A 57,671-nucleotide genomic window follows, 5' to 3' on the forward strand; every position below is an offset into this window, starting at 1 on the left:
AGACTGGCTTCTGATCCTGAAAAAGTAATTACCGAAAACTTTACCTACGACCACCAGAACAGGCTTCTGAAACATTACCATAAGGTAGACCAGCTTCCTCAGGAACTCCTTGCTGACAATACCTATAATGAGATCGGACAGCTGGTGAATAAGAAGACGGGAAATACTTCAGGAACTCCCCTGCAGTCTGTAGACTATCAGTACAATATCAGAGGATGGCTCACGAAAGTGAATAATCCTGCGGATCTGGGCGATAAGCTTTTTGGCTATGCGCTGAAATATGAAAACCCTGACCATGCTGTGGATGCGCCCGCCAAATACAACGGCAATATTTCTGAATTTGACTGGAGAACTTCCACCGGAAATTTCCTCAGAAGATACGCGTATAAGTATGACGCATTGAACAGACTGAAAGAGGCTTCTTACCGCGAACCCACTGCAACCCTACCGGTAAATGACGGATACAGCGAGTTGCTGACCTACGATCTGAATGGCAATATCCAGACACTGAAAAGGTTTCAGGCGCTGAACAATATCCCGATCCTGATTGATGATCTGAAATATAAACTGTATGAGGGCAACAGGCTGAAGCTGGTCATCGATAACAGCGGTAACAGTTCCGGTTATTCAGGATGGGGAAATATGATGAGCTATGACCTGAACGGGAATATGACCAATCATATCGATAAGGGGATTAAGAAGATCGGGTATAATTATCTGAATCTTCCGCAAACGGTGCTGTTTGGCGGTAAAGATAAATTGCAGTTCCTGTACCGCGCAGATGGAACCAAGCTGAAAAAATCATTTACCTACTTTGTTCCGCAAACGGGAATGACCCTGACTCAACACACGGACTATCTGGATGGGTTTCAGTATGAACAGGAGCACACAGGAATGCCTCCCCTGCTTCAGTTTTTCCCAACAGCAGAAGGATATTACGATTTTCAGAAAAAAAGGTATATTTATCATTACCAGGATCATGTAGGTAACATCAGGCTGGCGTATTACCGCGGAAGTAATAATGAGGCTATCGTAGATCGGGAAACGAATTACTACCCTTTTGGGATGGAGTATATTGGCTTTAACGGAAGCCAGCTCCAGAGTTACAAGTACGGTTTCCAGGGACAGGAAAGGCAGGCTGAAACGGGATGGAGTTCTTTTAAATGGCGAAACAGCATCCCGGAGCTGGGAAGGTTTTTCAATATAGATCCTTTAGCAGAAAGTTATAATACATGGTCTCCATATGCCTTTAGTGGAAATAGAGTTGTTGATGCAAGAGAACTGGAAGGTTTAGAGCCTGTACTACTACCTGCATATGGAGTTGGAGCTATGACACCTCCTCCTATGTATTCTGGAAAAGCGGGAGCAGGATCTTCTATTTATGAAACAGCGAAAAGCAATGCCATTAATAATTATAATGGTATAATAAACCTTTTGGGGAATAATATTAAAATTCTCACAACTCTTTCTGGCACGGGAATTACAATTGCAAACCGGGTTCTTAAAAGCGAAGCAGAGGGTAAGGTGGAAAGTGAGGCTGTAGAAAATAAGGATGCTAATGGAGTAGAGATAACCATTTCTGATGAAAATAAAATTCCTAGAGACTCATTAGATCCACCAACAAAACCTGGGAATGCCCCAACCTTCAAAAAAGATGGTAAGCCAGTTGAAATTCATCATGAAGGCCAAAAAGCCGAAGGTCCTTTTAAAGAAATGCATCCAGTAGACCATAGAGGAAAAGGAAATTACAGTAAAAATCATCCTAAAGGCCAAAAACCTCTTACAAAAAAAGAGCGTGTGGAATTTAATAATGCCCGACAAAAATATTGGAAAAAAGAATATCCTAACGGAAAAAAAGAATAATATGGAAATAATAGAAAAATGTAACCAAACACTTGAAGAACTATATAAATTTTCTCCTGAAATTTTATACTTAGGGGAAAATATTATAGATTCTCGTTTAGAAAGTTTAGAGGAAGAAATAGGATATAAACTTCCAGAGGACTTTAAATACATTATGAAAAAACATAATGGAATTACACTTGCAGGTACACAAATTTATGGTTTATCAGCTGAGTTAAAAGAGGGTTCTCTGGATAAAATCTATGTATTCGAACATTCTGAGGTAGAAAATCCAATGCCTAAAAACTTTCTTCCTTTTTCTCCTGATGGGCGCGGAAATCATTATTGTTTGGATTTATCAAAACTAGAGGCCAATGTATGTCCTGTTATGTTTTGGCAGTGGGATTTTGAATATGATAATTTAGAAGATGTAGAAGTCTCCAATGATAATTTTGCTGAATGGGTAAATGAAGTTATGATAGAATGGACTCTACAAATGTATAATTTCGATGGTACAGAGAAATAGGGATATTCCACATGTGTCAAAACTTTCTAAATCTATTTAATAATAAATGGAAGGAACGAACTGGAAGATTGAGAACATTTTAAAAATGTCAGAAAACGAAAGATATGATTATTTCGTTAGAAAAGTTGCCGATTTTGAACAAATTTGGGGCCTGAGTGATAATGGTTGGGCTTTGCTTGGTGATGATATTGGGAACCAAATTCTCCCATTGTGGCCGGAAAAAGAATTTGCTGAACTCTGTGCTGTTGACCAATGGAAAGAGCATAAAGCAGAACCCATAGAATTAGATAATTTTATAGAAAAATGGGTTCCAGGTATGACAAATGACAAAACATTGATCAATGTTTTTCTTACACCCAACGCAAAAGGAACTATAATTTCTCCTGCTGATTTATATGCAGATTTAAAAGACGAATTAGAACAAAATGAATAATTCGAAACTAAATGGATTCTAAAGATGGTAAATGACCGAAAAAGAAATGGACGACAATAATTATATCAAACAGAAAGAGGAAATTTGTGAAAAATATTCGCAAAAAAAAAAAAAAGATTTAGTAGAGCTAAATTCACTAATCGCTTTGGGTAAAAATTTTAATTCAAAAATCCAAATAAATGGATTAAGACATCCAAAAACTGAAAGTCTATGTGGTTGGTATATATGGTCTGGTGACGATTTTGATCAGGAAAATTTTGATTTTTTTGAACCTTCACATGTTTATCATTTACTACACAATGCGTCATTTGTTATCAAATACTTGGGTCTTCCTATAGGAAATAGATTTTTGATTGATAATAATGGGTATGAAGACATATGGTTTGATCAAGATTTGCTGCTATCAGATAAACATTAGAATCATTCAACCAATATTTCAACAGGTTACTAATAAAACTAGAGTATTGATAATCAATACTCTAATTTTTAAATAAACTATGAAGATCATGTAGGCAACATCAGGCTGGCGTATTACCGCGGAAGCAATAATGAGGCTATTATAGATCGGGAAACGAATTACTACCCTTTTGGGATGGAGTATATTGGCTTTAATGGAAGCCAGCTCCAGAGTTACAAATACGGTTTCCAGGGACAGGAAAGGCAGGCTGAAACGGGATGGAGTTCTTTTAAATGGCGAAACAGCATCCCGGAGCTGGGAAGGTTTTTCAATATAGATCCTTTAGCAGAAAGTTATAATACATGGTCTCCATATGCCTTTAGTGGAAATAGAGTTGTTGATGCAAGAGAACTGGAAGGTTTAGAGCCTGTACTACTACCTGCATATGGAGTTGGAGCTATGACACCTCCTCCTATGTATTCTGGAAAAGCGGGAGCAGGATCTTCTATTTATGAAACAGCGAAAAGCAATGCCATTAATAATTACAATGGTATTCTTAGGATTCTAGGGAATAATGCTAAAATTATTACTGCTCTTGGAGGTACAGGAATAGGTTTAGCAAACCGTATTCTGAATAGTGAGGGGGAAAGTAAAGCAGAGGGAGGCAAAGCTAAAAGTGGAGAAACTGAAAAACAGACAGGTTCTTATACCAATCATCATAAAAGTGGTAAAAAATATCATGGTAAAGGAGATAAAGAAAGAGCGGCCAAATCTGGAAAAGACAAAGCAAAAGAACATGACGATCCTTTAGAAAGTACCGATTGGACACCTGCTGAAAATGATAGAGAAGCATTTAAACAGGAATCTGAAAGATTAGATCAGGATGAAGATAAAGAAAAAAGAAAACGAGGTCATGAAAATGAAAACAATTACAATAAACGTGATTCGCCCGGCAAAAAATATAGGCAACAAGATGAGCAAAAAAAACTAAATAACAATAATTAATATGATAATAGACGGATTTAATTTTTCAAAGGATGGAAAAACTATAGCAATAAGAGGAGGAAATAAATTGAAAGATGAAATAGAATATATAAAAGCAAATAAAATAACATCTGTTTCTATAAACTCAGAATCAAACCTTCAAGGTCTAATGTTTTTTAGTGAATTAACATTTATTGACGAAATATATTTGAGTAAGTTTGATTTGGATTATTCTGGATTATATGAACTCGTAAATCTGAAACAAGTAACAGTAATTATTTTTACTCCAAAGCCAAAGCCTATAATTGATTATTCCCGGTTTAAGAAATTAGAATACCTTTCATTAGATTGGTATAATGAAGTATTAGATTTAACTTCTAATTTGAAATTGAAAACTCTATATATTTGGAAATTTAAACCAAAAAGCAAATCTTTTTCCTTTATAAGTTTGCCCAATTCTCTGAAAAAAATACATATTACAGAATCTAATATTCAAAATTTTGATGGGTTGAAACTCCCAAACTTAAAAAGCTTTGAAGGGCATTATTGTAGTAAATTGACTTCTTTAGATGGGCTTAAAAAAAGTTCTGATAATTTGCAAACTTTCATTCTGGGTTCATGTGGTAATCTTACCAATTATGATGATCTAAAGTATTGCAAAAATTTGGAAAAAGTTATTTTGACTAGATGTGGTGATATGGATTCTTTATCATGGCTAAAGCCACTAAAAAAAGTTAAGCACTTTACTTTCTTATATACAAAGGTACTTGATGGAGATGTTAGTATATGTTCAGAAATAAAATATGTTGCTTTTACAAATAGTAGACATTATAACCACAAGATGGAAGAATTTAACAACAAATATTAAGAAGCAAATAATAGTGTTAATGATAAATTAGGGTATTGGTTTTTCAATGCCCTAAATTATAAAATCAAATGCCAATTGCTATCTTCTTAGGCTAGGGAATGAATGCTGGAACGGTACTTACAGCCAATTGTCAAGTTACAAATACGGTTTTCAGGGACAGTGAAGACTTTCCCTTTTGGTAAACTTCCCTGTTCAAAACAGGGAAGTTTACCCCGTCATCATGAACCTTATATAAATGATTCATAGCAAGTCGGAATATGCTGCATTCCGTTTTGTCGGTTAGACCATATTTTCGCTGAATAAGTTTGCCGAGTTCATGGGTGAAAGGGTACTGTTTATGGTAGAAAATTTCTCTGTCATCAGTTCTTAGTTGGTTATATAATATATGCGTTTCGTTAACATTTTTGGGCTTTACACCTATTCCATCGTTTTTTGAGATTCAGTTGTATTTATTATTAATGGTTTTGGGCTTTGCGATAGTAGGGAAATCGAACACTTTCGTTCACTTTTTAACTGAAAAAGTGTTGAATTTTACACTTTATCTTCACCATTCTTTGACTGCAAAGACTGTCATTCATAATTTATCACATTTTCCAATCCAAGTTCTTTTATGTCTATTTCAACTGACAAAGGCGATGGTATCAATTTCAAAATTCCCTCATTCATATTCGTCCCGGAAATTACGCCTAAATCATTTTCAATGGCAATTTCAATGAATTTATAGAAATCAGAAAAATATTTATCTGCGTCTTTCCCTGCAGAATTTAGATTTTCTTTATCAAGCCATAAAAGTTGTAAATCTTCATTTGTTACCCAATTTATAAATCCATTACAATTGGAGTGAGAAGAATACAATATACTACCCAATTCATTATTGGTAAGGTCAGAAATAATTTCTTCGGCAACAGATCCCGGTTTCGCACTCACACATCCTGTAAATATACTTCGTCCCAAAATCAAATGAGGATTAAAAGATGCGCATTCAGAGAAAATGATTAAAGTCAAAATGAGGTTAATATCTTCGATGATCTGTCCATTTTTTCTATAAAAGTCATCTTCATCTTTATACTTTTTTTTAATGAAATGATTGTACTCTTCGTTTACACTTTTGTTTCTTGTTTGAATACTGAGTAAAGTTTCGTGTATCTTAAATTCATCATCTAAAAATTGGCTAAATTTAATAATATCAGTAATTCGCCCTTCATTTTGATCATTATCACAGACTATATATTTACCAAATTCTGAATTAAAATAATTTCTCAGCAAATGCCCTTCGCTTTGAAGGTCAGGAACAATTGTCGAATAGAACTTTTTGTCGTCAAAATGATGTAAGGTATTCCAGGAACCCATTGATGAAGTTTATTAAGTTTGTTTTTGCCATTGCTGCCAACGTTTTATAGTGATGCTAAGGGCAGTACTTTTATGATAACAATTGATTTGAAAAATTAAATTTCCATTTCTTTCGAACACGAACTCCCTCATTTCGAAACGTCGATACACGTGCCTCTTTATGAATTTTGCTACAGTAATGTTTCGTGAGATTCAGTTGTATTTATTACTAATGGCTTGAGACTTTAATTTATGAGGACCATCGAAGCACTAATCTTTAATTCTTTTGAAAATAATTTTTTTGTTATTTTTTATAAGAATTAATGTATCTCCCTTTACTTTTTTTATAATTTTGAAAGGCAGATGTACTTCCCTCCAGTATACAGGAAAATGATCATTTTGTAAACTCCCTGGAATAAGAAACTTCCTTTCTTCTAAATCTTTAGTATAGTAAACAAAATCGTATTGATCTTCAATGTAATCTTCTTTGTTTATCGTAAAACGATGTCCAATATTAAAACTTCCATTTCCGGCAATTGATGTATTAAATTCATAATCATCAAAATGTTTGACGGTTTCTGTTGTTTTATCGCAGTCCCATAGTATTAGACAACCTATTATTAATGTAAACTTTAAATAATAATGCTTCATCATGTATTGATTTTTTTAAATATTCTGCAACATTATTTTCTTATCTGCAGGTATGATTTTTCAATGATTAACTTGCAGCTCTCCATCTTATTTAATCTATTCCGTTTCCATTTCAGCAATGTATTTTTCTTTAAAATCAGAATAACTATGATAATAATCCATATTTGATAAATCTATTCCAAGCAATTCTTTAGGATTCGTTTTTTTATTAGGAATTAAAATAAATTGATCATCACTTTCGTCGATTTTCAAACTTTCAATTGATTCAATTATTACCTCGCCATCAATAACTGCAAAATAAACTTCATCTATTGGCATACCCCACTCACTTTCATGTAATCCAAGAAAAGTTGATAATTTAAGTTCATTAACTAGCTGTACAAAATCAAATTCAATGTAGTCTTGGAGATTAGTTAAGTAAGATCTTAAAACGTTTAAAACAAAATAACTAAACTCATTATTTTTTAACGCAATGATTAATAAACCGTTTTTTATTAAGTGAGGAATTTCTTTCGGAACTTTCGTGTCAACACTTTTAGTTACAATAAGTGATATATTTTGACCCATATGAATAATTTAATTGATATTTCTGTTACACTAAGCCATCATTATATAATTTTATAGTAGCTTTTCAAGATTGGTTGCATTAGCATATTGCCAAACGGTTGCTTTGCAATGTATTTAATATTTCATCCATTTTTTTAAATCTGTTTTTCTTTCTTTTACACGAATTCCAATCCTTTTAATAACGATACTTCATGATCTATAGACCTTTTAAAATATTCTGAAAAACTGTTTTCTTATCTAATGCACAGCTGCAGGTTGATGTTGTTTTTCTCAAATCACCACCATCATTTTCCCGATTAGAGATTTCAAGGGAACCGAAAGATCAGTCTTTAGTTTTGCACAAAAGTTCTGCTGAAAACTGAACTTAATTTAGCACTAAACTGCCTGTTTTAACCAAGTGATATTGTATACTGTTTATTTATAATTTTCCCTTTCAATCTTTTCAGATAGTAAAAGAATCTCCTTACTGATGATATCAGCATTTTCTTTTTTCGTAATGATCGTACCGTGACTTGCATCCATTACAATTTGTTTTCCATTAGAAGAGAGTTCTTTAAGCTCTTTTTGCATATTAAACCACAATTGAACTTCTTTTTCAGGGTCAATTCCCTCTTTTCTGTATCTCTTTTTTTGGGATTCTTTATACTGTTCTGTAGCAGTAAATACCAGGACAGGTAATGAATCTAAATCCTTTGCTTTACCAGCTCGCTTCAGCACTTCATTATTTAATTCATTCTCTCTTAAAAACATACGATAAACGTCTCCAGAATTCGAAGTTAATGAACGTGAACGGCTATGTACTTCTATGGGTAAACCATCACCTTGATAAACCGCCTTACCCAATGTATTATTATAAATACCCAAAATACCTAAATCTGCAAGTATAGATCCTATTTTTAAAATTTTTGTTTGCTCTTTAGGAACCAATTCTTTTTGAGCCAATCGCTTCCATTGTTCAGGATGACTCGAGTCTATGAAGACCATTCCTTCCACTTCGTTTGGATAAAGATCCCTGAATATTCTATTATAAGGTCCGCCCATAGAGTGACCTACCAGTAGGTAAGGTGGTTTTTCGCCAATCTTTTCTAATAATTCATGAAGTTGATGTGCATAAAATTCAGGGGATATATGATCTTTATTACTGGATTCGCTAAACCATTTTCCATCTCTATCGTAGCGTATGACTCTCGTATTATTTTTCAAACCTTCTGCCAGCCAATGTAACATATCTGTATTACTGTGCGCTCCAGCTTCAATAATAATGGTAGGTAAAGATTTCTTCTCACCTTCTGCTCTAACATGAAGACTGGTGCCATTAACATCAACCAATTTACCCGGTGGAACTGGTTTTGGACTGAATATCCGGTAGCACAACCCCGAGAAAAATAATAGTATTAGAATTCCTGCTAAAAGTTTACCAACAAACTTAAAAATTTTTAAAGTTAATTTCATCGTAATTTTTCAAATGTCATCCAACGTTTTTGAGGCTTGCCAACGGCCGAAATTTCGGAGCCGAAACGTGCAACTAAAATACAAATATCTTACGAAGCACAAAACGTAAATTAAACGCTCTCTGCCCACTATTGCCCGGCCCATGATCGTAACAAACAATTATTTTTCGTTAAGAATTTGCTGTAATATGAGTGCTGTTGCTTTTGCATCATCTAATGCCCTGTGAAATTTAAAATCTTCTTTTACATTCATTTTTTCCAAAACTCTTTCTAATGAAATTCCAGATGTAGAGATATTTTTTTTAGCCAGCCAATAAACACCCAGTGCTCTGATGTCAAAACCTCCACCAACAAAATATGTATTATAATCCAATCCAAATTCCGTAAATTCTTTCCTCAAAAGCGGTAAGTCATAGTACAGTCCCCAACCTGCTAAAGTTGATTTGTTTTTTTCTCCGTACCAATCTAAAAATGGGAGAATAGCTTCATCAAAATACTTTTCATTTTCAACCATTTCATTGGTAATGTTTGTAATCTCCGTGATTTCAGGTAGAATTGGAAAATGTTTTGGCTTTATTAAAATGGAGAATTCGCTTTTTATTTCAAAAGTTTTCCGGTCTAATTTTACAGCTCCTATTTCTATTATATTGGTTTCATTGATTTCATTTTTACCGAAAGTTTTGCAGCTTCCTTCTAAATCATAAATTACTAAATCACTGGAAAATTTCATCTGATCGTTTTTAGTTGTTTTAAGTTTGCCTGCCAAAATTAGATTCTTATAACGCAATCTATTGGCGCATTCATTTCTTATTGATCAAACCAATGAAATACGATCGTTTTTTGAGATTTATTTTGGTGAAAAATTTGTTAAAGAAAACATGCTTATCAAATGTAATTTTAGTTTCAACAGCTTTAAAAACCAGATTATCAAATGCTCCTATTTTTAGGGAAGACTACATATAATTAATTTAATCTACTTTGAGATATAATATATTCATATAAAAACAGGCTTGACCAATACGGTCAAGCCTGCTTTTATTTTAAACTTATAAATACTTTAAACAGCATCAATTAGCCGTCTAAAATTACATCAATTCTTTATTTTTTTATAAACTGAACAGCTTTTGAACGCTCAAGTTTCAGCCAATAACTTCCCTTGCTTAGATCCTGAACCTGAATACCTTTTCCAGCTGTATAAAAACCTGCCTTAACTTTTTGCCCGGCAGCATTATAAATTATAAATTGATCATTCTTCATCCCCTTCATATAAAGAATATCTGTAACAGGATTTGGAAATAATTTCATTTCAGGAGCAAGAACGGCAGATTCAGTGCTTAAAAAATTCATATTGTAATCCACTTTCATATTAAAGAGTTCTCCATATTTCTGAACAGAAATAATAAACCCTTTATCACCATTGACAAAAACATCTGAAACAGAACTGATATTGGCAGGGGCTTTAAACAAACCACCCGTCCCAAAGGATGTATCACGAACTCCGTTCGTGTTATATTTTAATATCGTTGCAGCATATTCAACCGGTGAATCACTTTTGTAATAAGAAGAAAAAATATACACATGATGGTCTATTTCTATGATTTTATGTGGAACGTGCACACTCCACTGTCCAAATGAATATTCCACTGTTCCTGCATTCCCAAATGATGTATCTATAGCCCCCGAACGTAAATATCTGGAACCTTTTACATACTTAAATGCCGAACTCACATCCATATATTTCGCGATCAGAATTTTACCGTCTTCCTGTATATTGTAGTCATAGATCGTAAGATCTTTCGGGGCATAAACATAGCCGTTATCTCCAAAACTGGCATCGGGAGTTCCATTTAAAAAATGACAGGTCCAGACATCTGTCTGCGTATAGTTCCCGCTGTTATCATAATAAAACGAAGTGGCGAAATGGTATATTTTACCATTCTTAATTCTGGTTTGTTTCAGGGTCTGAAATTTATAATCCCGGTCTATCAACATTGAACTGAAACCATTATTTCCAAAGCTGGTATCGATAGTACCATTGGACAAAATTTTACAGAGCTTGGTATACGTTTTGGCAGGATTACCCTCTGTTGAACTGTAGACTATAAAAATTTGATTAGCCTCATCCTTCATTAAATTCCCATAGGCTAATGTAGTGGGTGTAAAAAGAAAATCAGCAAGCTTAAAACCATTAACTCCGAATGAAGTATCAATGCTTCCATTGCCTGTAATCTTAACAAGGTAAGCCTTCATATTGGCGGCACAGGAAAGAATGATAGAATGATCATCCAGCGTCACAGCGCTCACCACAGTAATTTCTCCTGGATTGTTTGGATAGGCAGGAATACTTAAAATTCCATTGTTTCCAAAAGTCGCGTCAGGTGTCCCATTAAAATTATATTTGCTAATAAAATAAGTTTTGGGGGAATAAGAGCCGGTATTGTAGTAGCCAATATTGACTGTTTTCTGATCAGTAGTATATAAGGTTTTCATGTTGTATTCACTGTTTTGAATGGGTAGAATATCAACAAATAGTCTTCCATTAGTGCCATAATTGGTGTCGACTACTTGACCGGAAACAGAAACAAAACTTAAAAAGAAAAAGAATAGAAGTTTTCTCATAATCAGGTTATTATTTTGGAGCAAAAATAGTTTTTTTTAAGTAAAGTTGAATAATCTGTTCATTAGGGTACAAAGAAAGGTCTCGATACTCAATAAAGGCAGCGAGATTTGTAATCAGTGATTTTGTATTAATAGAAATTTATCCTCAATTAGGAAAGAAGATGGGTGGCAGAATTTCAAACAAGGCAAGGTGATGAAAAAATTCTTTTATATTATGCTTCAACCTCTTCTACAGCCAATACCGCTCCCCTTCTCCACATCCACCTCCTCAACCTCCTTACCGGAAGATACACAAAAATAACAGAAAGAATTCCTGCCAATACTCCAACCAGCACTGCCATTGCCGTAGCATCCAGCTTATAATATTTTGAAAAACCATACTGGGCAAAAAGCAAGACCGACAATACCAGTAATCCGGTAGTGAGTCCGTGCAAAATACTCAGTTTGGTCATCAATTTCTTTTTATTGAGCTGTTCATCTACAGTAAACTCAATCGCGCCCTGTTCGGAAGCAATAATTACCCTGTTGATGATATCAATGGTAAGGACTACCGGTAGAAAGATCGCCATAGGAAGGGTCAGCCGGGCCAGATTTTGAGTTCCTGAAAAAAAGTGGGTATATCCCAATTCCTGAAAACTCGCATAAGCAATAATGAAATTGAAGAATACATTCGGAAGGACATAGTAAATCGTCCGCTTGATTAAAAAGCGTTTCAGTGTTGTTTTTTTGAGTTTTTTAGGAGCTGGCGGCTTCAGTTTAAATTTCATAGCGACGAGGTCAGGAGTTCAATGGCTTTATCTTTAATTTTAACGGCTTCTTCTTTAGGCAGAAAATGTTCGTTGGACATAAACGTAAAATCCATTTGCCGGTTATACGTTGTTGCGACCAAAGTATTCGAATTCAGCCATGGAAAGGCAACAGTCGGGCTGATAATAGTTTCCACTTTAAAATTTTTATAGTCGCTTGGGATATTGATTCTTCCCATATTGGAAAGCGTTACATCATGACCGCCTTTGCTTGATTTCAGCATAGAAACCATACGTTCAACGACCGGATGCATCTGCTCACCCATCCACAGAAGCTCTCTGGCTTCCATTTTTTTTATTTTTTCTACCAGATCTTTTTTGATCTGCCTGGCATTATCCAATATATCTGTGTTTCCTTTCTTTAATGAGAGTTCAACGGTTGGTGCGAAAGCAAATACATGATCCTGCCTGATCTCCGGAATAAAATGGCGAACGTCTACAGGGCTGATCACTTTCCCTTTGGCAAGATTCCCCTGAATATCCTGAAAAGCCTGCATAAATGAAGAACAAAGCAAAGCATGTACAGAAACACCGTGAACTTTGGACCTTTCAGTGATGTGCGCCGTTGCAGCCGGGTTTAGTTTCCAATGGACAACGTAATTTTTCCCAAGGTTCCTTGTCTTACTTTTACGCTGCATGAGAAAAAAGAGCCTGCCCATCATCAGATAAAAACGGGCCTTGCGTTTCTGCCTTTTCGTATTGAAATCTACAGGCAGAAAATCACTGACTGAATTGAAGACATAATAAGGATCCATCTCAAAAGAAGGATCATCCAAAAGACCCAGAAGTTCCTTCATCATGGTGACAAGAGAAGTTCCGTCGCAGATACAGTGAGGCAGTACCCAAAGAATTTCAGATACATCATTTCCTTTAATCCAAACCAATTGAGCCAGTGGCTTTTTTTCATCATTAAACAGTCGGAACCATTCAGTTTCGGATTCCTGCAGCCAGTCCTCGTCTGTTTTTCGCTCAACAATACGGAGCGGAATGGGACCTATTTCTTTTTCTTCTATAAAAAACGGATACTTTTCGCTGCTGTTATCAATCCTCGTTCTCAGCAAAGGATGTTTTTGCTGAATTTTTTCTAAAGCAGCCTTAAAGTTTTCCTCAGGGATATTCCCTTTGATTTTTGCTGTAAATACACAATTGACAGGGGTTTCCGGATCAACATACATGATCCGTTCCACCATCATTAAATTTCGCCTGATCATAATACTGCTATATGGTCTAATTGTAATTTCACCGTCTGAATCACCTCATCACGAATGGCTAAGGCTTCAGCATACGGTAAATATCCTTCGCTTCCTACAAAAGAGAAATCCATTTCTCCTCTGAATGTTGATGTCACCATCGTCGTGGTATTCCCCAAAGGTCCAATCACAGAAGGACTGAAAATGGTATCCAGTGTAAATTCTTTGTATTGATGAGGAATCTGAATGCGTCCCAGATTGGAAAACATACAGTCGTTGGAAGATTTGCCATGCTTCAACAGCTTCGTGAAGTTTTTCAGGGCATCATGGGCAGATTCCATCACCATCATCGTAATGTAGGGATTGAGTTTGGAGGTCTTCCGTTCAACAGATTCCTGCATCAGCCTTAAATTCTCCGAAAAGCTCATTTTATGGTTCGCAGAAACCACGATCATCAGACCGAAAGCAAAAATATGATCTTCTTTGATCTGTTTTGCAAAACGTCTGATATCCACCGGACAGGAAACCTTATTGAAAGCTGATTCCCCTCTTATTTTTTTAAAGGCCTGAAGAACCGCAGCACTCAAAAAGGTGTTCACAGTAACTTCCATAGATTTACAGTAGGAAATCAATTCCTGGCTCAGCGCTTTGTCGAATTTCCAGTGAATCAGATAGTCGTTTTTTCGTTCAACCGCTTTTTTGCCGACCGGAATACACTTGATGGCTGTTGCTGCCAGTCTGCCGATCAGTTTGGCTTTAAGCTTTTGTTTTCTGTTGGTTAAAATCTCAGAGGGAACCACATCCTGAATTCCAAGGATGGGATGTTCTACCCCGATTTCTGCAGAAGGATTATCGAGTATTTTTAAAAATTCATATAAAAAAGCCATCGCAGAACCGCCATCACACAAACAGTGGTGGAATGCAAAAAGCATATCTGAAACCTCTTCCCCTTTGATCCATACAAAACGGATCAGCGGCCGTTCCCCATACTGAAATAAAGTCTGCCATTCTCTCTCCGACTCTTTCTGCCAATGGTCTTCCCCATTTCTGGAAACGGTCCGTATCGGAATTGGCAGATTCCTTTCCGGAACTTCAAACCACGGAATATTTTGTTCATCATGATGGATGACTGCTCTCAGCCAGGGATGTTTGCCCTGAAGCTGGTTCAGGGCATATTGAATATCTTCTTCTTTAAAAGTACCACGCAGACGGAACGGAATCACCGCATTAAACGGTTCTGTCCCGTCTCCCAAAAGCATACGCTCACCAAATAACAGTTTTCTTTTCATACGCAGATATCTATCTTTTTTAAGGGTCATATGGAATCACATCGTCATTATCAGTGCTGGCATGTACCGATAATGACGATTTTACGGGCTTATACAGAAACTAATCCTGAATCTTCTTTTAGAACAAACTCTTCCAGCAGTTCTACCGCGCGGTCATTCCCGCCTGCACTGAGTAAGCTGGTCTGAACTTCTTTGGCTGCATTCCTGTAAGCAGGGTTCTCCAACAATTCAAAAACGGTCTCACGAAGGGCTTCCACCCGTAAACGCTTGTACCGGATACTGATTCCACAACCTGCCTTTTCGATTAATTTGGCGATATGGAAATGATCATAAGCGATAGGCGTAATCAACATCGGCAATCCGTTCGTGAATGTATCGTTAACGGTATTAAAACCTCCGTGGCAGATCACCATATCCATATGCGGCATCAGCGCTGACTGGGGTACGAATCCGCTCACAATAAAATTAGAAGGCCATTCATCAAATATTTCGGGTGGCGTTGCTGCGATAACCGTCACAGGCTGATCTGCAAAAGCAGCAATTACTTTTTCAAAAAAGGCTTTACGGATATCTACCAGCAGGGTACCTAAGGATACAAATATTTTTGGTGTCGTGGACGCTTCCAGTTTTTCCCAGTCAAAAGGAGCCGGATTGGGACGTCCTTTTACAGGACCTACAAATCTCATATGAGACGGTACGGTTTCAAAATCAGCAAACGTCTGAGAAGTAAACACAAGATTCAGCTGATGAGAATGGATGAAAATACCGTCATCCTCAATGCCCACTTCTTTCTGAAGATCTTTGATCAGGTTCTGCTGCCATTCGAATATTTTGGGTGCGTTATTCGCAGTATCTCCCATTACATCCGGAGGTACAGGTGTTGTCGTAACACACGGAATCTGGTGTTTGTGGGCAAAAAGAGCTCCTCCGAAAGTAATACAGTCATTCACCAGAACATCCGGTTTCCAGCTTTCCATCAAACGTTCTAATCCCGGCATCATCATTTTGGCAAACGGAACATACGTTTCTTCCAGTGCCAGTTTCATGACTTCGGGTCCTGAGCAGGCAGGCCCGTCATCCTGTCTTTTTAGAATACGTCTGATATCCTCCTGAAACGGAATAAGATCTTCTTCAGGATAAAAATAAGATCCTCCTTCGGGAATATGTTTGCTGTCCAATGGAGTAATTCCAAACCATTTCACCTCGTGTCCACGAGCGATCAGACTGGCTCCTACGCTTAAGGTAGGGCTGATATGTCCAAAAAACGGAGGGATTACAAATAAAAATTTAGACCTGGATTTTACAGTTTCTGAAACAGGAACCAGGGCTTTTTCCAGTAAATCAGCCGCAGTGGCTGTTCCTCCGGCTTCAGCATAAGATGCGCCAACGGTTTCGGCAGCTTCTTTATACGCTGGATTATTTAAAATATTTTGTACGGCTTCTTTCAAGTGATGAGATTTAAATCGGTTAAAATTAAGACGCTCTCCTGCTCCGGTACGTACCACACGCCCTGCAACATGAGACTGATCGTAGGCAATCGGGATCACCACCAGCGGAAGACCGTTGGAAAGTGCTTCAGATACCGTATTGTGGCCGCCATGACAAACCACTCCGTCGAGATGAGGAAGAAGATCGAGCTGCGGAACCTGCTGATACACCATAAAATTCTCCGGCCAGCTTTCAAAAAGCTCCGGATCTGAAACCAGTACCACCGTTAAATCTTCATCCTTAAACGCATCCACTACCTTTTGGAAAAAAGCTTTTTTGTGATCATGATCGAAAGTGGTTCCTATGCTTACCAGGATCTTTTTGTTGGTACTGCTTTTCAGTCTGTCCCAATCAAATTCACACGAGATGCGGCGCTCTGAAAGAACCGGACCGGTGAACTGATAATTGGAAGGCAGATCCATTTCACCAAAGAAATATTTGGACGTTAAAACAAGCGTCAGCAGATCAGAAGAAGCCAGTGAACGGTTTTCAGTTACCCCCAGTTCTTTCTGTAATTCGATGATCTTATTCACTTCCCATTCGTGTACTTTCGGCAGTTCATCCATCATTTTGATGGCAGCCGGAGCGGTTACGGAAGTGCTGTATGGAAGGTTTAACTGTTGAGCGGCAATAGCAGCGGCAAACAGCTGATGATCCCCGATGATCATATCAGGCCGGTACTGTTTTAACAAAGTAACAATACCATTGTAGCAATGTCTGTTTAAAGGAATCAATACGTCATCGTACAGAAACTTAATGCTGTCGATGCCGTAGACTACTTTTTTAGAAATAATATCAAGATAGCTCTCGCTTTCTTTTTTTTCTTCGTCGGTCTGGTCGTACTGTATGAGTAAGAGCTCTCCTCCGACAGGAAGTTTTGTACTTAAATTTTTATCAAGACTGATCCAGGCCACTTCATGTCCTCTCTGCAGTAATTCTGCACCGATGCTTAATGTGGGATTGACATGGCCCGTCAATGGCGGAACAACAAATACAAATTTAGCCATGATGTTGTGTTAATGGGTTAGATAATGATTGAGATAAAAAATGAACAATCGTTTCGGCAATCTGAACAGGTTCCTGTATCGGGACATTGTGATCACCGGGAATCAGTTCCAGTTCAGCTCCTCCGATCTTCGTTTCCAGCCATTCGCCTGTAGGTTTACAGTTGGATTCAGATCCGTAAAGCAGCAGTGTAGGGATCTCCATACCTGAAAAACTGACGTCACTCAGAAAATGTTTTTCCCGGATCATATCTGCCTTAATGCTGGTCTTTTCAAACAGGAACTCATACATGCGGTGATTTTTCTCCATCTGCCTTTTGCCCATCTGTACTTTGGTGGTATCCGTAAAATTGGCGACATAATGTTCGAGAAATTCTTTGCTGTATTCATCAATGATATTGCGTGCCTTTTCATCCTGAGGATCCGGTGCTTCGATCACCACCAGCTGACTGACCCGGTTGGGAGCCTTCAGTGCAGTTTTTAAAGCTATAAGACCTCCGAAGCTGTATCCCGCCAGATGTACTTTTTTAAGATCTAAAACATCCAGCAGAGCCAGCAGATCGGAAGACATGCTTTCCAGGTCATAACCATCGGTAAAACGCTCGCTCATGCCGTGGCTTTTCAGGTCATACATGAAGACATGAAAATACTTCGCCAGGATCGGTGCAATATTAAAATAATAAATGGACAGGTTGCTGAACATCCCGTGGATGAGTACCACCGTCTGTTCAGCCCCTTTATTGAGTTCCTGAATGTGAACCTGTTTATGGTTAACCGTGATTATTGGCATTCGTAGATATAATTGATGATCATACGGAGGTCAAGGTTGATCAGTTCGTCTAAGTCCATAGAAGACAGCCATCCTGTGAAGTCGATCTGATCCCCGAAATGTGCCTTGATTTTCTCAGAAAAAGAAACAATTTCGATGCTGTCCATTTCCAGGTCTTTAGTGAATGAGCTGTCGGGAGTGATGTCCATTTCCTCTACAAATTCAGCACCTATCACCTCAGTGATAAAACCTTTTAAAAGAGTAAACAGTTGCTCGTGATTCAATTTTAATGTGTTGTTTATAGTGTCCATCCGATAATATAATTTTTATGTTTAATAGTTTTGATTTCAGTTTGGTTGATCCACAAATGATCTCCCTCAATATGGGTGACTTCAAAGGCTTTTGGATTTCCTTTCAGTCCGGTGCCGAGAAACTTTCCGTACGCTTCTTTGGCTGTCCAGAACCTCGTGCTCCATTCTTCCTGATCTCTGCCTTTTAGTAAGGTTAATTCGTGATCCGTAAAGACCAGATCATAAAATCCGGAGCTGCGTTCTTCCATGGTTTCCATGTCAATGCCGACAGGACTTCCGAGACGGGCAATACCTACCGCATCTTTTCCTTTGTGCGCCAGTGAGATGTGAATATCTTTCGTAATATCGCTGATCAGATAAGGTTTTCCGGCTTCATCCTTCGCTATTTCAAAGGTGATGGGAAAACACGGATGATTTTTCTGTTCGCGGAGAAGATTCCGGACGGCATCTTTAACGGCTACACGGCTTACCATCCATTCTTTCCGCTTATTGGGAAACAACTGCTGGTGGTATTTTTTTTCAGTCTGGTTAAAATATCTTTTGAGAATAAAATCCCACGAAGCCACTCTTGTATAGGCCTGATGAAAGAAAAATACCTCAGGGGCAATTTCCTCCGAAAGACGGTTATGCAAAGGCGACATGGAAACGTTCCATAAAGGTTCATCAATTTCCAGACGGCGGTTTTGCCAGCCCGTAATCGCGCACCATACTTTTCCGTTTCTTTTAAGGATAATATCTGCGATGGCGAATTCTTCATTGAGTTCAGTAAGGATGCAGGTACATTCAAAAAGTCCATCCTGATCCTCCATATCTCCAAAGAATTCTATATCTCTTATTTTCACCGGGAAAGCAATTCGGTCTTTCGTTAAGGTAAGCTGAAGCCATAATCCAAATAACTGTCCGGCATTATCCAGTAAAGATCCTTTTCCTCCGTTTCCTTTTATTGTTCCTACAATTCCTTTTGTTCCCACTTTTGAAACCTCTGTAATCCCCTGATAAAGTTCTCCATGGAACATATGTTTATCGTAGATCTCTTCAGGTGTTCTTTCGATCGGCAGAAGGTCACCAACAGACAGATCAAAAGAAGGTACCGGAGGAACGGATGAGGTCAGCAGAATTTCTGCATTGGCAAAATTTTCAATATCTAAATAAGCGTGATTTGGTGAACGCCATTCTCCTTTGACTGTTTTCTCAAAAGGCTGAGCGACATTCATCCACTGAAACACACTTACATTCATTATTTTATGAACGCGTGTACCCTGTATTTCGGCCTGTGCTATTTCTGCGAGCTGCTCAAAAATCATGGTCATCGGAATTACCGGTTCCATATCGGCTACTTCATGCCATCCTTTCGGCTGCCTTAATAAGCTGTGATCGATGAGGTAAGGATGAGTGTCTAAATTAACATGAAGCAATTTTGAGAAATTCTTACTGATGGGTGCTTTAGGCATCTGTGCTCCTGGAACTGTAATTTCAGGGCGGTTCTGAAACAGGGTCAGTACTTCTTCCTGCATCCGGATCATATCGGTAATATTCTCCCGGAAAGCCTGTACAAGAGGATGTCCCGTCTTCGCCACAGTTGCCGAAACGGTATTTTGTTTTGATACTTCGAAAGACTGAGCCAGGTTTTGAATTTCTTTAAAATCACGAATGATCGGTGAACCTAACTGTAATTTGATTCCTTTTCCGGATGATTTTTTTGATGGATTCTGAATCTCCAGAAAATCGAGCGAGGTCGTTTTACCTTCTACAAACAATGCCGCTACAACACGCTGCAGCTGAGCCAGTGCAGATCGTGTCGCAACACTTGAAGCGATGGTACTGAATGCTTTCCCTTTTAAGGTATCATCAATAAAACCAATCAATCCTCCGGTACCTATCTGAATAAAGAATCTTGCGCCTTCTTCATACAGTTTATCCGTCAGTTCACGAAAACGAACCGGCTGAACAAGATGCTCAGCACTCAGTTTTCTGATGGCATCCTGATCGGCAGGATACGGTTCCAAAGTCGTTGCCGACCATAAAGGAATCTTCGTCTGCTGAAACTCTGCTTTTTCCATTCCCGCTAAGATCACATCCAGTTTATCAGCGATAAAAGGAGAGTGAAAACCAGACTGGAACGGCAGGATCTGATGAAAAATCTGTTTTGATTTCAGCAGAGGAACCAATTCATCCAGGGCTGCATTACTCCCGCACAGGATGACCTGATTCGGGCAGTTGTCATTGGATATATATAAATTGGAAATGGTGTCGATCAAAGGTTTAACAGTATCAATTCCCGCTCCGATCGCAATGAATCTGGAATCTTTTAATTCAAAGGTTTCCGGATTAAGAACATCGATCAAAGCTTTTACGGAATTCACTTCTGCCAATTCGGAAGAGTAGCCCGCAAGCCATTCTCCAAGGCTGTGTCCGGCATTCATATCCGGAACAATTCCCAGCTTTTTCAGGGCGTTATCAAGGATGCTGCATTTGTTGAAAATTCCTAATGCATCGCTTAATAAACCTTCCCCTTCTGTTTCGATAGGTTCGGTTAATCCAAAATAACGGCTCACACTGTCCACTTCCCCTTTTGCCAGGCCGTCTAAGCCCGGAAATACGAAGGCAATTTTTCCACCGTCTTTCAGTAAAGGAGTGTTGGTATACCAGATATCCTGTTTATTGCGCCACGGATTATCCTTAGCTGCAATTTTAATTGCTTTTTCTATTCTTTCAGGAGTAGGATCGAATAAGGCAATCCGGTAATTTCCCTCACCTGCTGTCGTTTCATTATTTCGTAAAGCGTAAAGCAGTTCTTCATGGGTGGGTCTTGCCAATACCAAAACACCGTCTTTTTTCGGCATATCATAGCCTTCCAAAACGACGTGTGCATTGATTCCTCCAAATCCAAAGGCATTGACTGCCGCCACTTTTGGCAAGCCTGTCTTTGACCAGCTTTTCGGTTCCTGAACCGGAGCGAAACGGGTCTGTTCCATATCAGCAACTGGATTTTCGCAATATAATGTAGGCGGTAAAGTATCATGATGAAGCGCCAGACAGGTTTTGATCAAGCCTGCGATTCCGGCAGCCGGCATAGCATGTCCGATATTGGATTTTACGGATCCTATTCCTGCCGCCCGGGTTGTTTCTTCTTTCGTAAAAAACTGGGCTAAGGTCTGAAGTTCTGTTTTGTCTCCAAGCGGTGTTCCTGTTCCGTGTGCTTCAAGATAACCGATCTGTTTTTCATCGAGATCAGCATTGATCCATGCCTGCTGTAAGGCTTTAAGCTGGCCTTTAACAGAAGGACTCATCACGCTGGTTCCGTTACCATCGCTGCTTACTCCAACGCCTTTGATGACCGCGTAAATTTTATCCTGATCACGGACTGCATCTTCCAGTCGTTTTAACACCACAAAACCACAGCCTTCACCGATCAGCAATCCATCGGCATCCACACTGAAGGGTTTGATCTGCTGCTGATGTGACAGAGCTCCCAACTGAGCAAAAATACTCCAGAAAGCAGCGTTTTGCCCGGTATGCACACCGCCCGCAATCACCATATCACAGCGCCCACGGTTCAACTCCTGAACTGCATGATCTACTGCAATAAGAGCACTGGCACAGGCGGCATCTACTGTAAAGGCAGCACCTCCTAAGTTGAATCTGTTGGCGACCAGTGAAGCCACCAGATTGGGAATCAACCCCATGGCTGTATCCGCCGCAAAACGTCCTTTACGTTCCTGAAAGGCATGCTTCACTTTTTCGATATCTGCTAAAGATACCTGAGGAAGCAATTCCTGAAGGATTGAAGAGATCTGTTCTCCGGTGCGCACAATTTCAATGGCCCGTGTTGCTCCCGGACCGGTATAGTTTCCTTTACCGATGATGATTCCGGTCTTTTCAAGAGAGGTTCCCTTTTGAAATACACCGGCATCTTCCAGCGCTTTCTGTACCAGATCAAGGGTTAATAAATGATCAGGTTCCGTACCTTCTACAGCAAGTGGTAGAATGCCAAAAGCCGTTGGATCGAACTCATAATCTGAAATAAATCCACCGCGTTTACAGTAAAATCTGTCAACAGGATTGACAGCATCACTGAAGTGCACAGGATCAATCCTGTCAGCCGGAACTGACTGGGTAGAATCTACTTTATTGACAATATTCTGCCAAAAAGTGTTGGCGTCCTGTGCCCCGGGAAAGACACAGGACAGGCCAATAACAGCAACATCTGTTTTTTTCATAGTTATCGTATACAGAGGTTTACCAATTGTTTCCTGACATGATCAATACCTGACTTTCGGTTCCGTATTTGATCTCGTTAAGAAAAATTTCTTTTCCCTGATCCAGTGGAATTAAAGAAATACCGCGACGTTCATATTCTGTTTCCAGTGTCGACGAAACCATTCCGGCTCCTTTCCACGGGCCCCAGTTGATAGAAATTACTTTTCCTTTTAATTTTTTGTTTAAAGCTTTCGCGTAATCATCCAGTACGGAGTTGGCTGCCGCATAATCGGTCTGACCTTTATTTCCGTATACTGAAGCAATACTTGAGAAGAGCACCACAAACTGACAGTCTGCACGAAGCTGTTCTGCAAGGACACGAAGCGGTTTTACTTTGGTATCAAAAACACGTTCAAATGAGCTTGATGTTTTCTGTCTGAACAGTTTATCCTCTAAAAGACCTGCTCCATGAATGACTCCGTCTAAACGGTTGTATTTTTCATAAATATTTTTGACTAAACCTGATAATCCTTCCTCGTCGCAAAGGTCTAAGGATTGGTACACCACCTTACTTCCCATTTGCTCCATATCCCGGATGGTACGAAGGATCTGATTGTTTTTGAAGATTCTTACGGTTTCTTTTTCTATCTCAGCAGGAGAAGTGAATGTTCCGGTTTTGATCAGATAACTTCTTATTTCTTCCTTGGTTTTCATGGCTTCCACTTCTTTAAGATCTGCCAGGACATCTCTCGGATCTGCCGATCTGCCCACAAGAATATAGGTACACGGATATGCTCCGGACATATGTTTTACGAGTTCAGAAGTGATTCCCTGTCCTCCTCCAAGCACTAAGACAACAGATTCCTGATCTAATTGAATGTGCGCTTCTTCAAGGCTGGTGGATAACGGGGACGGTATGATATCCACTTTATGCCTTTGATCATGTTTGTAAATGACCTCTGAAGGTGTATCGGTGGTTAATATTTCTTTTAAAGCAATCTCAGTAATCTGATCGACTTCCTGTGGCGTACTCAGACTGATGAGCCTGCATGAAGTCTTTTCAAACTCTCTCGCCAGACTTTTGAAAAGTCCCGGATAGCCTTTATAGTGGCGCAGAAGACGGGTATCTGTCAGTTCCTGAATATGGGCCGGAATATCTGATATCAGATACACCCATTGAGCTTTGTCAAGATCCAGTTTTTTAATCTGGTCCACATGATCGATGATGCTGTGCTTTACCGTTGACGAAAAGAGATCCAGAATGATGAGTCCGTCAAAATCGGTCAGATCCTGATGCGTATCCACCAATTCTGCGATGGCACCATGCTTTTCAAGGGCATTTTTGATGGCCATGGTTTGCGGGCTGTTATCCTGTGTGATCGCAAAATGCTTTCCTCTTAAGATTTCAGTATTCTGTTCTGTAGAAACATTGGTTGGAGTAAGATCAAAACGAAGGCGTGATAACAGATTCTGTACCGGTTCGGCATCAGTGTTTCCGCTCATCTCGCTGATCCATGATGCCAGTCCCTTTAATGTTTTAATAGCGGCCAGTTTCTCCATAAGATCGTCGGCCTGATCCATACCTTCCCCAAAACCAATTCTGGTTTTAAGATCGGCGATAATTTCCATACGTTTGATGGAATCGATGCTCAGGTCAGCTTCCAGATCAAGATCGAGGCCCAGCATTTCTTTCGGATATCCTGTTTTTTCACTTACGATATCCAGAATGACATTCTGAAGTTCTTCAAGGGAGAATGCTGATTTTTCCTGTGGCTCTGCTGTTTTGGTTTCTGCAGGTATATTTTGCTCAGGAGAAGCTGTGGTTCCAGCGCATTCAGTAAGCCATGAAACCAAACCGCTTAAGGTTTTGATCGATGCCAATTTTTCCATGACCGTATCTTCATTGGCATTATCCGTCGTAAGCGATCCCAGCTCACTGCGAAGGGTTCCTATGATCTCAACCCTTTTGATCGAGTCAATACTCAGGTCAGCCTCAAGGTCCATTTCCATACCCAGCATTTCCTGAGGATATCCGGTTTTATCGCTTACAACCTGCAGCAATAAAGTTTTAATATCTTTTACCGGAGCCTGTTTTACAGCAGTAACCGCTGGTTTTTCTATATGGATTGGCTGTGCAGGAATGGTAACCAGACGCTCATTTGCTGGGACAGATACTGATGCTGCATAAACAGGGGCAGGACTAATCTGCGGATTCTGTCCCAGGAAGGAAAGCATCACATCACGCTGTGCCTGGATCAGCTGTTTCATGGTATTTAAATATTCCTGCAGCATACGTTCAGCAGCAGGCTGATGTTCGGCTATGGGTGCCTGTTGGTTTGGTGTAAAATTGTTCATGGCAATAGGAGTTAATATTGGTAATGCACCATTGGCAGGCAGATTACCTGTAGTTGGATGTGCCGCCTGTCCGTTCACACGCCAGATGGCTGGATTTTTTTTATACAGTTCGGGCTGGTCCATCTGGATCAGTCTGGCATTACGGCCATCGAAAAGTTTTTCAATGCTAAAGCTTCGGCCTGTTCCCAGATATTGTGCCAGCATAGAGAGAAGATGACTGATTTTGTTTCGGTTGCTGTCTTCTGCATACAGGATCAAATGATCTTTCTCCAAACACGATTTGGTCAATCCCGAAAGTACTTTTCCGGGTCCTACCTCAATGAATATTCTAGCTCCATCAGCATACATGGCCTGAATTTCTTCTACAAATCTCACAGGCTGCACCAGGTGATCCGTCAGTCTTTCTTTAATTTCTGAGACTGTTGCCGGATAAATTTCTGCAGTGGTATTTGACCAGACAGGAATCTGCATTTCACTGAAGGCAACCTCTTTCAGGACCTCATCATATAAGCCTTTGGATTTAGCCAGTAACGGACTGTGGAATGCGCAGGCTACTTCTAATTTTTTAGCAGAAATACGTTCCTGCTTAAGCGTTTCCATTAATTTGTTGATGGCTGGTGTAGTTCCTGCCACAACACATTGGGACGGAGCGTTATAATTGACCGGATAGCAGTCTTCTGTCTTTGCTAAAATCGGCTGCAGCTGTTCTCTTGTGGTGCTTACCGCAATCATGGTACCCGGATCACCTCCCTCCACCGAATCCAGAATGGCATGAGCTCTTTGAATGCTCAGCTCAACCAGTTTTTCTTCTTCGAAAACTCCGGCAAAACATAAGGCTGGTAATTCACCATAACTGTGACCTGCCACCATATCCGGAACAATGTCCAGTGATTTCAGGAATTTGGCAAGAGCAAGGTCAACAATTCCTAAAACAGGCTGAGCCAGGCGGGTATCTTTAATGGTTTCTTTCTGTAGTTTTAAAGCTGTTTCATCAAATGCAGCTGAAGGGAAAACGACTTTTTCCAGATCAGGATATCCATCAATCAGTTGACGCATCGCCGGAAAAGCCACGAACAGGTCGCGGGCCATATTGATTCTCTGACTGCCCTGTCCCGGAAACAGGAAGGCTACTTTACCATCGCGTTTATTGACTGTAAAGGTATCTTTGCTTTCAATTCCTGATAATGCCAGCTCGATGTTCATCATCAAATGTTCGGCGGTATCGGCAACAATGCTTAACTGGATTGGTTTTTCTGAACCAACCGCTAAACTGTAAGCCATATCTTTTAACGGAATGTCACCGTTGACTTCTAAGAGAGATTTGATCTGAGACAGTTGAATTTTAGCCTCTTCATACGTCTCGCCCCGGAACACAAATAATTCCGACGGCCAGGATTGCAATACCGCAGAATCGTCTTCTTTTGGATGATTGGCAATAACGGTATGGAAATTAGTTCCTCCAAATCCAAAAGCACTGATTCCTGCATAACGGTTTTTCTCGCCCCACAATCCACTTTCCGCATAAAAAGCGAAGGGACTGGTTTGGGCATTATAGTAAGCATTCGGGTGCTGTAAATGAAGGGTTGGTGGTTTCACCCCGTGATATACCGCAAGGGATGCCTTGATAAGTCCGGCCAATCCTGCTGCACATTTGGTATGCCCGATCTGGGTTTTGACAGAGCCTAAATGGGTTTGCCCGGGAACAGCTCCTGAACGGCTGAATAAATTCGTCAAGGCACTCAGTTCGGTCTTGTCTCCCACTACAGTTCCTGTACCGTGAGCCTCTACCAAACCAACTGAAGCAGGACTGATCCCTGCCTGGGAATACGCGCGCTCCAAAGCCCGCACCTGCCCTATTTTTCTCGGTGCTGTAAGACCCAGTGCTTTTCCGTCACTCGATCCTCCAACTCCTTTAATTACAGAATAAATACGATCGCCATCACGTACTGCGTCTTCATATCTTTTTAAGACAAGAATAGCAACTCCTTCACCCAGAGCGATACCATCAGCATCACCGTCAAATGTGGCACATCGTCCTTTTCTGGACAGCGCGTGAGTACTGGAGAACATCAGGAAATCATTGATCCCGTTATGCAAATCTGCTCCACCGGCAAGAACCATATCGGATTTTCCTAATATCAGTTCCTGACAGGCCAGATCAATAGCAGCTAAAGAGGAAGCACACGCTGCATCTACGGTGAAATTTCTTCCTCCAAGATCTAAACGGTTCGTAATCCTACCTGCGATTACATTCGCCAAAATACCCGGGAACGAATCTTCTGTAGTATGCGGAAACGCCTGTTTCACCTCTTCATGAAGTTCTCCGAAAACCTGTTTATAGTATCCTCTGAAACTATAGCTGTTGGCCAGGTCATTCCCTCCTTCAGCTCCTATAATAACAGATATATTTTCTCTGTTGACATGCTTTTCGCCATATCCTGCATCATCCATAGCACGCTTGGCAACCAATAAGGTCAATAGCTGTGTTGGTTCAATGGCGGCAAGAGATTGGGGAGGAATACCAAATGCCAGAGGATCGAAATCAATTTTCGGAATAAATCCGCCCCACTTGGAGTGGGAAACATCCGGTCCGTCTGAATCGGGATGGTAATAAAGATCTTTATTCCACCGTTCATCAGGTACTTCGGTCACGCTGTCTCTTCCTAAGATGATGTTGCGCCAGAATTCTTCCATATTTTTAGCTCCGGGGAAAATACATTCCATTCCTATAATAGCCACGTCTAATGGTTTTTCGGTGGACTTAGGTTCTTCCGGCAAAGCTGCCTCTTCAATATATTTATAATTGTCAATACTTACATTCTGATGCAGTGTGGCAAGTGAGATGACCCTGTTTTGCATGGTTGCCACCTGTCCGATCATGTACATGCCCAGATCAAGCTGTTCGCTTTTAGGGATGTTGACCAACTTATCTCCCTGACGGTCGATTCCTTTTGCGGCAATTCGAAGACGGCCTACATTTAATTTTTCAAGCTGTTCCCAAACTTCTTTTTTATCCATTCCGGCAGCGAGAAGTTTCGTTTTTTCAGTACTGAAATGTTTAGCAAAAGCTGTATTCAGACAACGGGTTTCGTGTCCCGGTGCAGTCTCCAGCAAAACGGTATCTTTGGCCTGCATCGCCTGTACCTGGAATTCCTTCTGGATCGCTCCGGTTTGTACCGCTTCCTCTGTATAGAGATAGGCAGTTCCTATTAACACACCTACTTTTACTCCTCTGGCTGCTAAAGGAGCCGCCATGATAGAAACGAAAGCGGTTGAAAATGCATTATGGATTCCTCCGGCAAAAAATACACTGATGTTCTCAGGATGCTCTTCTTTCAGAATACGCTCAATCTGCTTTTCCCAAAGCACCATACTTGACAGAGGACCTACATGTCCTCCGCATTCACGTCCTTCAAAGATGAAATTCGTAGCTCCTTCTTTTAAGAAGATATCAAGCAACGCAGGAGAAGGAACATGAAGGAATGTTGTAATTCCTGCCTTTTCAAATATTTTGGCCTGTGCAGGTCTTCCTCCGGCAATAAGAACTACGGAAGGTTTGGCTTCTAATATATAGGAGGTCTGTTCTTCTCTCAATTCCTGAGGTGCAAATCCCAAAATACCGACACCCCATGTTTTTTCTCCGGCCAGTTGTTTAGTTTCCATCACCAAAGATTTCGCAGCCTCTCCTTTTAATAAAGATAAAGCAACAAAAGGCAAAGCTCCCGCTTCTGCTACCGCATTGGCAAATAACGGAACATCACTCACTCTGGTCATAGGACCCTGTGCGATCGGATAGCGGAGGCCTAATTTTTTAGCCATTATATTATTTTCACTGATCACCTCCAATGCTTTAGCCTGCTTCAGATGCCCAAACATTGCTTCCCTGAATCCAAAGACCATTTTTTTCAGACTTTTGAAATCTTCATAAAGATCAGTAGCCAATGAAATATCCTGACCCATCGGGATATAATTCCTATCCAGGTCAAAACCATTGAAATACTTTTTCAGTTCTTCGGCATTTACATTTTCCGGTAATACAGGTGAATTTGGTCGTACCAATACACGATGGCCGGCAATAATTTTAGCTTCTGTTCCATTAAGTTTTGAACAGAGTTCTTTTATATTTTCAGGAACAGCCGTTTCCGGGAATAAGGCAAGCTGACTATCCAGTACAACGCCTGTTGCACCGAGGGCTTTTACAGCAGCAGCGGTGTGGAGTCCTATCCCACCCTGCACCCAAACCGGTATTGTTTTAATTTCTTTGATGACACGCTGGAACAGTACAAATGTGGATTCGTAGCCTACCAGTCCCCCTGCTTCATTTCCTTTTATAATGATTCCTTCTGCTCCCGACTGTTCAGCCATTCTGGCTTCATCCAGGCTGGTAACCTGATAAACAGAGGGCAGATCCGGTGCGGTACTTATTGAAGAACCCAACGGAAGGATTGCCATCCTGACTTTTTGCGGAATATGCAGGGAAGTACATTGGTCATTGGAAAGATAAATACCGTAAGAAGGAATATCTATATGATCAAGTTCATCCAGCGCTTCCTGAGCGGCAGTTAAGTCATGTCCTAAGCTTAGAACGGGGAACGCACCGGCCTGATGCAATGTTTGCATAAGCTTGACATCCGGCTTTTCAAAAGGCGTTAATCCAATAATGGTTAAGTTTTTCATGGCATTTATGATATTGAGATAATAGTTAGAAACTCCATAACTACGCCAGCCTTTCGGCTTCAAAAGCATATATCAGTTATGAGGGAATAAAAATAATGAATTTATATTACATTTTTAACCATAAATGAAAATTGATAATAATTTTTTAACAATAAATTATTATGAATTCAAATACTATTAAAATATATGGCATATATTTCTAATTTTCAGAAATAATACGGTACAGTCTATGCGATTCAATTATAAGTGTTTATACTTGAATAATGAAAGCAAATATAAAAATAAAAAACATAATATTTCAAAAATAAGAGAATTATTTTTTCAATATTACAAAAATATAACACACGAATAAAAGCGCATGAAATCTAAAAAAACTGACTTTCGTCATGTGATACAAAAGCTGATGTTATTCAGGAGAAAATATTTTTTTTTCAAAATTCCAGATGATTTTGGAAAAAAAAACACTTTAAATAAAAAGCAACATTTTGAAAATAAGAACATTAAAAGAATTGGTGGATTTTTGAACAGAAAGTACACAATCAATTGAACTCTGTCTTCAGGTATATTTTTTAATGCAGATCAAGAATAAAATATATTTTAAAAATTACGGAATCCCATACCCCTTCTGTTTTTCTATCTTCTATTTTTGATGTCAATTAAATCAATAATGAATGAAAAATAAATACCTTAATCAGGAAACCGTTGAAACCGCTAAACAGGCTAAGAAAATGTAGAGAGGAAAGATATGCTCATGATCAGTACAGTTGCCTAACAGTTTCTACAGTTCCTGTTTCATTATCAATAAAAAGGTAGACCCATCCTCCATCGTGGAACAGGTCTCCTTTTTTAATTTCAATCTGCCCCAGAAAATAGAGGGGTCGATCGTTTTTGATGGGCCACACGGGGTTCTGTATCCATCCTGGAGGCTTTGTCTGATATTTAAAAAGCTGGGAATACCTTTGCTTTATATATTTCTTTTGGTCAGATTTTGAAAGTGTTTTGTCTTTTGGAAGGATGTGCTTTTCAATAAAATCTGCTTCAGCATCTACATATTTTGGACGGGTATCCAGTACTGCATCATACTCATCAGCAATCCGGGTTGACACAGTGGCGTCAATTCCCATTTTGCTTAAAAATAATTTTGCGGTTCCCTGAGCATTGAGCCTTCCCTCTGCATTTGTATAATCCTGTTCGGCCAGATACAAAAAAACAGTGGTATCTTTTAGATAAGTGCCTTGCCAATTCATTGACGGATCGGAAAGTAATTTTTCCAAATCAGGATTAGCATAAAGCTGCTGCTGAAATTCCTGATCTGAAACTGTACCTTCAACAAAGTCTTTTAAAATTTGTATTGCATCTGCCATCTTTCATTTTTTTAAGTGATATGCGCAGGGGCAAATTTAGGTATTATAGTTATTTAAACTTTACCAATCATTATATTAAATTTTCAGTTGAACAAAGTTTGGTATGCACCATATCGTGTTTAATTTCTGTTTCCACTTTTAGCCTGTCTCACCGTCTGATTATCTTTCTGATTAAACCGATAGACGAGCGTCAGGCGATATCTTGCAGCATTGGGAATATTGGTCTGGCTGATCTCATAATCTGAGCCGATGGTTCTTCCTTTAAGTTTCCGCAATCCAAAGAGATTACCCACATCAAACATTAACGTTGCTCTGTCTTTTAGAAACGTCTTGCTGCAACCTATATCAATGCTGTGCAGAGCATCAGCGCGGGTTTGGGCTGTAGCATTGGCCCCTCTGAAGTTATAGAGCGTCTGGAAGGCGAGTTTATTCTTTAGCTTCACCTGGGTACTTACACGGGCTGTGAATGTATTTCCGGAATAATCAAAACTCTGATTCTGATAACTCCCTTGTTCCTCATAATGAAAGGCATTAAGCTCAGTATTGATCTGCAGCCATTTCATAGGATTATAGAGTACAGAAAGTTCAAAACCTTGACGGGTTTCTTTATTGATATTAACAGGCATCGTGATAAACAGGCCATCTGTATTCCGGAAAGTATAATCTTCCATAACTCCTGTGTTGTGCTGGTAATAAAAGGAAGGATTGAAGGTAATATTTTTCCAGTTTTTAAGAAAAGTGAATTCAAACACGTTGGCATATGATGGGTTAAGATTTGGATTTCCAACGTACCGGCTAGTCAAATCGGTCAACTCATTAAAAGGATAAATCATCCCCAGTCTTGGTCTGTTGATCCGTTTGCTGTAACTGCCCTGTAAAGTTGCCCGTTCATTAAAACGATAGCTGATGTTGAGGGTTGGGAAAAGACGATTGTAATTCTTTTCATTGGTATAACTTCCCGATCTGTCTTCAATTCCTATATGAGTCAGTTCTCCCCGTAATCCACCCTGGTAGCTTAAAGCTCCGGTTTTCCCGGAAAACTGTATGTAAGCACTCCCAATCAATTCTTTATACAGCAAATGATTATCAATCTGTTCAATAATTTCCCAGCCTTCTGAATTCTGCTGCTCTGCAATAAAGTCACTATTTACCCTGCGATCCTCCATTTTCAATCCAAATTCTAGAGTAGACGTACTGTCCAATGGCTGCGTCATATCTGTTTTAATCATAAAATCTTTACTCTTTCCCATCGAATTTGTCCTGATCATCGGTAAGGTAGCGGCATTGGGGAAAATTCTGCCGGTTGTAAGGTTCCAGTTTTTATCACTGTCCCAGAAATCATACTGCATATCTACCGTCAGCTTCTTACCTGCCTTGATGAAGGTCTTGGTATAATTTAATTCAAGCTGGTTATAGCTTCTTCTTTCCCACGATTCCCCATTTCGGCTGAGGCTGCTGTCGATCACACCATTTTTATTGGAATACAAATAGTTTAGCTCGGTTTTATCATGGTCATGGGTTGAGTTCCGCATAAAAGCAGCGGTAATGGTATTATGATCGTTGATCTTATAGTCTGCTCCAAAATACAGTAATTTGGCATCATCGTGCCTGTTCTCATCCTGTCTCTGATTCAGATAAACAGGCGTATCAGAAAGCCGGGAAGACTGCTTCATCGTATACAAACCGACATAATCCGAAAGTCGAATGCCGTAGGTAGCAAACAGGTTCAGTTTATCCGATTTATAACTTAGACTGGGACTGATACGGGTTTCATTGGGGATTCCTCCTACCAGACGCAGCTGTCCGCTGAAGCCTGCTTTTTTATTCTTTTTAAGAATGATATTAATAATCCCTGCGGAACCGGCTGCATCGAATCTGGAAGAGGGATTGGTGATCACTTCAACACGTTCCACCTGATCTGCGGGAACCTGTTCCAGAGCATTACCCTGAGTCAAACCGGTACGCCGTCCGTCGATCAATACCAGTACATTTGTGTTACCCCGCAGACTGATGGCACCTGCCGGACTGACACTTACTGAAGGAACAATATTAAGAAGATCCGTTACAGCCCCCGATTGTGAGAGAACGTCCTTCCCTACCTCGAAAACCTTTTTATCAAGTTTTAAACTGACTGATGAACGCTGCCCTGTTACCGATACTTCCTGCAACAGTTTTGTATCAGACTCTAAAATGACTGTTCCCATATTGATCACCTCATCCGACTTAAGTTCTACAGGTATGCTGATGGTTTGAAAACCAGCAAGACTGTAACTGATGGTATAATTTCCGGCCGGAATGCTTTCCAGTCTGAATATTCCTTTGCTGTCAGAAATACCTGCAGCAATGGCTTTATCCCCCCTTTCCTTTAATGTTACCGTTACATAAGATACAGGTACGGCCGGTTTTTCATGAATGATTCCGGTGATCTGACCTTTCTGTGCCAATGAATACTGAACAGAAAGGATCGTAAAAAAGATAATGGCTAGTTGTTTCATGATGTAAATTTAAATCGCAGAAACAGCCATTCACAGAAGAAACATCTGAACAACTCTAACGGCTTTCAAACGACCATCCGGTTTTTCAAATTACCGTGTATCTTTACATTATGCATAAATTAATATTTTTATTAACACTGCTTAACCTATTGGCCACGCCAATTATCCGAAATGAAGACCCGGTACCTGTTTATCAATTAGGTGACGATTTATCGTGGGCTTCTAAAGACTATAATGATAAGGACTGGTCAGACACCAAAGGCAATACTTCTGATAAGATATTCTGGTCACGAACACGCCTTGACCTTCGTCCTGTGGAAAACAAACTGATGCCTCTCGGACTTCAGATTGACTCCTTTGGTGCTTTCGAGGTATACTGGGACGGTATACTGATAGGCAGAAACGGAGAATTTCCGAAAAACGGGCATCCTGAAAAACCGGGAACCGAATGCAGTTATTACCGGATTCCGGATCATCTGATTTCACCAGGCCTTCACACCGTTGCTATGCGCAGTTCTCAAGCATTGCATCCTGAAGTTCAGCGGAGTATCGGATTTACTCTTAATAATTACAACACATTACTGACAAGACCATTGATCACAATGTCTTATATGAACCTGATGGCCGGAGCTTTTCTGATCGCGGCAGTCTATTATTTTTTTCTTTATCTGAACAGCAAACGCAGGCAGAAGGACATTCTTATATTCGGGACCATATGCCTTCTTTTTTTTAGTCTGCTTATTATGGAGTATCTAAAGTTTCATGTAGTTATTCCCTACTCAGAGTTTTTCATAAGACTGGAGATTATAGGGTGGCTCACTTTTGCAAATGCACTGCTGGTTCCCTGGTATTTTATCATTCAGTTCAATTTTAGAAAAGGAAAATGGTTAATGGGTGCACTGTTACTTGCACTGTTATTCCTTTATTGGTGGAATTACGGACACTATGACCTGACTGCCAGACTCTACAGTTTGGCTATGCTGATCGCGGCTTTCATTGTAGTACTGAACGGCATCATCCAAAAAGAAAAAGGAGGTTTTATTGCTCTGGCAGCACTTTTGGCGAGTGCATTAGTTAATAAATTTGTGGTTTATGATTTCGGTTTGTTCATCAGTTTTACCATTATTGTACTGTCTATGCTTTATCTTCATTCTATCCGAACAAGTGTCATCGAGGCGGAACATCAGAATGCTGTATTGCTTTCTTCAAGGCTTCAATTAGAACTCCTTAAGAAAAATATCCAGCCTCATTTTTTAAGGAATACCCTGACTTCAATGATGGACTGGGTAGAAGAATCACCCAAAGAAGGAGCCCGCTTTATACAGGCCCTGGCTGCAGAATTTGATATCATGAATGACATCTCTGAGCAAACCCTGATTCCTGTAACCAAAGAACTGGAACTCTGCCGTCAGCATTTGTCTGTGATGGGTTTTAGAAAAGAGATTAATTACATCTGGGAACAGAATGGAATCGATGAAACACAGCTGATCCCTCCTGCGGTTATTCATACCCTACTGGAAAATGGCATTACCCACAGTGAGCCATTGTCCGGAAATACGATCCATTTTATACTCCAATATTCTTTATTAAAAGAGGGGCATCAATATGCTTTTGAAACCATCGCTAAGAACCGGCAGATCATGACGGACCGTACAGGCGGAAACGGTTTTAAGTATATCAAAGCAAGACTGACTGAAAGTTATGGACAGAACTGGACTTTCGAATCGGGTTCTACGGAAAACGGCTGGATATCTACCATTCAAATTTTAAAATAATGAATATATTAATCATCGAGGACGAGGCCAGAATTGCCAAACGGATACAGCGTATGACCTCAGAGTTTTTTGCAGATAAAACCCACGAGATTGTTGTATGTGATTCTCTTCAACAAGGGCTTGATCAGATTGTGACGCAACTTCCCGACTTATTGTTACTGGACCTGAACCTGAATGGTGATAATGGTTTTGAAATATTGGAACAGATGGTGGCTGCTTCTTTTCACACGATTATTGTTTCTGCCAATATCGATAAGGCAATCACTGCTTTTGCCTATGGAGTTCTTGATTTTGTTCCCAAACCTTTTGATCAGGAGAGGCTTTTTAAGGCTTTGACCAGGTTTGTCAGTCCTGCCTTAAAACAGGATGAGGGCATTAAATACCTTGCTGTAAAAAGGGCTGGACAGGTTCGTCTGATTGCTATTTCTGAGGTGATCTACATCAAAGGGGCAGGAATTTACACGGAACTGCATCTGAGTAACGGGCAGAAAGAACTTCATGACAAATCGCTCGAACATTTACAACAACTTCTTCCAGACAGGTTTGAACGCATTCACAAATCCTATCTGGTTCATTTTCAACAGATCGAAAAGATTATCATCAATCCGGGTACGCGCTATGGAGTACTGATTAAAACAGGTGAAGTACTTCCGGTGGGCCGTTCAAAGTATAAAGATCTGAAAAACAAAATGGTGTAATACAGGGGGAAGCAAATGCTCTTTTAAAACAGGCTCAGATGATATTGCTTCACAAAATCCAGGATCATATGATAACCGGCTGCAGAATTTCCATGCTGATCTAATGCCGGGCTGAAAACCCCAATTCCCATTTTTCCGGGAACACTTACGGTAATTCCTCCTCCAACACCTGACTTGCTCGGAAGACCTACAGTCCGGGTATATTCTCCACTGAATTCGTACATTCCGGCAGTGAGCATCTGTGATTCTATTAACTGGGCTACTTCCGTATTTTTATATTGAGAATCTCCGTCAAAACGAACACATTCATTGGCAAAGAAATACCCTATTTTAGCTAAATCTTCAGCGGTTACTTCAATAGAACACTGTCTGAAATAATTATCCAGCTGATCTTCATTTCCTGTAATAAGACCGTTATTTTTCATCAGGTAGAACATTCCGCGGTTACGGTGTCCGGTAGATTTTTCGGATTCGTAAACGGATTTACTGTAATCAATTGTCTGATTTTTGGTTATATATCTTACCATATCCAGAATTTTCTGAAATGGTTTTTCACCGTCTCCTGAAATTAAAGAAGTAGTAAGAATGGCTCCGGCATTCATCATTGGATTCAGGGGCTTGCCTGTGGTTTCAAGATTGGAAAAATGATTGAAGGGTTTATCGGTTCCGAAATAGCCCATTTTTTCGAAGACATTCGCTTCTCCTTTTTCATTAACAGCAATCATTAAAGCAATGATCTTGGAAATACTCTGCATGGTAAATTTCTTTTGAACATCTCCTACATTCAATACTTTCCCATTCTTTTCCACTACCGAAAAAGCAATGGCTTTAGCATCCATTTTTCCCAGTTCCGGAATATAATCCGCTACTTTACCCTGGGTATAAAAGGCTCTGTTTTTTTCGAGAATAGTACTTAACGTTTTCTCAGAAACGGCAGAAATACCTGCTGTCTTCTGAGCATAAACCACTGTATTTAAGGAAAGAAAAACTGCAATACAAATTCCTTTTGCAGAAAGTAAGAAACTATTGTTGTTCATAAAGGTATTTTCGGCTAACATCTTATCATCAACCCCGAAAAACAAAGATAAAGTATTTCATCCTTCACTAGCAAATGTCCTGAAAAGATACAGGGTTTAAACAGGATTCAACAGAATTAAGTATTTCTACTCTAAACCGTAATTGGTCATTTATACTCTAAAAAAAATGCGTCCTTCTTTGTTACTTTGAACTACAGATTAAGCATGATCAATGAAGGTTAATTCCTCAACTGAGATGCTGAAAAACATCAGAAATAAAAACTAACCAACCAAAATACATTCAACATGGAAACAGCAAACGTAAGCGGAATCGCTAACTCGTCCGGCCAACTTCAATTGGGTAACGGCGCTCAGTTCTGGGTTTATCTTTCTCCTCAGAACAATACTTCCAAAATGATTTCAAAATGGCGTGTTACGTTCTCACAGGGAAACTGGAGTGATTCTATTTCAAGTGACGCTCCGACAAAACAGATTCAGACGCCAAATCTTTCTGGAATCTTTGATATTAAAGTAGAATTATTAAGCGGTTCTACCGGTACATGGCGCCAGATCCCTCCTCAGCAGGGAAGTCATAATGAAATCGGCTGTAATTCCAACTGTGCCTCAATGGTAGGTATTGTTGCGGATAGTACAAATCCTCCTCCAGGTGCTATTAATGCCCACTTCTGGACAACATGGGATGCTATGTGTAAATCACATTAAAAAAAGAAATAAGTCTTAATCAAAACAAGTCCATATCATTCAATTACCGGCCGTTTTTTTTCGAGTTACAAGTGCATGATTTAAAAGTTGTGTGTTTAAAACCTACGAAAAAACAGGGCCGGTAATTGTTTTCCCTGACTTTAAGTATTCAATTTCAGGATAGGACTTTTAGGTTGAATCGCCGTAAGAATTTAAAAGCATTGCTGTTTTATTTTTCTTATCTGTTTTAACCTTATAAAAACTAATACTAAAACCTATGAAAACAGAAAATTACGACGTCATCGTCATTGGCGGCGGCGCCATAGGCTTAGCTACTGCAAACCAACTGGGAAAGCGAAAGGCTAAGACTCTCGTGCTCGAACAATTTACTTTTGTGAACCAACTGGGAAGTTCTGCCGGTGTTTCCCGTCAGTTCAGAATTCCATATCCGGACAAATATATGGTAAAGATGGCCCTGGAAGCACAACCTTATTGGGATGAACTTGAAAAAGAAGCCAATATCTCACTGCTTGATAAAGTAGGAACCCTATGGTTCGGAGATCCCGAAGTGCATTCGACCGAAGGAAATATTGCAGAGGCTGAGAAAGCTCTGAAAGATTTAGATGTTCCTTATACCACTCTTACCGCAAAAGAAATTGAAGATCAATATCATTTTCGAAATTTACCGGAAAACTACACAGGATTGTTTCAGCCGGATGGTGCAAGCATCAATTTTAAAGCAACGATTGAGACCCTTTTAGGTCTTTGTAAGCAGGAGGAAACGGTGCAGCTGGAAGAAAATTCTCCTGTACTTGATATTAAATCAGTAGGCGAACTTTTCGAAATCACAACTCCCAACGGAATTTATATCGCTAAAAAACTGGCCATTATCCCGGGACCTTATATCAACAGTGTCATCAACTTACTGGATTTTAAAATAGAAGCCACCTACTGGAATATGGCATCAGCTTATTTTAAGAAGACAGATCCTTCAATACAGTATCCGACCTGGTTTGTATTCCAAAATCCAGTGGATCAACACGGTAACGAGTTCTATGGTTTCCCGTCAGTAGACTGGGATCATCCTGAATATATCCGTGTGGCACCTGACTTTGTAATGGAAGCTCTGGAAGAGCCCACTGACCGAACATTAATTCCTAATCCTCAGGAACTGGCCTACACTTCTGAATGGATAAAAGAGCATATGACGGGATTAAGTACGGTACCGGAATATACCTCCACCTGTCTGATTGCACTCAGCACGATCCCCAATAAGGAACTGCTGATTGATTTTGCCCCAAGATATGTACCCAACTATAAAAACATTGTGGTCTATGCAACAGGATGGGCCGCAAAATTCACTCCTTTTTTAGGGAAAATCATGGCTGACCTTGCCTTGGACGGACATACTGATTTTGATATTTCGCATTTCCAATTAGGACGTAAATTCTTTAAAGCCATTTAAAACTATTAAACCATGAATAAAAAAACACCATTAAATACAGGAAAGCATCCTGATTTAAAAACAGAAGTAGCCATTATCGGTGCCGGAACTTCCGGATTGTACACAGCTTACCGGTTGGTAACTGACAAAAAATATAAAGCCAGCGAAGTACAGATCTTCGACATGAACAATAAACTGGGCGGAAGACTGGAATCTGTTGTTATGCCGGGAATGAATTTCTGGGGCGAGCTGGGAGGAATGCGTTATCTGACTTCTCAGCAAATCGTAACGACCTTAATTGAGGGCTACCCTCTTACGGAAAAGGATCCCGCCAAACGAACTCCCGTTCTGAAAGATAAAATGACTCCCATTGACTTCCCTATGGGTAAACCGGAGGAATTGCTGATGTATCTGAGAAAAGAACGTTTCAAACAGGATGCCTGGGATGTGGCTCAGAAAGAAGGCAGGAAACTGGTAACGCGTTATTATCTGAATGATGATGATCATGGTTTCAGCTCTGATCAGCTGTTCAATAAGATTATCTATGATGTTTTAATGGCAGATCCATGGGTGGCTGAAAAATATGGGGACAGAATCATCAAAGGAGATACTATGTATGATTACTCTTTTAAACTAACCAGTGAAGACTGGGATCATATCAAACCCAGATTGGTTTATAATTTCCCGAATTCACCTTATGACAAGCGTAAAGTAAATGATTTAGGTTTTTGGAATTTGATCAAGGATCAGATTTCACAGGAAGGCTATGAGTTTGTTGCGAATGCGGGCGGATATTATTCCAATACAATCAACTGGAATTCAGCGGAAGCTTTTCCTTATATGGTGGGAGATTTCTCTTCCGATACGACTTACAAGACCATTAAGGAAGGATACGACAGTATCGCCTATGCGGTAGCCAATTCTTATATGGACCATGAAGGTGCCTGCATCTGGTCTGAAAATAAGCTGCTTACTTTTACCAAAGATCATCCTTTAGCAGAGACTCATACGTATCAGCTGACTTTTCTGAATCTTAGAACCAATACAAAATGGAACGTTTTTGCCAATAAGTTGGTTCTTGCCATGCCTAGAAAATCTCTGGAGCTCCTGGATCAGAACAATTTCTTTTTTGATATTAATGAAAACTCGGTTCTGAATACCAATATCCGTTCTGTCATTATGGAACCTGCCTTTAAGATATTAATGGGTTTTGAATATCCATGGTGGAAGGAGAAGGAATTGCATATTGATTCCGGGCATTCTATTACCGACCTGCCTATGAGACAGTGTTATTATTTCGGGACAGATCCTGAAACCAATAATTCAATGCTGTTGGGAAGTTATGGAGATATGGAAACCGAAACTTTCTGGAAAGCACTGACGGATGACAAAGTCCTTTTCGAAGTTAGAGCTGCCAAATCAGCCTCATTAAAAGAACTGCACCAACTGGATGGCGTTCAGGCGACCAAACTGATGGTGGATGAACTGATGAATCAGCTTCGGGAACTGCACGGTCCGGACATAACGATACCTGAACCTTATGTCACTTATTTTAAAGACTGGACCGATGAACCTTTCGGGGCTGGATATCACGCATGGAAAGCCGGATACTCTGTTAAGCATGTGATGCAATATATGAGAAAACCGGTAGCTCATGAACATATTCACATTATTGGGGAAGCTTATTCCGATCAGCAGGGCTGGGTGGAAGGAGCTTTCTGTGAAGCAGAAAAAATGCTGCAGGAACATTTCGGAATGACCCGTCCGAAATGGCTGAGTTCCAAGTATTATATGGGATGGTAGATCAGAAAGGTAACACAAAAACAGATCATATCAATAAAGCTTCGGAGAAATCCGAAGCTTTTGTTTATCCTTCAAAATATCTAAACCTTAATAAACAGTCACTGGCCCTGCCAATCCTAAAGACTGAAGCGGCTGGTCTTTCTTTTTCAGATTGGTCCAGTATTGGGCAATCGTATTATCTTTAAGGGTTTTCATATAATTGACCATAACTGTAACCACTTTAATCTCAATTTCATTCACTCCTTCTCTCACTAAGCCCTCCACGGGATAAATTCTCTGGCCAAACCACTGTGTTCCTGCTTCTTTCCCATTGATTCGCACCTCGCAAATCCCGTATACATTTCCCAGGTTTATATAGTTTGCTGCCTGCTTATTTTTTAGCTCGAAAGTATTCCGGTAAATGACTGTTCCTGCAAAATGAGTATATGCAGTCAACTCTTTAAGATCAATCAGTTTGTTCAGTTTTTCTTTTTTAACGGTACCATCATAATGTATAAATTCCACATCCCAGTCTCCGTTGATTTCTTTTGCGTTATTTCCGGTAAGAGGGTTTTCTTTCCAGGCTGCACCTTTTTTATGGTTATCAAAAACAATCAGCTTTGAATCTGCCGGCCCCAGATTCATATTTAAATGTCCATCAGGAGTATCCAGCCTGAAACGTTTCCCTGTAACCGCATCCCACAGCCAGGCAGGTCTGTTTCTGATCACACTTTTTTCAAATGTAATATCCAGAGGTACACTATGCTTGCTGCTGGAGTTATTAAACAGGAAAATTTCTGCATCACCGGTTTGGTACCTTACCTGGGTTATAAACGTTTTGGGTTCCCTGATCTTTACGTATGGAGTAACAGCATGTTTTTTCTGAACAGCCTTATACCAGCTCAGAAAGTCAGATGCAGGTTTATTCAGAAAAACAAAACGGTCTTCATACGCCTGCATTTTGCTGATCCAGCTTTGTACTTCCTGATCTCTTTCTTCATGATGATTCCAGCCTGTAGACCGGCTGGGGATGGCTTCTATACAAAATACTTTTCCACCATTACTTACAAACCCGTGCAGTTTTTCTGCAGCAGCCGTATCCAGGCTATGAACTTCGATCAGAAACAGAGTGTGGTATTTTCTTTTTCCATACATAAGATATCCTTTCTTTACCTCTGAGTCTTTGATAACCTGCTCCGAGATATAATCACAGGCACTCCCGTTCTGATGGACTGATTCCCAGATCAGAGACTGGTAAGCAGGGGATACAAGAGTTGGAAAAGGCTCATTCTGTGCTCCATATTCTGACCATTGATCCGCAAAGGGTGCTAAAAGAGCAATATCCGCAAACATCGTGGCCTGCTGTAATATCGCAGAAAGCCTTGCCCGGTAATCCGTATAATATTTAAAATAAGGCCACATCGTGTTTTTCTCACTGAAGTATCCTCCGTAGGTAATCCACCCCGGGAAGGGCGCATCAGGAGGTGAATAATTAAATCCATGAAAAACAGGATGAGTTACTCCGGATATGGTGCTTTGGTCTCCTGCTATTTTAAAAATTTCCAGTGCTTCGTTAAATACCATATCTGTATTGGTCAATTCCTCGGAACTGATCAGTTTTTTATCCTTTAAGTGGGCTGCTGAAGAAACAAGCTTGTTGATCATGGTATTTCCCCTTCCCAAATGCCAGGGATACTGCATGAGCTTTTCTTCACTTATGTCTTCTCCGATTCCGTATTTAAGCCAGGTTTCACATTCGGGAATATCTATTTCAAAGCTTCCCTCCACCGGAAAATAACCGCGTCCATAAGCCTGTGCCCTTGATTTTATTTTATTATCCCTGCACCAATCCGCGAAGGTTTTTACAAATCTTTCCCTGAATAGCTCTGCTTTGGTAAGTTCAAAATCATAGCGCATACGGTCTGTTATCTTTTTAAACTCCGGACTCATTTTAACAGGATAAAGAATATTGACTCCTGTGGTATTTCCCATACTTCCTATTTTGAACAGGACAAAGGGCAGATAAGGATACAGATCATACCCTCTCCTCTTTTGAAACTCGCTCATCATATCACTGCTCCAGTTTGCTCCTTCCGTCTCCAGACTGTCGATAAAGAAAGCCCGGATATGTTTTGCCAGTGGGCCTATTCTCTGCTGAATAGTATCACTCATCCTGTTGAGGTATTTTTTCACAGCAGCAGTATTGTAATGATTTAAGACAGGTCCCATACCGCCTGGTGCACCCTGGATTACACTCATAAAGCGTTCTATTTTTACCAGTCCGTACACCGCGTAATCTCCTTTAGGTACCGAAACTCTGATGAGCCCATTTGGAATCTGGTCTGAAAGGTTGACCACCTCGTTCATAGTATTGAGCGGATCAGGGACGAGCTTCACCTCGAGCATTTCCATTGTTCTTCCAGTGTATGGATTGGTAATGGCAGGATCAGCCTCTTTGTAGAGATCAAAAAGTGAGAATTCTGTTTTAAGAGGACCTTTTAGTTTTTTTACAGCCAAAACTACAATTTGTGAACATTCTTCTTTTTCCAGAAAATCACCACCCATGGGAAATCCTGTACCAACAAGCAGATCGCAGGTCATCTCTAATGATCGGGCTTCTTCAAGAGTGAATCTCAGTAATTCTATCCACTCATCACTTAACCATTCCAGACTTGTTTTGCCCATATCCCCGGTACGTAAAGGAAAAGATATGGGATTAATCTCCACTCCGCCTATTCCTGCATCTTTTAAAACCCTGAGCTCCCGGGCCAGTTCTGCTTTCTCTATTTTGTCGCCATTCCACCACCAGCGGACCCATGGGCGGTACTGACTTTCTGGATCGCTGAACATTTCAAACAATGACTTATAGTCAGGTAAATTAATATCCCGCAGCATTGCATAGGCATAAGGAGGCAGGATATTCGAAACCAGTACGCCGGACGCGGCAACTGAACATTGTTTCAAAAAGTCTCTTCTTTTCATGAAATCGTGTACGTATTAAAATTATAATGTGTGAATACATCTTTCACAACCATGACCAGGATATACAGGTATTCCAAATTTAACAGATTTACTAACAATATTATCATTTCAAAAGAAAAAATCACCCGATATTATCAGGTGATTGCATTTTTATAACTAAATATTAAGATTGAAAAGATTATACCCCATTCTTAAGGTTATACTTTTAATGGTCCCCCAATTTTCTTAATCATATCTTTGGCGTTCGTGTTTTCGGGATTCAATTCAAGGGATTTCTGATACATTTTGAGGGCATCTTCTTTTTTTCCGGATTGGAGCAATGCTTCTCCATAGCTGTCAAATATATTGGCACTCTTAGGAAAAATCAATGTTGCTGAATTAAATACCTCTAAAGAATTGTCCACTTTTTGAAGTCTGAGAAACTGATATCCTAATTTGTTAAAGTCTCTTTCCGTGGCTTCATAACTACGCGGATTATTTAAATACTCCTGAATCACCTGATCTGCTTTTTCTTTGTTGCCGGCTTCAAGTAAGCTTCCATAAATTCTTGAAAGATTCTGAAGGGGCATGGTATAAGGCTTATGATCAATTAACTGCAAAACCGCATTGAAGGTGGAGAAAACAGGACTGTTTCCTATGTTGGATAAGAGAATTACTGACTGATTTTTATTCATATTATGCGCCAAAATACTGGTAAGTCCATTGATAGATCCGTCATGAAAAACTATTTTTCCTTCACGTTCATCGGTATACATAAACCAGCCTAAGCCGTAGCTCACCTCCTTTCCATCTATAGTATAAGTGGCCGTCTTTCCATCGTTGAGCGTTGTAGGGGTTAACGCTTCCTCCAATTCTTTTTTACCCAGGATTTTATAACTGAATAAGGCATTCTGATACTTTTCCAGGTCTAAGGCTGTACTTATTATCCCTCCGTTTCCATAAAAATTACTTTTTTCGAAAATCGGAAACGGATCTTTTAAGGTCTTTACATTTACAAGATCAGTGGAATACAGATTAGGGTATGTATATAATTCTACCTGATTATTTTTTATAATCTTCCTGTTAAGCGGAACAAATGACTGTTTCATTTTAGCGGGACCAAAAATATTTTTCTGCAGATAATCCGAATAGCTCATTCCTGATATCTTTTCGATGATCAGGGCAGCGAGGCAAAAATTGACGTTGTTGTAGTCCCATTTGCTTCCCGGTACAAAAGAAAGAGGTGTTTTGAACCGAATGAATGTTGGGATAATATCCTGATTTGAGATTACTTTATCTGGCTGTTCTTTGATAATGCTGTCAAACAAATTATAGTACTGCGCCAACCCGGAAGTATTGTTAAGAAGCTGCCTGATACTGATCTCGGGATAAGGGAAATCTGAAAGGTATTTCTGAACGGGATCATCAATGTTAAGTTTTCCTTTTTGCTTAAGCTGGAGCACAGCGGTTGAAGTAAAGGTTTTTGTTACGGAAGCAATCGGAAACTGAGAAGCGTCGCTGATCTTTTCTTTCGTTTCAAAATTGGAAAATCCATAGGTTTGATAAAAAATATTTTCTCCCGGTTGTGAAACTACAGCACTTCCATTAAACATTTTGTTTTTAGAAAGGGTTGAAAAGAACTTATTTAATTCCTGCGCCGGGATTTGCTGCATCAGGAAAGTGGTCAGCAAGATTACAATTAATTTAGTCATGATTTTTATTCAGTTATGGATCAATACGGTGATTTAAAAACCCGTACTTTTTATATGACAATTTCTGAAAGGATTATATTACATGATCATCAACTGTAACCCAAAAAATCAATCGGTCTGCTGAACTCATCCGCTTTTACCAAAAAGAATCACAAGACTTGTTGGTATACGTTCACCCAGCCCTTCCCACTATTTCCAGTAGCTCCATTTCAAACCGTCAAATACAGCCAGTGATTTGCTGATGGTGTCATAACAGATCATTCCCGGAAATGGATTTTTAACATTGATATGAGGGGTGTCTACTTTAGGTAAAATCAAGGCTTTATTGGCAGACTCCAATACCAATACCCCGGGTGTATTGGTGGCTGAAGGTCCTATAATCACATTATTTGGTCCGGGAGCTTCATCACCTGGGTTGAAAACAACACCGGCGAGAGATCCCTGATCACTCAATGGAAGCCAGGCCGCGTCCACTTTCATTTTTAAAACCTCATCATTTTTATCCATCAGAATAGTTCCATCTACCGCATTGCCGGGAAGTGTTTCCACAATAGGCAGCAAAATACCATTGGTTGTATTTCCTTTAAAATCCAGAATTCCATCTCCATCTATTATTTCTTTACCGATGGCTACCTGTGCGTTGGTTATCTGCAGACAAAACAACCCTGTTATAAGTATTATTTTTTTCATATTTAAATATTTCGGGAGTTTAGTGATTAATCATTACAGGATCTTGTGATACAGTTCCATCCTGTTCCGTTATAGAGTTTAAAACATTTATCCACCGTGTCATATATCAGCATTCCTTCTACCGGAACAGCAATATTTGCAGCAGTGGTTCTTGTGATTACAAAACCTTTATTTTTAGATTCAAGGGCTATAAATCCATTCGGGATATTCGCCGGCCAGTTCATCTGCCGGCTTTGGGCGGTAATTCCAAATTTCGTCATCTCATTAGGGGTGCCTGCTGCAGGATCTTTAGTACAGTAGGTTTGAATATTGGTCCCAAATGTAAAGTATTTATTATCCGGAAAAGAATAATTAAAAACAGCCTTGCCTCCTGTAAAGCCAGCCGCGGGAATAACCTGTACATTCTGAGAAAGCGCACTGTCATCTGCTATAATCATAGAAATATTATCTGTAGCAAGTATGCTGGTGTAGGCCGACAGATCTGCCTGCAGCCATGTTGAGCCGGTATCATTTTTCCTCTGTGCAAGCCATATTCTTTGGATCCTCTGTCCCGGTGCTGTTCCACTATTTACCAGGGTAAGGCTCTGATCATTATTATCTCCTATCAAAAGAAATGTTCTATCCTGCAGAAAATCTGATCTGTCCGGTTTACTGTTCGCTGAAACAAAATCATTGTCAGTGGATATGATAAGCATACTATTGTTTTCCGTATTAATGCTATTCGTTACCAATTGCTTTAAGGCTGAATCATCATCTTTTGCAAGCCCGAAGATATTATTATTGAAGGCTGTATTCAGACTGGAATTCCAGGTTATAACAGTTTCATCAGAAGCGATATAGTCCTGAGGCTGAACAAGCGTAACTCCATATTTAACGGCCAAATAAGAGTTGACTCTCTGCCTTTCGCTATCAGTTTGTGTCCCGGAATAAAGGATAAACTCTCCAATTCTGTCGCCAGCCAGAGAGGTACTGCCGGAACCAGCGTCGTTATCCATTAAAAGGACCATCCCCGGATAATTAAAAGTAGATGATACTCCATTTGAAGGCTGTCCGTATTCCAGACCGTTGTTTCCAAAAAGGTAGTTCATATTAGTTCCGGGAAGCCGATTATAATACGATTGTATACTCGGGACTTCCGTTCCGACAGTTGTGATCGTATTGGTTCCAAAAAAGACATCTCCGGATTCTTTTTCGTTATAAAACTCAGGTCGGTTGCCCTGGGTGCCAAAAAATGGTGACTGCCATATTCCTGCGATCAAAGAGGTGTTGGAACTTCTGGTCGTTCCATTCATCACAAATACAGTTCTGTAACTCGCTGAAACAGTTCTCGAAAGATGGGTATATGAAGTTAATGCGTTGGTAGTATTATCTGGAAAACCCGATGGAAATTTGTATCCGGATCTGTACCCGTTGGTACTTACAATTTCTATGGCTGGATTAAAATTAAAATTCGGGATGGACGTTGCAGTCCGGTAGGCCGGGATAGCTCCAATCCCCGGATCTGCGTAATAACCAGGCATCCCCTGATTCGCAATTCCATTGACTCCGCCTGTTTTTTGATTTTCCCAGACAGGAACTTTTGAATTGTCGGTTGTTGTGGCAGTTCCTGCATCAGCTTTTACCCAAACCTGCAGGTTGCTAGAAATACCACCCGGCGCAGGAGTTTGTGCCCATAATGTATAGCTGAACATCAGGAATAAAAAAATACCTGTTTTTTCATCGATGGGAATTCTCATATGTTTATTTTAATTTATAGATAATGTTTATTACCCAAACCAATCAATAATAACATCAATTACATTCCATATTAGTACATGATTTATTAGTCCACGCTAACAAAAACTCTGTTGAAAATACAAATTATTATTCAACAAACCTACAGATTATCTGTTAATTAGTATTCGCAACGTAAAAAATCAGGTGGTGATAACGAATAGATTGAGTACAAAAATACAGACTGACAATTCAATTTTTTAACACAATATCTTTCTATTCCAAGAATTTTTGGGATTTTTGAGGAAGAAGACTTCAGTTCGGGCAGCATACAGAAGAACAGATTCCTGTGGAAACAAAAAACAGACTGAATTCAGTCTGTTTATGATTAAAATATGGATGTTTATTCCGGATATTTTACACGATTATCTATGGGTTATATCTGATCAATTAATGACAGGGACCGTTATACATCAGTTCAATAATAAGCTGATAATTTATCTGTTACGGACGCTTAACGTTTTTAATATCTGTGCTTATACCACCTCTTTTCAGCGTCACAGAGCTAAGTGTTCCATTGTTGAAATCAAATTTCAGGAGATTGGGATAATCTGTAATTTTAAATAATCCATTTTTCAGATACACCAGCTCATTATCATTTTTTCCTTTAAAATGGTCCAGCAACGGAGATTCTACATAGAGGCAGTTGTTCTTTTCTACTATTTTGGTTGCTACTCCCTGACTATACAGGAAATCATCATAAGTACCAATGAGCTGCTTTTTTAGACTTAAAGGCATTTCCTGAATCTCTTCATTCGAAGTTTTTCCTTCCCAGTTCATTAAGGTCAGAATCTTTTTTTGGGTTTGTGTCATCACAGGAATCCGGTTCGGTTTTTCACCATTGGCAAGAAATACAAAGCCGTTTCCATCTGTCATCGTCGCAAAGGTACTGCCTCCTACTCCTGTATTGGAACCGTTGCAAGAAAACCAGTCATAATTGTTGTATCCAAATGATTTCTGCCATCCGTAGCTCCATCCGCCAACAGCGTTTTTCAAAGCGGTTACTTCTGTTACTTTTTTTGCTACAGCATGGGAAATTACTTTGTTGTTTTTATTGCGAAGGGCATTTTGTATTTCCATGGACAGTTGAGCTAAATCAGCTGGTGTAGACCACATTCCTGATGGTCCAACCTGTGGGGTGATAGGCAGACCTGTTTTTATTACTTTTCCATCTTTATCATGTACCAAGGCGACATTGGATGGGAATCCCTTTTCATCAGGCTGGGTCATCGTTGTGTTTTTCAAGCCAAGCGGTGAGAAAATATATTCTTTGGCAAGTTCAGCAATCGGTTTGTTGAAGGTATCTTCCAATGCCATCTGAACGATAACATACCCTCCGCCGCTGTATTCAAAACTTGTTCCCGGAGTGAAAAGGAATTCGATTTCCCTGTCATATCTCGGAATCTGTCCTAAAAGACTTTGTTTTAGTGTTGGAATGGTTTCTCCTTCATAGTGGTCTTCAAATCCACCCTGACTTGTGCCGGAAGTATGATTTAAAAATGGTTTCCATGTGGGACTGTTGTTTTCAGTAAATTTACTTTTAGGTAAATGCCACCGTTTTAAATACTTGTCTATCGGATCATTTAAATTAATCAATCCTTTTTCTTCAAGGATGTAACAGAGAAGTGCTGTTATAGGTTTAGAAATAGAAGCCGTTGAGAAAGCAGTGTTTCCGTCTATCTTTTCTTTAGAATCCATAGATTTTACACCCCATTGGTGTGAATACACCACCTTGTAATTTTCAAAAACCACCAGGCTGAATCCGGGAAGATTATATTTTTTTAATTGCGGCTCAATTTGTAAGCTGTCTGTAAGAAAACTATAGTCACTTTTTTGAGTTAAAGTTTTATGGGTGGTCTGGCAGCTTGACATGGCGGCTATCAGAAGTAGTAAATACATTATATTTTTCATGGTCTCTTATTTTAGGTAAAATTTATTGGGCAGCTTTATGCTGCAATTTTGATAAGTGCTCTTTTTATTTGGGATAAGATCAGCTATTGGCAAGCTGCATTTACTTTAATACTGTATCATAAATTTGATTCAAAAGGTTTTGTCTCAATTTTGAGTTTCTTTGGTCCAGAAGTATGATGATTCCCCAATTTTTAGCTCTGTTGTAACATATGATTGAAGATTGTCCCATAGAATCCCCGGATTTTGAATACAGTGTATTTTCTTCATCTGTTACGATATTGGTTCCCAATCCCATTTCTCTTTTCTCATCTTTGTAGAAGATTTTTTCCGTAATGACGGCTGCTTTTGCGATGCGTGTTTCTTGATTTAAAACCGACTTTAGAAACAGAACCATATCAGAAGCACCCGACTTTACCATTCCTGCAGATGCCGTGATATTCCAATTGAAGAATTCCTGAATACCTCCGTCAGGATTGTGACCGGTTGTTCTGTTTTTTACATTGAAATCTTTTGTCAATGTGTTGGTCATCTTTAACGGCCCTATTATTTTCGATCTGATAATTTCATCGTAGCTCTTATGGTATACCTTCTCCAGGATCTGTCCCAGTAAAGTATATCCAATGGTAGAATAACGGTATTTACCATAATCTTTCAGCTCACTGCAATTGTTGATGATAGAAGCCAGCGTTTTTTCTGTGACACTGCTTACAGGCTGTTGTGGGTTGAGTTCTATTAATTTTCCAAAATCTATATCCGGTAAACCTGACTGATGAGAGGCCAGATCCGAAATTTTAATTTTGTTTTTAAGATTCTCATGGAGAATATATTCTTTGGGAAGATAAAGATCTATATAATCATCAATTTTTATTTTATGATCCAGCACAGCCTGAGCAATCAGGTTTGAAGTTAAAATTTTGGTGATCGAGGCAATTTCAAATAGCGAATTTTTATCAATTTTCGTGGAATTTTCTGCATTCAGCTGACCGTATGAAGTATAAAACTCTTCATTATTTTTAATAAAGCCAACACTAATTCCTACGTTCGGATTTTTTTGATGACTGTCACTGATTATTGAATCAATTTTTTTTGTGATATCCTGTCCGAAAGAAAAGCTGCTTACGAATAATAACGCTGCCAAAAATTTTAATGAAGTTTTCATTGTATCGATTTTTATTTGTTAAAAAATTATTTCGATACAAATATGCGGGAGAAATCAGACCCAGGCGACCGAATAAAAACAGTCGAACGCATTGGTTAAAAAAAATACGTATGAATCCTTGAAAGACAAAGTACGAATAATTACAAAACTCTAATTTACATACATTTACGATAAGCAGTCGGCGTATTTCCTGTATGTTTTTTAAAAGCTGTATTAAAAGAAGATTTGGAATTAAAACCTACTTCATACAGAATTTCAAGAATAGTTACCTTATTTTTTGTCTGATCTTTTAAGATATCCATTGCATTTTCTATACGGTAAGTATTCACGAAATCATAAAAATGTTTTCCTAATTGATGATTGATTAAAACCGATAATTCCCGGACAGGAATTCCGATATCATCAGAAATATCCTGAATGGTTAAAGAAGGATTGAGAAAGGGTTTCTTTTCTGCCATATGCTCCTTCAGCATCAGTAAGTCGCGGTTGTATTCCTGTTCAGTGACAGCAGTCTGATTACTGTTTTTTTCTTCTGAAATAATATCTGAAACAAGCTTTAATTTTGAATCAATATTTCTGAACAGACCGGGATTGTTTAACGCTTTCAGTAAGTACCAACAGGAAATAAAAAGCTGGAATACGAGGATTCCGATTTTTATCGATTCTGATACATACGGATAATCGGAAAATTTTAAAATATTTTTCAACATGACAATCAGGTATAATAAAGTCAGTACCACTGTAAACTGAAACAGCCAATTGTAGGAACTGATGCTGGTTCCGGCGTAATTTTCAAGGTACAGTCTCTTTGCTTTTCTTAAGAGCATAAACACCGCAATCAAATAGATCACAATCTGAATATGAAAAAGTATGTGATTGAACTGCAGTTCGATCATACTTTGACGGTTTATAATAAAGTTCATTTTAGAGGCAAGATCTACAGTATAGAAACGGGGCAGCAAAACGACATTGGCCATCAGAAAAGGAAGCAAATGGAGGATATATTGAGGTTTAAGCTTAAAATCCGAATAGCAAACTGATGAAACATAGAGATAAAAAACAGGAATCTGCAGAAAAGCCAATGTATTTCGCAACATACCCGGATTGGAAGGACCGTCGGTCACTAAATTCAATAATGGCTCACTGGTATCAATGGCCGTTATGAGCAGAAAAACAGCAAAAAGAGTATTGCTTAACCTGTGTTTTGTTTTCACCGTCAGCAGGAAAAAAGCCAGAAAAACAGAAATGAACAGGGATATTGTTGTCACAATAATTAATAAATTACTCTTATCCATTCATTATTTATTTTATTTGTTTCAGTAAAGTTATTTTTTCAGCTGACAGCAAAAATCCTGCAAAGACAGCAGCCTCTTACGATCCAGAACTGAACCTCACAAATATAGAAATTAGATCGGAGTTGTCTGCGTTTTTATCAGCAAAAAGCCTCACCTGATGTCAATACTACAAACCGGTGTAGTAAGATGAGCCTGATGAATTACTGAAAGTCTTCATTTTTTAAAATATTTCCAACGCTCATTAAAGTTTTCTTATCTTTATATAACTTATTAAAAAAGCATATGAAAAAAAAGGTTGTCCTTATTCAGGATAATGAGGATATTCTGGAAATTATGGATCAGGTTTTGGAGGACGAAGGATTTGATGTTACTTCATCATTAACGACCGAACCGATAGAAAAAATTGATGAAATTGAACCTGATGTAGTGATTGTAGATGACAATATCAGGGGTACTAAAAAAGGGGCAAAAGTTATTGAAGAACTGAAGAGTGATCCTGAAACCGAGGATGTTTCAGCGGTTCTTACTTCTACTTCATTTGATCTGCCCCAAAAAGCAAAAGAATGTAAAGCCGATGATTATATCGAGAAGCCCTTTGATATTGATCATATGATTGATGTGGTTAAAAATAATTCCTGATCAGCCAAAAAAAATGATCATGTTTATTCATCGAGCTTTCTGACTTTTAACCATCCGGAAAAGTAAACACAAAAATTAAAAAAGCCGTTTTCACAAGTTGTGAAAACGGCTTTTTTAATTTAATTTATACATCATATCCTGGTTACTGAGTCCATTAATTGGCAGCAGGATCAATACGCTGAGTGGTCAGGTATAAGGATTTTAAAAGATCTTTACTGTCAAAAATTAAGATGGCGTAGTGCTTCCCTTTTTTAAAGGTGAGTTTTGCACCGCCTTCATATTCTGTACCCCTTCCTAGTTTTTCTGTACTGCCCCCATATTTACTGAATTTGGCAGCGCTTTCCTTAAGCGTGGTTTTGTTGATTACCAGACCAAAAGGAAGACCGTCAACAATCACAAAATGATCATCGGTAATTTCAAAGGACATCTCGTTTATGTTATTGTTCTCTCCCAGGCTGCAATAAAGTTCCAGACCGGATGGCTGAACCCACTTGGCATATTTTTCCTCATTGGCATCTTCATAATATTGAGTCTTGGTTTTCAAAACAGAGGAGATCTTATCCGGTGTCTGAGGAAAAATGAATTCAGAATTTTTGTCCAGTAAAGAATTTAAACCGGCGTTTTTCTGCGCAAATGCTGTTAAGCTCAATAGCTGAAAAAGTACGGTGAGAACTAATGTTAAAGGTTTCATCTGCATAAAGACAGTTTTTAATTTTTTAATTAATTTGGTGGATAAAGATATTAAAATTAATTAAATGTGTAAAAATATAGGAGAAAATAAACCGCATCATAAACTTCGAATTCTACACGCCAGAAATGGATTTTAACCAGGGCCAGTCTTGAGAAATAAGGCCAAAAAAACCGAATGTCTTTGTCTCCTATTATAGTTAAGATTTAAACACGGCATCATTTTATTATTGTAGATTGCCCTTGAATATTAAAATTTCAGTATTTTTCCGAAATTCCTGATGATGACATTTTTACGGTCAACTGAGAGAAGAAACAAATGAGAATAAACTGAAATAAATACACAGAAAACCAATTACATCTTTCTCCACATGAAAAAAATTATCTTTATTTGTATGGCAACTGCAATTTCATTATTTGCAACAATCAACGCGCAAACCAAGAGTCTGGCCAAAACAACATGGGCACTTCAAACATTCAATACAGATGGAAGTGCTGTTTTCAAAAAAGCAAAATCCATTAAATTTCCTTCGGAAGAACCTAAGTTTGACTTCCTTCAATTTGAAGCAGATCAAAAGTTTCACACGGGAAATTCATGCTTTCACATGACGGGAACTTACCATGTTTATGAAGATAATCAGGTAGAACTCAACGAAGGCATGGCTGATATGTCCAGCGACTGTAAAGAACCAAAAACACTGAATGGAACTTACAGCTTCAAAATAGATAAAGATATTCTTAAACTGATTCCCGTTAAAAATTAAGATTTATACTCCCACTTTTTAAATAGAAGCTATATATAAACAACAAGATACATGAAAAACGGCATCCTCTTACTTTCTGTTGTTCTTTGCACATTGGCAAATGCACAAACTGCCCCACCGATCATCAGAAATCCTTTAACAACCTATAAAGGCTTGAAAATAGATTCAAGAAAAGGAACACTCATTGAAAAGCAAACGGTTGATTTCGCTAAATTCAAAAATTTGAATATTCAAAAAATCATCACGAAAGATCTGTCTGACAATTCTGCAGAAAGTGTCCTCGGAATAATGTATGAATATGAAACTTTTGATCATATTTCGAAGAAAACATTAACCATCGAAAAAACCGAACTTTCCAAATTAATCCATGCTCTTCAAATTTTAGAACAGAAGGAAAAGGAAGCTCAATCAAATAAGGATACAAAGTATAAGTTTGTCACCATGAGTAATATAGAATTTGGAGGTGTTTACAGTGAAAAACTAAAAAGCAGCGTAAATTATATAAAAATGCCTTCCGCACCTTACGGTCAAAATTTGAATGAGTTCAACACAGACGAATTGAAGGAACTTATCAAGATCTTAAAGAAAGCAGAACAGGAACTCTGATAAGGCCAGCTAATAAAGGGCTACCAATCTATTTGGACCGATTAGTCACACATTCCAATTCTGCATTTTATCATCCCGGCAAGAGTTGGGATTTTTTTATTGACAAAATTCATTTGATCCAGGATAAAATCTAAATAAAAAAAATAAAGCTATGGTTAAAGGTTTATCTTTATACAATCTCCGAACGGGGAATACCGGTGAATCCGGTCCATGTCCATAAAACAAAAACTATGAAAAAAAACATTCTAAAAGCATTGATCCTTCCATTGTTTCTTACGGCCTGCACCATGCAGAACAAAAAGGATCTTCCTGCAGAAGCTGCTTCATCTTTCCTTCCTATGCAAATTGGAAATTACTGGAAAAACGACGCACAAAATTATACAGAAATCCAGGATACTATGAGAATAGACGGGAAGCTGTATTACAAATTTTATTCTCTGATTGGAGGAGATGCTGTTTCAACAATGTATCTGCGAATAGACAAAGACAATCAGTTGCTTGAATCCTGGCCTGCTGCTGAGGGCAAAGAATACCTTCGTGCGAAATTCAATGGAAATGTAAATGATACTTTTTTTACATTAAATGATAAAACCGAAAATGATAAAAAGGTAACCATCATGAATAAGTCTGATAAAAAAATGACCTTTTCCTATGATATGGTTTATCATCCCAATCTGAAAGGTCATCCCAGTACCGAAAGTTTCGTTAAAGGTCAGGGTTTTGAAGGCAAGTGGAATGGGTTGAAAATTAATGGTGTCATTATTAAATAGTCACTTACCCTTATTGATTTCCTCAGCTTTAAGCGGCTGGGGTATTTATATTCATGTGTCATGAGCTGAGATCTTCAGCAGTATCGATGCAGACTGTAAATTAAAAGGGTTTGGTATCACAAGTAATTCTTTATGATACAGTCAACGCTGGAAAATCCTAAGTCTATATCCTAAGCCTTAAGGTATTTATTTTCGTTTCTTAAGGTTGTTGATATTTTTAATCCACTGAATAGCAGCACTTACAGGTTCTGCAGATTTGGAAAAACCGGTATTATGTCCCAATTCAGGAAACAATTGATAATCATAGGATTTACCCTGTGCTTTAAGTTCATTCAGATGTTCTATTGACAAACCTACAGGAATCTGCACATCCTTACCTCCAAAGAGCCAAAGTCCCCGAATAGACAGGTCGGCAAGAGTGCTGTTAGGATCAGTAGGTGCAAACTGATATTTGTCGGGATCGCTGCGTACATGTTCGCGTGCCTCAGTTTCTGTATGGGTATCCCAAAAGCGGGATTTCCCTTCTGTATAAAACTGAAACCTCAGCTGCTCAAGAGTCGTGACAACAGGTCCGCTAAATAATACCATATAGCTTACCATTTTATTTTTCGCTGCTGCCAGCGGAATGATCCATCCAGCCTGGCTAAATCCCATAAGTCCCAACGGCCCGTGCTTACGCGGAAGAAGCTTCAACAGTGCATTGGATGCAGCATCTGCATCTGAAGCCAGCACATCAAGATTTGAAGGATCTATATTGTTGGTGCCAACTTCCGGTCCGACATATACTCCTCCCGATTTTCCTACCCCCCGTTTATCATACGTTAAAACCGTGATGCCATTTTTTGCTAAAAGCACAGCCATTTCCTCCATCCTTGTTTCTTTACCAGATCCATGGACAAGGACAACAGAAGCGTAGGAATGCTTTGGTCTATAAACCGTACCGGCCAGATTAACTTTAGTACTCGTGAAGATAATGTCTTCCGTAGTAAAGTCCGGATGATCGGTCTGCTGTTTGCCAGCCTGGCCAAATACGATAAGATTGAAGCTGCAAAGAAGAAAAAGTAGACAGGATTTCATGGTGATGAATGTATGGAATTTGTAACGAATGTAATGAGGATATTGAGGTTCATTTTACATTCCAAATGTACCTGCTCCTTACCTATCTCAAAATAGTTAATAATAACCATTTATCTATCGTATGTTGGAGTTAAAAAAGGGAAAGTTTACCAAAAGGGAAAGTCTTCAAAAATTGATTTTCATTTTACCATCTTAAAGATTTTGATTAATGAGTTTTGCGATTTTATTTGTTCTTTCTTGCCATTCAGTTGTATTTTTAAAATCAATTACTTAGTTCTATCGGATTTTCGTATTTCCTATTCATTTCTCGTTCCTTTTGTCTCTGTCTGATTATTTCTTGACCTTGTATTATAGTGGTGTCAGTATTTGCAAATGCGCCAAGTGGATTGTTAGTAGCATTTTTTAATGTCTGCTCAAATTTCAATGGAGTTGTTTCAATTGCATTAGAATAACGACTTTCATTTATGTTAATTAATCTGCCTTTCAATTCAGAATTTGATACAGATTTTACAAGCTCAAAATCATACTCTTCTTTATCATCTGCTATTTTAACGATCAATCCTGGCAATCCGCTGAATTTATATGGACCATAAGG

42 protein-coding genes (1 of these 42 running past the window's edge) are annotated in these 57,671 nt (G+C 39.1%); 15 read left to right on the forward strand and 27 right to left on the reverse strand.

All coding sequences use genetic code 11. The annotated features are described in order from the left end of the window. The 6 genes from IW16_RS22015 to IW16_RS22045 all read left to right on the forward strand — a co-directional run. On the forward strand, nucleotides 1–1,863 hold a 1,863-nt coding region (locus IW16_RS22015; RefSeq protein WP_316931942.1), incomplete at its 5' end, for an HNH/ENDO VII family nuclease. Between the two features lies 1 nt (nucleotide 1,864). Then, a complete protein-coding gene (locus IW16_RS22020; RefSeq protein WP_165572021.1) occupies nucleotides 1,865–2,368 on the forward strand; it encodes an SMI1/KNR4 family protein in 504 nt (167 codons plus the stop codon). Nucleotides 2,369–2,453: 85 nt separating this feature from the next. Beyond that, the gene (locus IW16_RS22025; RefSeq protein WP_165572022.1) at nucleotides 2,454–2,801 is read left to right on the forward strand and encodes a DUF2750 domain-containing protein; all 348 of its coding nucleotides are present in this window, start codon (nucleotides 2,454–2,456) and stop codon (nucleotides 2,799–2,801) included. A gap of 31 nt (nucleotides 2,802–2,832) precedes the next feature. Further along, nucleotides 2,833–3,219, forward strand: coding sequence for an immunity protein Imm33 domain-containing protein (locus IW16_RS22030; protein ID WP_228376979.1), 387 nt, complete (start codon nucleotides 2,833–2,835; stop codon nucleotides 3,217–3,219). A 141-nt stretch (nucleotides 3,220–3,360) separates the two neighbouring features. After that, nucleotides 3,361–4,203, forward strand: a complete 843-nt coding sequence (locus IW16_RS25895; RefSeq protein ID WP_262485522.1) for an RHS repeat domain-containing protein — start codon at nucleotides 3,361–3,363, stop codon at nucleotides 4,201–4,203. A gap of 1 nt (nucleotide 4,204) precedes the next feature. Beyond that, on the forward strand, nucleotides 4,205–5,050 hold the full coding sequence (locus tag IW16_RS22045; RefSeq protein WP_034749813.1) for a hypothetical protein: 846 nt from the start codon (nucleotides 4,205–4,207) through the stop codon (nucleotides 5,048–5,050). 570 nt (nucleotides 5,051–5,620) lie between these two features. Here the strand turns inward: IW16_RS22045 and IW16_RS22050 are convergent. From IW16_RS22050 to IW16_RS22130, 16 genes are all read right to left on the reverse strand, one after another. Further along, nucleotides 5,621–6,400: a hypothetical protein gene (locus IW16_RS22050; RefSeq protein WP_034749815.1), complete on the reverse strand. Its 780-nt coding sequence runs from the start codon at nucleotides 6,398–6,400 to the stop codon at nucleotides 5,621–5,623. Between the two features lie 249 nt (nucleotides 6,401–6,649). Further along, on the reverse strand, nucleotides 6,650–7,033 hold the full coding sequence (locus tag IW16_RS22055; RefSeq protein WP_034749817.1) for a hypothetical protein: 384 nt from the start codon (nucleotides 7,031–7,033) through the stop codon (nucleotides 6,650–6,652). 93 nt (nucleotides 7,034–7,126) lie between these two features. Further along, nucleotides 7,127–7,597: a hypothetical protein gene (locus IW16_RS22060; protein WP_034749820.1), complete on the reverse strand. Its 471-nt coding sequence runs from the start codon at nucleotides 7,595–7,597 to the stop codon at nucleotides 7,127–7,129. A 414-nt stretch (nucleotides 7,598–8,011) separates the two neighbouring features. Further along, entirely contained in the window at nucleotides 8,012–9,049 is a 1,038-nt protein-coding gene (locus tag IW16_RS25900) for an alpha/beta fold hydrolase (protein ID WP_051890588.1), read from the reverse strand. 159 nt (nucleotides 9,050–9,208) lie between these two features. After that, nucleotides 9,209–9,778 carry a 3'-5' exonuclease gene (locus tag IW16_RS25905; RefSeq protein ID WP_131327956.1) on the reverse strand — a complete coding sequence of 190 codons (570 nt, stop codon included), beginning with the start codon at nucleotides 9,776–9,778 and terminating at the stop codon, nucleotides 9,209–9,211. Between the two features lie 368 nt (nucleotides 9,779–10,146). After that, nucleotides 10,147–11,667, reverse strand: coding sequence for a T9SS type A sorting domain-containing protein (locus IW16_RS22075; RefSeq protein ID WP_034749823.1), 1,521 nt, complete (start codon nucleotides 11,665–11,667; stop codon nucleotides 10,147–10,149). Between the two features lie 212 nt (nucleotides 11,668–11,879). Further along, nucleotides 11,880–12,434 (reverse strand): hypothetical protein, encoded by a 555-nt coding sequence (locus IW16_RS22080; protein WP_034749827.1) that lies wholly within the window; start codon nucleotides 12,432–12,434, stop codon nucleotides 11,880–11,882. Further along, on the reverse strand, nucleotides 12,431–13,684 hold the full coding sequence (locus tag IW16_RS22085) for a condensation domain-containing protein (RefSeq protein WP_034749829.1): 1,254 nt from the start codon (nucleotides 13,682–13,684) through the stop codon (nucleotides 12,431–12,433). Before IW16_RS22085 ends, IW16_RS22080 begins: the two co-directional genes overlap by 4 nt. Beyond that, nucleotides 13,681–14,952, reverse strand: coding sequence for a condensation domain-containing protein (locus IW16_RS22090; RefSeq protein ID WP_034749831.1), 1,272 nt, complete (start codon nucleotides 14,950–14,952; stop codon nucleotides 13,681–13,683). The genes IW16_RS22085 and IW16_RS22090 overlap by 4 nt, the downstream gene beginning before the upstream one ends. 89 nt (nucleotides 14,953–15,041) lie before the next feature. Continuing rightward, entirely contained in the window at nucleotides 15,042–17,447 is a 2,406-nt protein-coding gene (locus IW16_RS22095) for a glycosyltransferase (RefSeq protein WP_034749839.1), read from the reverse strand. After that, complete coding sequence (locus IW16_RS22100) at nucleotides 17,440–18,234, reverse strand: alpha/beta fold hydrolase (RefSeq protein WP_034749840.1); 795 nt, start codon at nucleotides 18,232–18,234, stop codon at nucleotides 17,440–17,442. Before IW16_RS22100 ends, IW16_RS22095 begins: the two co-directional genes overlap by 8 nt. Then, nucleotides 18,225–18,524, reverse strand: a complete 300-nt coding sequence (locus IW16_RS22105) for an acyl carrier protein (RefSeq protein WP_034749841.1) — start codon at nucleotides 18,522–18,524, stop codon at nucleotides 18,225–18,227. The genes IW16_RS22100 and IW16_RS22105 overlap by 10 nt, the downstream gene beginning before the upstream one ends. Next, the gene (locus IW16_RS22110) at nucleotides 18,512–22,744 is read right to left on the reverse strand and encodes a type I polyketide synthase (RefSeq protein WP_034749844.1); all 4,233 of its coding nucleotides are present in this window, start codon (nucleotides 22,742–22,744) and stop codon (nucleotides 18,512–18,514) included. Before IW16_RS22110 ends, IW16_RS22105 begins: the two co-directional genes overlap by 13 nt. Before the next feature lie 19 nt (nucleotides 22,745–22,763). Continuing rightward, the gene (locus IW16_RS22115; RefSeq protein WP_034749976.1) at nucleotides 22,764–29,756 is read right to left on the reverse strand and encodes a type I polyketide synthase; all 6,993 of its coding nucleotides are present in this window, start codon (nucleotides 29,754–29,756) and stop codon (nucleotides 22,764–22,766) included. 755 nt (nucleotides 29,757–30,511) lie between these two features. Beyond that, entirely contained in the window at nucleotides 30,512–31,120 is a 609-nt protein-coding gene (locus IW16_RS22125) for a hypothetical protein (protein WP_034749848.1), read from the reverse strand. A gap of 119 nt (nucleotides 31,121–31,239) precedes the next feature. Continuing rightward, nucleotides 31,240–33,615 (reverse strand): outer membrane beta-barrel family protein, encoded by a 2,376-nt coding sequence (locus IW16_RS22130; RefSeq protein ID WP_034749851.1) that lies wholly within the window; start codon nucleotides 33,613–33,615, stop codon nucleotides 31,240–31,242. A gap of 110 nt (nucleotides 33,616–33,725) precedes the next feature. Between IW16_RS22130 and IW16_RS22135 the strand changes: the two genes are divergently transcribed. Beyond that, on the forward strand, nucleotides 33,726–35,390 hold the full coding sequence (locus tag IW16_RS22135) for a histidine kinase (protein WP_034749854.1): 1,665 nt from the start codon (nucleotides 33,726–33,728) through the stop codon (nucleotides 35,388–35,390). After that, the gene (locus IW16_RS22140) at nucleotides 35,390–36,088 is read left to right on the forward strand and encodes a LytR/AlgR family response regulator transcription factor (RefSeq protein ID WP_034749857.1); all 699 of its coding nucleotides are present in this window, start codon (nucleotides 35,390–35,392) and stop codon (nucleotides 36,086–36,088) included. The genes IW16_RS22135 and IW16_RS22140 overlap by 1 nt, the downstream gene beginning before the upstream one ends. A 23-nt stretch (nucleotides 36,089–36,111) precedes the next feature. On the opposite strand, the gene glsA is transcribed toward IW16_RS22140, so the two are convergent. Next, nucleotides 36,112–37,125, reverse strand: coding sequence for a glutaminase A (gene glsA / locus IW16_RS22145; RefSeq protein ID WP_034749979.1), 1,014 nt, complete (start codon nucleotides 37,123–37,125; stop codon nucleotides 36,112–36,114). Between the two features lie 285 nt (nucleotides 37,126–37,410). On the opposite strand from glsA, the gene IW16_RS22150 reads away from it, so the two are divergent. From IW16_RS22150 to IW16_RS22160, 3 genes are all read left to right on the forward strand, one after another. Then, nucleotides 37,411–37,827: a hypothetical protein gene (locus tag IW16_RS22150; RefSeq protein ID WP_034749860.1), complete on the forward strand. Its 417-nt coding sequence runs from the start codon at nucleotides 37,411–37,413 to the stop codon at nucleotides 37,825–37,827. Between the two features lie 256 nt (nucleotides 37,828–38,083). Next, the gene (locus IW16_RS22155; protein WP_034749861.1) at nucleotides 38,084–39,271 is read left to right on the forward strand and encodes an FAD-dependent oxidoreductase; all 1,188 of its coding nucleotides are present in this window, start codon (nucleotides 38,084–38,086) and stop codon (nucleotides 39,269–39,271) included. 12 nt (nucleotides 39,272–39,283) lie between these two features. After that, a complete protein-coding gene (locus tag IW16_RS22160) occupies nucleotides 39,284–41,053 on the forward strand; it encodes a flavin monoamine oxidase family protein (RefSeq protein ID WP_034749864.1) in 1,770 nt (589 codons plus the stop codon). 87 nt (nucleotides 41,054–41,140) lie between these two features. On the opposite strand, the gene IW16_RS22165 is transcribed toward IW16_RS22160, so the two are convergent. From IW16_RS22165 to IW16_RS22195, 7 genes are all read right to left on the reverse strand, one after another. Next, nucleotides 41,141–44,014, reverse strand: a complete 2,874-nt coding sequence (locus IW16_RS22165) for a glycosyl hydrolase (protein WP_034749867.1) — start codon at nucleotides 44,012–44,014, stop codon at nucleotides 41,141–41,143. A 197-nt stretch (nucleotides 44,015–44,211) separates the two neighbouring features. Further along, complete coding sequence (locus IW16_RS22170) at nucleotides 44,212–45,705, reverse strand: serine hydrolase domain-containing protein (protein WP_034749870.1); 1,494 nt, start codon at nucleotides 45,703–45,705, stop codon at nucleotides 44,212–44,214. Nucleotides 45,706–45,894: 189 nt separating this feature from the next. Next, on the reverse strand, nucleotides 45,895–46,395 hold the full coding sequence (locus tag IW16_RS22175; protein ID WP_034749873.1) for a hypothetical protein: 501 nt from the start codon (nucleotides 46,393–46,395) through the stop codon (nucleotides 45,895–45,897). A gap of 26 nt (nucleotides 46,396–46,421) precedes the next feature. Then, nucleotides 46,422–48,131: a hypothetical protein gene (locus IW16_RS22180; RefSeq protein WP_034749876.1), complete on the reverse strand. Its 1,710-nt coding sequence runs from the start codon at nucleotides 48,129–48,131 to the stop codon at nucleotides 46,422–46,424. 481 nt (nucleotides 48,132–48,612) lie between these two features. After that, nucleotides 48,613–50,079: a serine hydrolase domain-containing protein gene (locus IW16_RS22185; protein WP_084694600.1), complete on the reverse strand. Its 1,467-nt coding sequence runs from the start codon at nucleotides 50,077–50,079 to the stop codon at nucleotides 48,613–48,615. A gap of 100 nt (nucleotides 50,080–50,179) precedes the next feature. Beyond that, nucleotides 50,180–51,238: a serine hydrolase domain-containing protein gene (locus IW16_RS22190; protein WP_034749880.1), complete on the reverse strand. Its 1,059-nt coding sequence runs from the start codon at nucleotides 51,236–51,238 to the stop codon at nucleotides 50,180–50,182. A 155-nt stretch (nucleotides 51,239–51,393) separates the two neighbouring features. After that, nucleotides 51,394–52,533 carry a helix-turn-helix domain-containing protein gene (locus IW16_RS22195; RefSeq protein ID WP_034749883.1) on the reverse strand — a complete coding sequence of 380 codons (1,140 nt, stop codon included), beginning with the start codon at nucleotides 52,531–52,533 and terminating at the stop codon, nucleotides 51,394–51,396. A 282-nt stretch (nucleotides 52,534–52,815) separates the two neighbouring features. Between IW16_RS22195 and IW16_RS22200 the strand changes: the two genes are divergently transcribed. Further along, complete coding sequence (locus IW16_RS22200; RefSeq protein WP_034749886.1) at nucleotides 52,816–53,172, forward strand: response regulator; 357 nt, start codon at nucleotides 52,816–52,818, stop codon at nucleotides 53,170–53,172. A gap of 154 nt (nucleotides 53,173–53,326) precedes the next feature. On the opposite strand, the gene IW16_RS22205 is transcribed toward IW16_RS22200, so the two are convergent. Further along, a complete protein-coding gene (locus IW16_RS22205; RefSeq protein WP_073175008.1) occupies nucleotides 53,327–53,863 on the reverse strand; it encodes a hypothetical protein in 537 nt (178 codons plus the stop codon). Between the two features lie 391 nt (nucleotides 53,864–54,254). On the opposite strand from IW16_RS22205, the gene IW16_RS22210 reads away from it, so the two are divergent. The 3 genes from IW16_RS22210 to IW16_RS22220 all read left to right on the forward strand — a co-directional run bounded on the left by IW16_RS22210 (nucleotide 54,255) and on the right by IW16_RS22220 (nucleotide 55,999). Next, nucleotides 54,255–54,623 carry an META domain-containing protein gene (locus tag IW16_RS22210; protein WP_034749985.1) on the forward strand — a complete coding sequence of 123 codons (369 nt, stop codon included), beginning with the start codon at nucleotides 54,255–54,257 and terminating at the stop codon, nucleotides 54,621–54,623. Nucleotides 54,624–54,674: 51 nt separating this feature from the next. Next, nucleotides 54,675–55,229, forward strand: a complete 555-nt coding sequence (locus IW16_RS22215; RefSeq protein WP_034749892.1) for a hypothetical protein — start codon at nucleotides 54,675–54,677, stop codon at nucleotides 55,227–55,229. Between the two features lie 230 nt (nucleotides 55,230–55,459). Continuing rightward, on the forward strand, nucleotides 55,460–55,999 hold the full coding sequence (locus IW16_RS22220) for a hypothetical protein (RefSeq protein WP_131327957.1): 540 nt from the start codon (nucleotides 55,460–55,462) through the stop codon (nucleotides 55,997–55,999). Between the two features lie 186 nt (nucleotides 56,000–56,185). Here the strand turns inward: IW16_RS22220 and IW16_RS22225 are convergent, their stop codons facing one another. Both IW16_RS22225 and IW16_RS22230 read right to left on the reverse strand, forming a co-directional pair. After that, the gene (locus IW16_RS22225) at nucleotides 56,186–57,076 is read right to left on the reverse strand and encodes an alpha/beta hydrolase family protein (RefSeq protein ID WP_034749897.1); all 891 of its coding nucleotides are present in this window, start codon (nucleotides 57,074–57,076) and stop codon (nucleotides 56,186–56,188) included. A gap of 262 nt (nucleotides 57,077–57,338) precedes the next feature. Next, nucleotides 57,339–57,671, reverse strand: the 3' end of a protein-coding gene (locus IW16_RS22230) for a GLPGLI family protein (protein ID WP_034749902.1). The gene runs 516 nt beyond the window's last position; the window shows 333 of its 849 coding nt (coding positions 517–849); its start codon lies off the right edge, out of view; it ends in the stop codon at nucleotides 57,339–57,341.

It is taken from the genome of Chryseobacterium vrystaatense, assembly GCF_000737765.1.
Lineage (GTDB): Bacteria > Bacteroidota > Bacteroidia > Flavobacteriales > Weeksellaceae > Chryseobacterium > Chryseobacterium vrystaatense.

Excerpts from the sequence above, each read along its gene's own strand:
- IW16_RS22085 (WP_034749829.1), bottom strand. The coding sequence starts at position 13,684 with ATGATCAGGCGAAATTTAATGATGGTGGAACGGATCATGTATGTTGAT.
- IW16_RS22140 (WP_034749857.1), top strand. The coding sequence starts at position 35,390 with ATGAATATATTAATCATCGAGGACGAGGCCAGAATTGCCAAACGGATA.
- IW16_RS22110 (WP_034749844.1), bottom strand. The coding sequence starts at position 22,744 with ATGAAAAAAACAGATGTTGCTGTTATTGGCCTGTCCTGTGTCTTTCCC.
- IW16_RS22125 (WP_034749848.1), bottom strand. The coding sequence starts at position 31,120 with ATGGCAGATGCAATACAAATTTTAAAAGACTTTGTTGAAGGTACAGTT.
- IW16_RS22090 (WP_034749831.1), bottom strand. The coding sequence starts at position 14,952 with ATGAAAAGAAAACTGTTATTTGGTGAGCGTATGCTTTTGGGAGACGGG.
- IW16_RS22130 (WP_034749851.1), bottom strand. The coding sequence starts at position 33,615 with ATGAAACAACTAGCCATTATCTTTTTTACGATCCTTTCTGTTCAGTAT.
- IW16_RS22165 (WP_034749867.1), bottom strand. The coding sequence starts at position 44,014 with ATGAAAAGAAGAGACTTTTTGAAACAATGTTCAGTTGCCGCGTCCGGC.
- IW16_RS22180 (WP_034749876.1), bottom strand. The coding sequence starts at position 48,131 with ATGAGAATTCCCATCGATGAAAAAACAGGTATTTTTTTATTCCTGATG.
- IW16_RS22025 (WP_165572022.1), top strand. The coding sequence starts at position 2,454 with ATGTCAGAAAACGAAAGATATGATTATTTCGTTAGAAAAGTTGCCGAT.
- IW16_RS22215 (WP_034749892.1), top strand. The coding sequence starts at position 54,675 with ATGAAAAACGGCATCCTCTTACTTTCTGTTGTTCTTTGCACATTGGCA.
- IW16_RS22105 (WP_034749841.1), bottom strand. The coding sequence starts at position 18,524 with ATGGACACTATAAACAACACATTAAAATTGAATCACGAGCAACTGTTT.
- IW16_RS22160 (WP_034749864.1), top strand. The coding sequence starts at position 39,284 with ATGAATAAAAAAACACCATTAAATACAGGAAAGCATCCTGATTTAAAA.
- IW16_RS22175 (WP_034749873.1), bottom strand. The coding sequence starts at position 46,395 with ATGAAAAAAATAATACTTATAACAGGGTTGTTTTGTCTGCAGATAACC.
- IW16_RS25900 (WP_051890588.1), bottom strand. The coding sequence starts at position 9,049 with ATGAAATTAACTTTAAAAATTTTTAAGTTTGTTGGTAAACTTTTAGCA.
- IW16_RS22190 (WP_034749880.1), bottom strand. The coding sequence starts at position 51,238 with ATGAAAACTTCATTAAAATTTTTGGCAGCGTTATTATTCGTAAGCAGC.
- IW16_RS22195 (WP_034749883.1), bottom strand. The coding sequence starts at position 52,533 with ATGGATAAGAGTAATTTATTAATTATTGTGACAACAATATCCCTGTTC.
- IW16_RS25905 (WP_131327956.1), bottom strand. The coding sequence starts at position 9,778 with ATGAAATTTTCCAGTGATTTAGTAATTTATGATTTAGAAGGAAGCTGC.
- IW16_RS22155 (WP_034749861.1), top strand. The coding sequence starts at position 38,084 with ATGAAAACAGAAAATTACGACGTCATCGTCATTGGCGGCGGCGCCATA.
- IW16_RS22135 (WP_034749854.1), top strand. The coding sequence starts at position 33,726 with ATGCATAAATTAATATTTTTATTAACACTGCTTAACCTATTGGCCACG.
- IW16_RS22200 (WP_034749886.1), top strand. The coding sequence starts at position 52,816 with ATGAAAAAAAAGGTTGTCCTTATTCAGGATAATGAGGATATTCTGGAA.
- IW16_RS22095 (WP_034749839.1), bottom strand. The coding sequence starts at position 17,447 with ATGGCTAAATTTGTATTTGTTGTTCCGCCATTGACGGGCCATGTCAAT.
- IW16_RS22080 (WP_034749827.1), bottom strand. The coding sequence starts at position 12,434 with ATGAAATTTAAACTGAAGCCGCCAGCTCCTAAAAAACTCAAAAAAACA.
- IW16_RS22210 (WP_034749985.1), top strand. The coding sequence starts at position 54,255 with ATGGCAACTGCAATTTCATTATTTGCAACAATCAACGCGCAAACCAAG.
- IW16_RS22100 (WP_034749840.1), bottom strand. The coding sequence starts at position 18,234 with ATGCCAATAATCACGGTTAACCATAAACAGGTTCACATTCAGGAACTC.
- IW16_RS22050 (WP_034749815.1), bottom strand. The coding sequence starts at position 6,400 with ATGGGTTCCTGGAATACCTTACATCATTTTGACGACAAAAAGTTCTAT.
- IW16_RS22055 (WP_034749817.1), bottom strand. The coding sequence starts at position 7,033 with ATGATGAAGCATTATTATTTAAAGTTTACATTAATAATAGGTTGTCTA.
- IW16_RS22150 (WP_034749860.1), top strand. The coding sequence starts at position 37,411 with ATGGAAACAGCAAACGTAAGCGGAATCGCTAACTCGTCCGGCCAACTT.
- IW16_RS22075 (WP_034749823.1), bottom strand. The coding sequence starts at position 11,667 with ATGAGAAAACTTCTATTCTTTTTCTTTTTAAGTTTTGTTTCTGTTTCC.
- IW16_RS22115 (WP_034749976.1), bottom strand. The coding sequence starts at position 29,756 with ATGAAAAACTTAACCATTATTGGATTAACGCCTTTTGAAAAGCCGGAT.
- IW16_RS22205 (WP_073175008.1), bottom strand. The coding sequence starts at position 53,863 with ATGAAACCTTTAACATTAGTTCTCACCGTACTTTTTCAGCTATTGAGC.
- IW16_RS22225 (WP_034749897.1), bottom strand. The coding sequence starts at position 57,076 with ATGAAATCCTGTCTACTTTTTCTTCTTTGCAGCTTCAATCTTATCGTA.
- glsA (WP_034749979.1), bottom strand. The coding sequence starts at position 37,125 with ATGAACAACAATAGTTTCTTACTTTCTGCAAAAGGAATTTGTATTGCA.
- IW16_RS22185 (WP_084694600.1), bottom strand. The coding sequence starts at position 50,079 with ATGAAAAATATAATGTATTTACTACTTCTGATAGCCGCCATGTCAAGC.
- IW16_RS22045 (WP_034749813.1), top strand. The coding sequence starts at position 4,205 with ATGATAATAGACGGATTTAATTTTTCAAAGGATGGAAAAACTATAGCA.
- IW16_RS22170 (WP_034749870.1), bottom strand. The coding sequence starts at position 45,705 with ATGACTAAATTAATTGTAATCTTGCTGACCACTTTCCTGATGCAGCAA.
- IW16_RS22020 (WP_165572021.1), top strand. The coding sequence starts at position 1,865 with ATGGAAATAATAGAAAAATGTAACCAAACACTTGAAGAACTATATAAA.
- IW16_RS22220 (WP_131327957.1), top strand. The coding sequence starts at position 55,460 with ATGAAAAAAAACATTCTAAAAGCATTGATCCTTCCATTGTTTCTTACG.
- IW16_RS22030 (WP_228376979.1), top strand. The coding sequence starts at position 2,833 with ATGACCGAAAAAGAAATGGACGACAATAATTATATCAAACAGAAAGAG.
- IW16_RS22060 (WP_034749820.1), bottom strand. The coding sequence starts at position 7,597 with ATGGGTCAAAATATATCACTTATTGTAACTAAAAGTGTTGACACGAAA.